51 protein-coding genes and 1 tRNA gene (2 of these 52 running past the window's edge) are annotated in these 57,671 nt (G+C 59.4%); 11 read left to right on the top strand and 41 right to left on the bottom strand.

Annotated elements, in window-relative coordinates; translation table 11 throughout:
• The 6 genes in view from F4V60_RS05120 to F4V60_RS05095 are tightly spaced (at most 24 nt apart) and all read right to left on the bottom strand, a layout consistent with a single transcriptional unit that may run on beyond the window.
• A protein-coding gene (locus F4V60_RS05120; RefSeq protein WP_075729641.1) for a cysteine desulfurase family protein crosses the window boundary here: on the bottom strand, nt 1–721 show its 5' portion. 407 nt of this gene lie to the left of the window's left edge; 721 of the gene's 1,128 nt are visible here — the first part of the coding sequence; it begins with the start codon at nt 719–721; the stop codon falls past the left edge of the window.
• The gene (locus F4V60_RS05115; RefSeq protein ID WP_075729640.1) at nt 721–1,662 is read right to left on the bottom strand and encodes an electron transfer flavoprotein subunit alpha/FixB family protein; all 942 of its coding nucleotides are present in this window, start codon (nt 1,660–1,662) and stop codon (nt 721–723) included. The genes F4V60_RS05120 and F4V60_RS05115 overlap by 1 nt, the downstream gene beginning before the upstream one ends.
• A gap of 8 nt (nt 1,663–1,670) precedes the next feature.
• A complete protein-coding gene (locus F4V60_RS05110) occupies nt 1,671–2,453 on the bottom strand; it encodes an electron transfer flavoprotein subunit beta/FixA family protein (protein WP_075729639.1) in 783 nt (260 codons plus the stop codon).
• A 24-nt stretch (nt 2,454–2,477) separates the two neighbouring features.
• Complete coding sequence (locus F4V60_RS05105) at nt 2,478–3,629, bottom strand: THUMP-like domain-containing protein (protein ID WP_075729638.1); 1,152 nt, start codon at nt 3,627–3,629, stop codon at nt 2,478–2,480.
• Nucleotides 3,630–3,637: 8 nt separating this feature from the next.
• Nucleotides 3,638–4,465, bottom strand: coding sequence for an NUDIX hydrolase (locus tag F4V60_RS05100; protein WP_075729637.1), 828 nt, complete (start codon nt 4,463–4,465; stop codon nt 3,638–3,640).
• 24 nt (nt 4,466–4,489) lie between these two features.
• Complete coding sequence (locus F4V60_RS05095; protein ID WP_075729636.1) at nt 4,490–5,308, bottom strand: ABC transporter ATP-binding protein; 819 nt, start codon at nt 5,306–5,308, stop codon at nt 4,490–4,492.
• Between the two features lie 58 nt (nt 5,309–5,366).
• Between F4V60_RS05095 and F4V60_RS05090 the strand changes: the two genes are divergently transcribed.
• Both F4V60_RS05090 and glgB read left to right on the top strand, forming a co-directional pair.
• Nucleotides 5,367–7,376 carry a maltotransferase domain-containing protein gene (locus F4V60_RS05090; protein ID WP_075729635.1) on the top strand — a complete coding sequence of 670 codons (2,010 nt, stop codon included), beginning with the start codon at nt 5,367–5,369 and terminating at the stop codon, nt 7,374–7,376.
• Nucleotides 7,377–7,450: 74 nt separating this feature from the next.
• Nucleotides 7,451–9,571, top strand: coding sequence for a 1,4-alpha-glucan branching protein GlgB (glgB, locus tag F4V60_RS05085; RefSeq protein WP_075729634.1), 2,121 nt, complete (start codon nt 7,451–7,453; stop codon nt 9,569–9,571).
• 26 nt (nt 9,572–9,597) lie between these two features.
• Here the strand turns inward: glgB and F4V60_RS05080 are convergent, their stop codons facing one another.
• The 21 genes from F4V60_RS05080 to rho all read right to left on the bottom strand — a co-directional run bounded on the left by F4V60_RS05080 (nt 9,598) and on the right by rho (nt 29,710).
• Nucleotides 9,598–11,172: a peptide ABC transporter substrate-binding protein gene (locus F4V60_RS05080; protein ID WP_075729633.1), complete on the bottom strand. Its 1,575-nt coding sequence runs from the start codon at nt 11,170–11,172 to the stop codon at nt 9,598–9,600.
• Between the two features lie 119 nt (nt 11,173–11,291).
• Complete coding sequence (locus tag F4V60_RS05075; RefSeq protein WP_075729632.1) at nt 11,292–12,713, bottom strand: cation:dicarboxylate symporter family transporter; 1,422 nt, start codon at nt 12,711–12,713, stop codon at nt 11,292–11,294.
• Between the two features lie 264 nt (nt 12,714–12,977).
• Nucleotides 12,978–13,880: a tetratricopeptide repeat protein gene (locus F4V60_RS05070; RefSeq protein ID WP_075729631.1), complete on the bottom strand. Its 903-nt coding sequence runs from the start codon at nt 13,878–13,880 to the stop codon at nt 12,978–12,980.
• Complete coding sequence (locus tag F4V60_RS05065; protein ID WP_075729630.1) at nt 13,881–14,189, bottom strand: thiamine-binding protein; 309 nt, start codon at nt 14,187–14,189, stop codon at nt 13,881–13,883.
• 10 nt (nt 14,190–14,199) lie between these two features.
• The gene (locus tag F4V60_RS12735; protein WP_075729629.1) at nt 14,200–14,484 is read right to left on the bottom strand and encodes a hypothetical protein; all 285 of its coding nucleotides are present in this window, start codon (nt 14,482–14,484) and stop codon (nt 14,200–14,202) included.
• Nucleotides 14,484–15,176, bottom strand: coding sequence for an endonuclease NucS (gene nucS, locus F4V60_RS05055; RefSeq protein WP_075729628.1), 693 nt, complete (start codon nt 15,174–15,176; stop codon nt 14,484–14,486). The genes F4V60_RS12735 and nucS overlap by 1 nt, the downstream gene beginning before the upstream one ends.
• A gap of 24 nt (nt 15,177–15,200) precedes the next feature.
• Nucleotides 15,201–15,674 carry a DUF2550 domain-containing protein gene (locus F4V60_RS05050; RefSeq protein ID WP_075729627.1) on the bottom strand — a complete coding sequence of 158 codons (474 nt, stop codon included), beginning with the start codon at nt 15,672–15,674 and terminating at the stop codon, nt 15,201–15,203.
• Nucleotides 15,675–15,917: 243 nt separating this feature from the next.
• Complete coding sequence (locus F4V60_RS05045; protein ID WP_075729626.1) at nt 15,918–16,286, bottom strand: F0F1 ATP synthase subunit epsilon; 369 nt, start codon at nt 16,284–16,286, stop codon at nt 15,918–15,920.
• A 10-nt stretch (nt 16,287–16,296) separates the two neighbouring features.
• Nucleotides 16,297–17,742: a F0F1 ATP synthase subunit beta gene (gene atpD, locus F4V60_RS05040; RefSeq protein WP_075729625.1), complete on the bottom strand. Its 1,446-nt coding sequence runs from the start codon at nt 17,740–17,742 to the stop codon at nt 16,297–16,299.
• A 3-nt stretch (nt 17,743–17,745) separates the two neighbouring features.
• On the bottom strand, nt 17,746–18,747 hold the full coding sequence (locus tag F4V60_RS05035) for a F0F1 ATP synthase subunit gamma (protein WP_075729624.1): 1,002 nt from the start codon (nt 18,745–18,747) through the stop codon (nt 17,746–17,748).
• A 59-nt stretch (nt 18,748–18,806) separates the two neighbouring features.
• Nucleotides 18,807–20,447, bottom strand: coding sequence for a F0F1 ATP synthase subunit alpha (gene atpA / locus F4V60_RS05030; RefSeq protein WP_075729623.1), 1,641 nt, complete (start codon nt 20,445–20,447; stop codon nt 18,807–18,809).
• A 62-nt stretch (nt 20,448–20,509) separates the two neighbouring features.
• Nucleotides 20,510–21,325 carry a F0F1 ATP synthase subunit delta gene (locus tag F4V60_RS05025; RefSeq protein ID WP_075729622.1) on the bottom strand — a complete coding sequence of 272 codons (816 nt, stop codon included), beginning with the start codon at nt 21,323–21,325 and terminating at the stop codon, nt 20,510–20,512.
• 6 nt (nt 21,326–21,331) lie between these two features.
• Nucleotides 21,332–21,901 (bottom strand): F0F1 ATP synthase subunit B, encoded by a 570-nt coding sequence (locus F4V60_RS05020; RefSeq protein WP_075729621.1) that lies wholly within the window; start codon nt 21,899–21,901, stop codon nt 21,332–21,334.
• A 45-nt stretch (nt 21,902–21,946) separates the two neighbouring features.
• Complete coding sequence (locus F4V60_RS05015; RefSeq protein WP_075729620.1) at nt 21,947–22,183, bottom strand: ATP synthase F0 subunit C; 237 nt, start codon at nt 22,181–22,183, stop codon at nt 21,947–21,949.
• Between the two features lie 101 nt (nt 22,184–22,284).
• Nucleotides 22,285–23,085 (bottom strand): F0F1 ATP synthase subunit A, encoded by an 801-nt coding sequence (gene atpB / locus F4V60_RS05010; RefSeq protein ID WP_075729619.1) that lies wholly within the window; start codon nt 23,083–23,085, stop codon nt 22,285–22,287.
• 446 nt (nt 23,086–23,531) lie between these two features.
• Complete coding sequence (locus tag F4V60_RS05005) at nt 23,532–23,978, bottom strand: Cg1360 family ATP-synthase-associated protein (RefSeq protein ID WP_075729618.1); 447 nt, start codon at nt 23,976–23,978, stop codon at nt 23,532–23,534.
• 16 nt (nt 23,979–23,994) lie between these two features.
• Nucleotides 23,995–25,170 carry a glycosyltransferase family 4 protein gene (locus tag F4V60_RS05000; protein ID WP_075729617.1) on the bottom strand — a complete coding sequence of 392 codons (1,176 nt, stop codon included), beginning with the start codon at nt 25,168–25,170 and terminating at the stop codon, nt 23,995–23,997.
• Nucleotides 25,171–25,201: 31 nt separating this feature from the next.
• A complete protein-coding gene (locus tag F4V60_RS04995) occupies nt 25,202–25,870 on the bottom strand; it encodes an L-threonylcarbamoyladenylate synthase (RefSeq protein WP_075729616.1) in 669 nt (222 codons plus the stop codon).
• A gap of 57 nt (nt 25,871–25,927) precedes the next feature.
• Entirely contained in the window at nt 25,928–26,770 is an 843-nt protein-coding gene (gene prmC, locus F4V60_RS04990; protein WP_075729615.1) for a peptide chain release factor N(5)-glutamine methyltransferase, read from the bottom strand.
• 12 nt (nt 26,771–26,782) lie between these two features.
• Nucleotides 26,783–27,859, bottom strand: a complete 1,077-nt coding sequence (prfA, locus tag F4V60_RS04985; RefSeq protein WP_075729614.1) for a peptide chain release factor 1 — start codon at nt 27,857–27,859, stop codon at nt 26,783–26,785.
• Nucleotides 27,860–29,710: a transcription termination factor Rho gene (gene rho / locus F4V60_RS04980; RefSeq protein WP_075729613.1), complete on the bottom strand. Its 1,851-nt coding sequence runs from the start codon at nt 29,708–29,710 to the stop codon at nt 27,860–27,862.
• A 361-nt stretch (nt 29,711–30,071) separates the two neighbouring features.
• Between rho and F4V60_RS04975 the strand changes: the two genes are divergently transcribed.
• Nucleotides 30,072–31,847 carry a long-chain fatty-acid--CoA ligase gene (locus F4V60_RS04975; protein ID WP_075729612.1) on the top strand — a complete coding sequence of 592 codons (1,776 nt, stop codon included), beginning with the start codon at nt 30,072–30,074 and terminating at the stop codon, nt 31,845–31,847.
• Here the strand turns inward: F4V60_RS04975 and F4V60_RS04970 are convergent, their stop codons facing one another.
• From F4V60_RS04970 to argS, 5 genes are all read right to left on the bottom strand, one after another.
• Nucleotides 31,848–32,198, bottom strand: a complete 351-nt coding sequence (locus F4V60_RS04970) for a cupredoxin domain-containing protein (RefSeq protein ID WP_075729611.1) — start codon at nt 32,196–32,198, stop codon at nt 31,848–31,850.
• Between the two features lie 43 nt (nt 32,199–32,241).
• Entirely contained in the window at nt 32,242–33,171 is a 930-nt protein-coding gene (thrB, locus tag F4V60_RS04965; RefSeq protein WP_075729610.1) for a homoserine kinase, read from the bottom strand.
• A gap of 23 nt (nt 33,172–33,194) precedes the next feature.
• Nucleotides 33,195–34,529: a homoserine dehydrogenase gene (locus F4V60_RS04960; RefSeq protein WP_075729609.1), complete on the bottom strand. Its 1,335-nt coding sequence runs from the start codon at nt 34,527–34,529 to the stop codon at nt 33,195–33,197.
• Between the two features lie 137 nt (nt 34,530–34,666).
• On the bottom strand, nt 34,667–36,007 hold the full coding sequence (gene lysA, locus F4V60_RS04955; RefSeq protein WP_075729608.1) for a diaminopimelate decarboxylase: 1,341 nt from the start codon (nt 36,005–36,007) through the stop codon (nt 34,667–34,669).
• The gene (gene argS / locus F4V60_RS04950; RefSeq protein WP_075729607.1) at nt 36,008–37,660 is read right to left on the bottom strand and encodes an arginine--tRNA ligase; all 1,653 of its coding nucleotides are present in this window, start codon (nt 37,658–37,660) and stop codon (nt 36,008–36,010) included. It abuts the gene before it with no gap.
• Nucleotides 37,661–37,895: 235 nt separating this feature from the next.
• Here argS and F4V60_RS04945 point away from each other — a divergent pair, with 235 nt between their 5' ends.
• The 5 genes from F4V60_RS04945 (at nt 37,896) to F4V60_RS04925 (ending at nt 42,582) form a co-directional block, all read left to right on the top strand.
• Nucleotides 37,896–38,681: a (Fe-S)-binding protein gene (locus tag F4V60_RS04945; RefSeq protein ID WP_075729606.1), complete on the top strand. Its 786-nt coding sequence runs from the start codon at nt 37,896–37,898 to the stop codon at nt 38,679–38,681.
• On the top strand, nt 38,681–40,186 hold the full coding sequence (locus tag F4V60_RS04940; protein ID WP_075729605.1) for a lactate utilization protein B: 1,506 nt from the start codon (nt 38,681–38,683) through the stop codon (nt 40,184–40,186). Before F4V60_RS04945 ends, F4V60_RS04940 begins: the two co-directional genes overlap by 1 nt.
• Nucleotides 40,183–40,809 carry a LutC/YkgG family protein gene (locus tag F4V60_RS04935; RefSeq protein ID WP_075729604.1) on the top strand — a complete coding sequence of 209 codons (627 nt, stop codon included), beginning with the start codon at nt 40,183–40,185 and terminating at the stop codon, nt 40,807–40,809. Before F4V60_RS04940 ends, F4V60_RS04935 begins: the two co-directional genes overlap by 4 nt.
• Before the next feature lie 56 nt (nt 40,810–40,865).
• Nucleotides 40,866–42,473 (top strand): alpha/beta fold hydrolase, encoded by a 1,608-nt coding sequence (locus F4V60_RS04930; protein ID WP_232315989.1) that lies wholly within the window; start codon nt 40,866–40,868, stop codon nt 42,471–42,473.
• A 35-nt stretch (nt 42,474–42,508) separates the two neighbouring features.
• Nucleotides 42,509–42,582: transfer RNA gene (locus F4V60_RS04925), tRNA-Arg, on the top strand.
• A gap of 169 nt (nt 42,583–42,751) precedes the next feature.
• On the opposite strand, the gene F4V60_RS04920 is transcribed toward F4V60_RS04925, so the two are convergent.
• The 7 genes from F4V60_RS04920 to F4V60_RS04890 all read right to left on the bottom strand — a co-directional run bounded on the left by F4V60_RS04920 (nt 42,752) and on the right by F4V60_RS04890 (nt 51,547).
• Nucleotides 42,752–42,964 (bottom strand): hypothetical protein, encoded by a 213-nt coding sequence (locus F4V60_RS04920; protein WP_075729603.1) that lies wholly within the window; start codon nt 42,962–42,964, stop codon nt 42,752–42,754.
• A gap of 118 nt (nt 42,965–43,082) precedes the next feature.
• The gene (locus tag F4V60_RS04915; protein ID WP_075729602.1) at nt 43,083–43,358 is read right to left on the bottom strand and encodes a molecular chaperone GrpE; all 276 of its coding nucleotides are present in this window, start codon (nt 43,356–43,358) and stop codon (nt 43,083–43,085) included.
• Nucleotides 43,359–43,393: 35 nt separating this feature from the next.
• The gene (locus F4V60_RS04910) at nt 43,394–43,900 is read right to left on the bottom strand and encodes a MarR family winged helix-turn-helix transcriptional regulator (RefSeq protein ID WP_075729601.1); all 507 of its coding nucleotides are present in this window, start codon (nt 43,898–43,900) and stop codon (nt 43,394–43,396) included.
• Between the two features lie 53 nt (nt 43,901–43,953).
• The gene (locus tag F4V60_RS04905; RefSeq protein ID WP_075729600.1) at nt 43,954–46,530 is read right to left on the bottom strand and encodes an AAA family ATPase; all 2,577 of its coding nucleotides are present in this window, start codon (nt 46,528–46,530) and stop codon (nt 43,954–43,956) included.
• Nucleotides 46,527–47,660, bottom strand: a complete 1,134-nt coding sequence (locus F4V60_RS04900) for a metallophosphoesterase family protein (protein WP_075729599.1) — start codon at nt 47,658–47,660, stop codon at nt 46,527–46,529. Before F4V60_RS04900 ends, F4V60_RS04905 begins: the two co-directional genes overlap by 4 nt.
• Before the next feature lie 36 nt (nt 47,661–47,696).
• Nucleotides 47,697–48,506, bottom strand: a complete 810-nt coding sequence (locus F4V60_RS04895; protein WP_075729598.1) for an SWIM zinc finger family protein — start codon at nt 48,504–48,506, stop codon at nt 47,697–47,699.
• On the bottom strand, nt 48,506–51,547 hold the full coding sequence (locus F4V60_RS04890; RefSeq protein ID WP_075729597.1) for a DEAD/DEAH box helicase: 3,042 nt from the start codon (nt 51,545–51,547) through the stop codon (nt 48,506–48,508). The genes F4V60_RS04895 and F4V60_RS04890 overlap by 1 nt, the downstream gene beginning before the upstream one ends.
• A 234-nt stretch (nt 51,548–51,781) precedes the next feature.
• On the opposite strand from F4V60_RS04890, the gene putP reads away from it, so the two are divergent.
• The 3 genes from putP (at nt 51,782) to F4V60_RS04875 (ending at nt 54,440) form a co-directional block, all read left to right on the top strand.
• Nucleotides 51,782–53,344 (top strand): sodium/proline symporter PutP, encoded by a 1,563-nt coding sequence (gene putP, locus F4V60_RS04885; RefSeq protein WP_075729596.1) that lies wholly within the window; start codon nt 51,782–51,784, stop codon nt 53,342–53,344.
• A 101-nt stretch (nt 53,345–53,445) separates the two neighbouring features.
• The gene (locus tag F4V60_RS04880; RefSeq protein WP_307722789.1) at nt 53,446–53,949 is read left to right on the top strand and encodes an HNH endonuclease family protein; all 504 of its coding nucleotides are present in this window, start codon (nt 53,446–53,448) and stop codon (nt 53,947–53,949) included.
• A 47-nt stretch (nt 53,950–53,996) separates the two neighbouring features.
• The gene (locus tag F4V60_RS04875) at nt 53,997–54,440 is read left to right on the top strand and encodes a DUF2269 domain-containing protein (protein WP_075729594.1); all 444 of its coding nucleotides are present in this window, start codon (nt 53,997–53,999) and stop codon (nt 54,438–54,440) included.
• Here the strand turns inward: F4V60_RS04875 and F4V60_RS04870 are convergent.
• Both F4V60_RS04870 and F4V60_RS04865 read right to left on the bottom strand, forming a co-directional pair.
• Entirely contained in the window at nt 54,372–55,634 is a 1,263-nt protein-coding gene (locus F4V60_RS04870) for an HNH endonuclease signature motif containing protein (RefSeq protein WP_075729593.1), read from the bottom strand. The two genes, F4V60_RS04875 and F4V60_RS04870, sit on opposite strands and share 69 nt — an antisense overlap.
• A 153-nt stretch (nt 55,635–55,787) precedes the next feature.
• Nucleotides 55,788–57,671, bottom strand: the 3' portion of a protein-coding gene (locus tag F4V60_RS04865; RefSeq protein ID WP_075729592.1) for a DEAD/DEAH box helicase. It continues 63 nt past the right edge of the window; only the last 1,884 of its 1,947 coding nucleotides appear in the window; its start codon lies beyond the right edge, outside the window — the gene reads right to left on this strand; it ends in the stop codon at nt 55,788–55,790.

Here is a 57,671-nt window from a genome sequence, read left to right as displayed (position 1 = left end):
CAGCAGCCAGTCCCGCCGCACTCGCCACATCTACGGTTCCAGGCCGGATACCGCGCTCCTGCCCGCCACCGAAGGCAATGGGTTGGGGCGCAGGCGCGCGTCGCGCCAGCAAGAGACCTATGCCGCGAGGGCCACCGAACTTGTGGGCGCTCGCCGCCAGGGTAGCCGCGCCGAGGGAGTCAAAGTCAAAGTCAAGCTTTCCCGTTACTTGCACCGCATCGATGTGGACTGGGGTGTCGACCGCGCTGGCCCGCGCAATGAACTCATCGATAGGCTGTATGACGCCGGTTTCGTTGTTGGCCCACATGCACGTGGCGACGTCGGCCGGTGAATCGAGGGCGCTGAGATCATGGATACGCCCATCGCGCCCGACGTCTAGCAGATCTACTTGGGCACCTTGAGCGGCCAAGTAGCTCACGGTCTCCTTAATCGCAGGGTGTTCGATAGGAGTGGACACCACGCGCTTGTGGCTCCCCGCGCGGTACAGACCCTGCACCGCGATGTTATCGGACTCGGTGCCTGAGGAGGTGAAAATCACCTCGATGGGCTCGCAGCCCAAGAGCCGGGCCACGGTCTCTCTGGCCTCGTCGAGTACAGATCGCGCACGGCGCCCCGAAGCGTATTGCGCACCGGGGTTGAGACTAGCGGCGGCAGAAACCCAGGCGTCGATGGCGCACTGACGCATGGGCTGAGTCGCCGCGTAGTCAAAATAATGCGACATTACTTGCGCGATTCCAGCTGTTCTACCAGGGCAGGGACAATCTCATGGAGGTCCCCGACAACGCCAAGATCCGCGATCTTGAAGAAGGGCTCGTCTTGGTCTTGGTTGATAACCACGATCGTCCCGGAGGTCTGCATGCCTGAAGTATGCTGAATCGCTCCGGAAATACCCAGGCCAATGTAGAGATCCGGGGAAACAGTAACACCGGTCTGCCCCACCTGACTCGAGGCCTCGTAGAAGCCCTCATCCACCGCGTCACGGGTGGCACCTATGGCGCCGCCAAGGACGTCGGCAAGCGGCTCGACGATGGCCGCGAACTCATCGCCCACACCGCGCCCGCCGGCAACCACTACCTTGGCCGCGCTTAACTCTGGGCGCGCCGACTTGGGAGCAGGCTCAAAGGAAGTCACCTGGACATCTTTGGATGTTGCGGCAGGCAGTGGCATCGGAGCGGCGGCTGCAGCTGCCGGCTGTGGTTGAGCCGCCACTGCACCCGCGCGCAAGGTGTAGATGGGCGCAGGACCCGACGCGGTTGCTGTTGCCTCATAGGATCCGCCGAAGATGCGCAAGTGTGCGCTGCCATTGGCATTGATGGCATCGACGTTTGCCAAGGCGCCGGAGGCCAGGCGAGCAGAAAGACGCCCGGCGATTTCGTTATTGGTCGGGGTGGCGGCCATGATGATCGGCGCGGGATTAGCCGCACCGAGGGCATGCAGCGCGTCAACCTCCGGAAGAATAAGCCGCTGCTCGTAGTCGGCGGCGGTGGCCTGCACCACCTGCGCAGCGCCCAAGGCACCGAGCTCGGCATCGAACTCATCGGCCTGCTTGCCGACGACGACTGCTGAGACCGTGCCCAGTACCCGCGCGGCGGTAATCAATTCGGCGGTGACGGGATTCAGAGCGCCTGCCTCGTGCTCGACGAGGACATAAACGTGAGACATATGTACTCCTAAATCAGGTTCTTAGCGGCGAGGAAGTCTACGATTTGTGAAGCCGCAGCAGCCGGGTTGGGGTCCGTGATGAGCTCGCCGGCGGTGCGCTCGGGACGACGTGAGGCCTCCACCACCGTGGTAGTGGGGGCAACGGCAGAAATGCCCAAAGACGCAAGATCCACAGTGGTGATCTCCGCCTTCTTTGCCGCCATGAGTCCCTTGAAGTTGGGGAAACGGGGCTTATCGGCCTTATCCGTGACCGAAGCAATAGCGGGAAGGTTGGCCTGCAACTCGAAGCGTCCACGGGAATCTACCCGAACGCCGCGCAGAGTCTGCCCCTCCAAAGTAAGCGACTGCATCTCCGTCATGGCGGGGATCTGCCGATACTCGGACAAAAGCCCGGCTAGCAGGCCGGTATAAGAGTCCGAGGCGGCATTGCCCATGGTGATAATGGCGACGTCCTCGATGGTGTTGATCGCGGCGTTGAGCGTCCAGGCCGTAGAAAGCGCATCGGAACCGGCCAGCGAGTCATCGAGGACATGCACGGCGTCATCCGCGCCCATGGCCAGCGCCTTGCGCAGCGCATCTGCAGCTGCGGCGGGGCCCATCGTCAGCGCGATGACGCGGAAACCGGCCTCCGGGTTATCGTCACGCAGGCGCAGTGCTTGCTCGACCGAGTACTCATTAATCTCGTCGATGACGTTATCGACACTGACGCGATCCGAGGTGTAGTCCGCCTCGAGCGACTTAGTGGACCACGTATCCGGCACGTGTTTGACCAGGGCCACGATTGCTGGCATTGGGCATTTACCTTTCCGATAGATTTATATTGCGAAATTCTCCTCGCCCGATACTACTCGGGGACCGCATACCAAGGCGACTCCCTGCGTTCCGATGCGCGTGAGCACCACTGCCATCGCTTTATCCCCGCGCAGCTTGAGCTTCTTGCGCAGTTGATCAGGGTCGATATCTAGCCCCCGAACCAGAATCTCCACCGCGCCGGCACCGCGGGCATGCAGCACCGACTTGAGGCTTTTGAGCGGCACCTTTTCGAGGAAGGGAAAGCCCGAGGCACCTGCCGGAATGGACTCCCCCGTCAGATAAGCAATGCGGTGATCCAGCTGGTGCAGACCGTGCCTAGCGCCGTAGTGGCGCACCAATCCCGCGCGCACCACCGCACCATCCGGGTCGATGATAAAACTCCCAATTTCTCCGGACTCCGGCAGATCTTCAGTGCGGAAGTCTTGGCCATCGAGGACGTCGACTTCCCCCGTCGCGGAGATCATCACCGCTCTGCGTCCGCTTCCAAGCCCCGGAGTATAAAGGCACGCCTCCTTGACTCCCCCAGCCAGGCTAGAGACCACAACAAGGCCCTCCCACTGGCTGAAGTCGAGGCCGGGCGCACACTTTACCGCCAGCTCACCACGGTGAGCATCCACCAGATCCGGAAGGGGCGGCAGGAGTTGGTCAGGGTGGGTAATTCTCCTGCCCCCGGCCCGGCGCGCAGGATCGGCCACGATGACATCAGCCGTCGAAGTCACCGTCAGGGCGTCGGCCTGAAAGAAGTGTCCCTCCGGCACGTTATAGCGCGCCATCTCCAGGCGCACGCGGTCTAAGTCCGAGCCAAAGTAGGAAATACCCGCCGAGTGCATCGCTGCGCCTTCAGTTCCGATTGAACACGTGACGTCCTGCACGAGGCTGACTCCGAACTCAGCAAGAAGGCGTGCACGGTAGCGCGCCACAGGCAGCGCCGTAGCCTGCTGCACCGATTCGCCGTCCATGAGCCAGCGTCCGGGCAGCTTTGCGCTCCGGCGTGCTTTGAGAAGCTCCGCCACCACGCGCCCGTGCTCCCCAAATTGGGCACGGAGCTTAGCGACGTCCTCCAGCTGGGTCTTCTTGCTCATCTCAAGGTCCAACGCGGAGATCTCGGCTGCGTGCTGGCGCAGATAATCGATGTCAGAAAGCTCAAAACTCATAGTGAGGATCAGATTCTATCTATGGGGTTGGCGGTGAAGAACTCACGGTACTGCGGATCATCTACTGGGTCGCCGATGATGAGGCGGAGATCGGAATAGGAGGCATCCTGCAGCGCCTCGCCCACGGTGGAGTAGGAAGCTAAGCGCCGAATCTGCGCCCACGTGGGCAACGCGAGCCTTACTAGCCCTGCGCGCCAGCCATCCATGATGAGTCCGGGGCGAAACCATCCGGCATCATCGGCCTCCATGGTATTTCCATCCGGCTCCTGCCCTTCGGGCAAGACTCCGAGGAAGAAGAATGTGTCAAACCATTGACCGCGGTCCTCGCCAGCCCAACGCGCCCAAGGCAGCAGCATGTCCGCGTCGACGCGCATGCCATTGTTGGCCAAGAACTCGGTAAAGGAGATGACGTGGGCTTCAAGCAGCTCCCGCTCGCGGTGATAGCGGCTGGCATCGGAGATAATGCCGTCGTCGCGGATGGCAAGCAGGGTGCCTGATTCTTCAAAGAGTTCACGCGCGGCGGCGAACACGAGGGCGTGGGCCTTGTACTTAGTCACGCCCATCCGCCTGGCCATGGAGACTACAGAGCGTCCTGCCCATTGCTCTCCGGAGTCCCACATGCGGGGAGGAAAGTCACGGGGATCAACCCCACCGCCGGGGAACACCGCATGCCCCGGATAGGTTTTCATCGTAGAGACTCGCTCTTGGACCCACACCTCAAGTCCCTCGGCGCTATCACGCAGCAACAGCACCGTCACCGCGAGCCGACCCCCGTTAAACCCCGAGGTGTCTTGAGGGTCAACAGCATCTAAGGGGTCAAAACCGGGATCGATCATAAAACGCTCGCTTTTAGGGTCTCTCTAGCGAAGACGGCGGGCGAAGTATCTATCCCCGATCCGGTCGACCTGGATCGGTTGATGAAACGCCGCGGTAAGGTTCTTGGAATTAAGGACCGAATTGATAAGTCCTTTGGCCACGACCTTACCCTCATCAAGGAGCATGGCATGGGTAAAGCCGAAAGGAATCTCCTCGACGTGGTGAGTAATCATTACTATCGCCGGAGCATCGGCGTCCAATGCAAGCTCTCCTAGGTAGCCCACGAGGTCCTCGCGTCCGCCCAAGTCCATGCCTGCGGAGGGCTCGTCCAAGATGAGCAGCTCGGGGTTAGACATCAGGGCTCGCGCGAGTATGACGCGCTTCTTCTCGCCCTCCGACAGTGTTCCCCAGTAACGCTTGGCAAGATGGCGAGCGCCTACCTGTTCGAGGATGTCGAAGGCTCGGGAAAAGTCCATGTCTTGATACTCTTCGCGCCAGCGCCCCAACACGGCGTAGCCGGCGGAGATGACAAGATCGTCGACCCTCTCGTCATCCGGAATGCGGTGTTGGACGGCCGCGGAGGAGATTCCAATCTGGGCGCGGAGATCACGCAAGTCGGTCTTGCCTATTCTTTCGCCCATCAAGAATGCTTCCCCGGATGAGGGGTATTCCTCAGCGGCGGCCATACGCACGAGGGAGGTCTTTCCCGCCCCATTCGGCCCGATGATTACCCAGCGCTCGTCGAGCTCGACTTGCCAGTCCACCGGCCCTACGAGAGTCTTGCCTCCGCGGCGCAATTCGACGCCACGGAAATCGATGAGCCAGTCTTGCTCTGTTGGAGTTACGTCATTCACATCCACCATTGTGGCCGATTAAGAACTTGTCCGTCGAAAGTGACACCCCTGCATTAGTCTAAAGATTATGACTTCCCGCCTTGTTATCGACGATGTTCGCCCTCACATCAGCTCCGGCACGCTGCCTTCGAAGGCCGTCGTGGGAGAGGTAGTGCCCATTACAGCCCTGGTGTGGCGCGAAGGACACGATGCCGTCGCCGCCACGTTGTCGGTGTGGCCTGCGCTTACTGGTGAGGTTTCTTCCTCGACCATGTCTTTTGACCCCGACAACCCCGACCGGGTGCACGGGCTGTTTAGCCCCTCGGCGCCGGGGCGTTGGTTCTTCCGCGTCGATGCGTGGTCTGATCCTATTGCGACGTGGCGCAATGCCGTGACCAAGAAGATGGCTGCTGGCCAGCAGGCCGCCGAGCTGTCGAATGATCTTCTTATCGGTTCTGAGTTCTTCTCGCGCGCTGCCTTGCAGACCCCCACCGATCATGCCGAGCCGCTCTTTGTTGCTTCGCGTTGCCTAGCGGATGATAATTTGGCCCTAGCAGATAGGGTGCAGGTGGCGCTTTCCGCCGAGGTCGAGGAGATCTTGGCGGAGCATCCTTTGCGCGAGCTCATCGTCGACGGCGCCATCCACGAGGTCGTGGTTGAGCGCCGCGAGGCTCTTTATAACTCCTGGTACGAGCTCTTCCCGCGCTCTACTGGCGGGTGGGATGAGGAAGGAAACCCCGTGCACGGCACCTTTGCCACCACCGCGCAGGCTTTGGAAAGAGTTGCCGCCATGGGCTTCGATACGGTCTATTTCCCACCCATCCATCCCATCGGCAAGGTACACCGCAAGGGTAAAAACAACAGCGTTGTGGCCCAGCCCGATGATGTGGGCTCTCCTTGGGCCATCCAGGACCACTCCGCCACGCACCCGCGCCTGGGCACGATGGAAGAGTTCCGCGCACTGGTCTCCCACGCTCGCTCCCTGGGCCTAGAGGTAGCGCTGGATCTCGCGCTACAGGCCTCCCCCGATCACCCTTGGGCACAGACGCACCCGGAGTTCTTCACAGTGCTTCCCGACGGCACTATTGCTTACGCGGAGAACCCCCCTAAGAAGTACCAGGACATCTACCCCCTGAATTTCGATAACGATCCCGCGGGCATCTACGCGGAGATCTACCGCATCACCATGATCTGGGTAGAGGCCGGCGTGACAGTATTCCGGGTAGATAATCCGCATACTAAGCCTGCGGGATTCTGGTCCTGGCTCATTGCCAAAGTCCACTCCACTCACCCGGAAATCATTTTCTTGGCAGAGGCTTTTACTAGGGCGCCCCGGCTTTTTGGCCTTGCCAAGTCTGGTTTCTCTCAGTCTTATACGTACTTCACGTGGCAAACCTCGAAACATGATCTCACGGAGCTTGCCAAGCTGCACGTCGAGCAGGCCGATATCTGCCGCCCCAACTTCTTTGTCAATACCCCGGATATTTTGCACGCATCCCTGCAAACCGGGGGCCGAGCCATGTTCGCCATCCGTGCTGCCTTGGCCGCCACTCTCTCCCCAGCCTGGGGCGTGTATTCCGGATTCGAGCTCTACGAGCATCGCGCCGTAGCCCCTGGCAGCGAGGAGTACCTCGACTCGGAGAAGTACGAGCTACGCCCGCGTGATTTCCAGTCCGCAGTCAAGTCCGGAGACTCGCTTGAGGCCTATATCCGGCTGCTCAACTACATCCGGCGGGAGAATCCTGCCCTTCAGCAGCTGCGCAACCTCCACTTCCACAACACCGATAACAACAACATTATGGCCTACTCCAAGGTCGATACGGTCTCCGGCAATGTCGTGCTGGTGGTGATCAACCTCGATCCCCGCAACCCGCAGGAAGCCACGGTCTATGTCGATCTTCCGGCTATCGGACTCGAGCCCCGCGCGACTTATCCCGTCAGTGATGCGATTACGGGCGCGGTCTATCACTGGGCGGACCGCAACTTCGTGCGCCTGGAGCCTTTGAGGGATGTCGCGCATATCTTTGTCCTCCCCGATGTTGATCCCGCCGAAAGCGCGCACCTTGCCTGGCGCGAGGTGGAGGACTACCGCCCTTAGAGTTTTCCCCGCAGCCCACAAGCGCAGCCAGTATTATCTCCACCAGCACAAACGCAGTTAGGTAGTCTCAAGTCATGCACATTCCCACCGCCGATCTCGAACGCCTCGACAATTGCCGCCATTACAATCCTCACGGATTCTATGGCTGGCATGACGGAGTCGTCTCCACCCGTCGCCCCGGTGCCGAAGCCATCGATGTGGTCACCAAAGGCGCCGTCATTCCCATGCGCAATGTCGGACACGATGTATGGGAGGCACCTCTTCCCGTAGAAAGTGACTACCGCCTGCGCATCACTTATCCTTTCCAATCCCCGGTCGATGTCGCCGATGGCTATCATTTTCTTCCTACTCTGGGAAGTGTCGATCTCTACCTCATCGGCGAGGGGCGCCACGAGAGGTTGTGGGAAGTCCTCGGAGCCAACCTCAAGACCTATGAGACGGATATGGGCACCGTCAGCGGTGTCGCCTTCGCGGTGTGGGCTCCCAACGCCGAGGGTGTAGCCGTCATTGGTCCGTTCTGCGGTTGGAATCCCACGCAATATCCTTTGCGTTGCCTCGGTGCCACCGGGATTTGGGAAGTCTTCATTCCGGGGCTTGAGGCGGGCAGCGAGTACAAGTTCGCTATCCACACCAATGATGGGCGCCGGATCGATAAGTCCGATCCCCTGGCCAAGCGTACTTTTTCCCCGCCCGCCACCTCCTCTGTTGTCGAGGAGAGCTCTTATCACTGGGGTGATGATTCCTGGATGCAGGCACGCGATAGCGACCTAAACAAGCCCATGAGCATCTACGAAGTTCACGTCGGGTCGTGGAAAATAGGAGCAGACTACGACAGCCTGCGCCAGGAGCTCATCCCCTACCTGCTGGAGCATGCCTACACCCATGTCGAGTTCCTGCCTGTGGCTGAGCATCCTTTTGGCGGTTCTTGGGGCTATCAAGTTACCGGCTACTATGCGACCTCTGCCCGCTGGGGCAGTCCCGATGATCTGCGCGCCCTGATTGACGCACTCCATCAAGCTGGAATTGGCGTCATCGTCGACTGGGTACCCGCACACTTTCCCAAGGATGAGTTTGCGCTCGGACGTTTCGACGGCCAGGCCGTTTATGAACACCCGGATCCGCGCCGCGGTGAGCAAGCAGATTGGGGCACCTATGTCTTCGACTTCGGGCGCAATGAGGTCCGCAACTTCCTCGTCGCCAACGCCTTGTACTGGGCGGAATGCTTCCACGTCGATGGGCTGCGGGTGGACGCCGTGGCCTCAATGCTCTACCTGGACTACTCACGCGATGACTGGCTGCCCAACCAGTACGGCGGCCGCGAGAACCTCGAAGCGGTGCAATTCCTCCAAGAAACCAACGCCACGATGAATCGCGTGCACCCCGGTGTATTAACCATCGCGGAGGAGTCCACCTCCTGGCCGGGAGTCACCGCTTCCACCGCCGATGGTGGGCTGGGTTTCTCCCTCAAATGGAACATGGGGTGGATGAATGACACACTCGAGTACTTCGCCCATGAGCCGGTTCACCGCTCCTATCACCACGGTGAGCTGACTTTCTCCATGGTCTACGCCTACTCCGAGCGCTATGTCTTGCCCTTCAGCCACGATGAGGTTGTGCACGGGAAGGGCTCGCTATGGACGCGCATGCCGGGAGATGATTGGAACAAGGCCGCTGGACTGCGCGCCCTCTATGGATACATGTTCACGCACCCGGGCAAGAAACTGATGTTTATGGGCCAGGAATTTGGCCAGACCTCCGAGTGGTCTGAGGCCAACTCGGTGGACTGGGCCAACTTGGAGGGCTGGGGCAGCGAGTGGCATCACGGCATCAAGCGCCTGGTGCGTGACCTCAACCGTGTCTACCGCTCTACTCCTGCTCTCTGGTCTCAAGACTTCCAGGACCAAGGCTTCCAGTGGGTCAAGGCGGATGACTCCAGCAATAATATGTTGGGATACGTTCGCTACGGCTCGGACGGTTCTGCACTCTTGGCCGTCTGTAATTTTTCTGGCTCGACCATTTCCAACTACCAACTGTGGGTCCCCCGCAACGGTGCTTGGGACCTCGTCATCAACACCGATGATGCTGTCTACCAAGGCGCTGGAAATGACATCAGCGGGCAGGTGCTCTCGGCGAATAACTCGCTCGAGATCTTCCTGCCCGCCAACTCCGTGCAGTGGTACCTCTTCCGCGGATAGGAAGAGCTACTGCTACTACTGTCCGTCTACTGTTTGGTGATGTTGTAGTAGACGGGCAGGGACTTCCAACTAAACTCCACGTTGTCGACGTTTTCAGACCAGCCGCCCACCACGTTGGGATAGAAGAGCGGGATGGCGGGTAGGTCACGCAAGAGCAGCTCTTGAGCTTGGTTATAGAGGCGGGCTGCCTGCGCGGCGTCTTGCGCGCCATTGGCCTCCACGATGAGTCGGTCGAACTCGGGGTTGGCGTACTTAGAGTCATTCGAAGCGACTCCGGTGGTGAAGTTCGGGCCCAAGAAGTTGCCCATCGAGGGATAGTCCGCCAGCCATGCAGTTCGATACGCACCGTCCATGCGCTCGGTTCGATACGCGTCGCGGAAGGACTTGAAGTCTGGGAAGGGATTTCCTATGGCCTGGATGCCCAGCGTATTGCTGATGTTATTGGCCACTGCATCGGCCCAGTCCTTGTTGTCCCCGTCGACGTTGTAGTTTATTGGGAACTCGCCCGCGAAAGCACCGTAGGTCTCATCCGCTTCCTGCCACAAGCGCTGTGCCTCACTCGGATTGAAGTCGAGGTTCTCGGAGCCGGGCAGGTTGGGGTCGTAGCCTTCTAGCACCGGAGACGTGAACTCACGCGCTGGAGTGCGAGTGCCGTTGAAGATAGTTTCCGCGATCGCCGGGCGATCGATGGCCATCGACACCGCCTTGCGGCGAATCTTGCCCTCTTCCCCGCTAAAGTGCGGGGTCTCCTCATGAATAGACATCTCCAGGTACGTGGCAGCCGGCTTGGTTTCCGAGCGGGTACCGAGGTCTTGTTGGTAGGAGCCGAAGGAGGCCGAGGGAATTGCCTCTAAGACATCAAGGTTATTGGCCAGAAGATCCATGTAGGCGGCATCTGTATCAGAGTAGAAGACATATTCTAGGCCCTCATTTTGGGCCACGCGCTCCCCGCCGTACTCCGGATTAGGCTCAATCTTGAGCGAGCGGTTATGGTCCCAGCTTACGATCTTGTACGGACCGTTGGACACAGGAGTTTCGCCAAAGCCGTCCATGTCCTCTAGTGCTGCGGGCGGGAGGGGGAAGTAAGCGTTGTATCCCAGCCGAGTGGGGAAATCAGACTCTGGCTGAGTGAGCTCGATGCTAAACGTGCGATCATCAATGACTTTGAGGCCCTCGAGCTTGTCCACTCCGGGCTCATAGCCAAGAATGGAAGAAAAGAAACTCTCGTTGAGCTGCTCGTTGGCAACAGCAAAATTCCACGTATCGACGAAGCTCTCGGCATTGACGGGGCTGCCATCGGAGAATGCAAGGTCTGGCTTGAGATGTACCCGGTAGGTGCGGTCGCCCTCTAGGTCGATGGACTCAGCCATCTCGTTGTGTACTTTTCCATCCGCGTCGTAGTAGACCAATCCGGAGAAAAGCATATCCACCACTCGCCCGCCGCCGTTCTCATTGGTCATGCCGGGAATGAGGCCTTGCTGGGGCTCCGTGCCGAGGACGCGAACGTAGTTCGCTTCGCTTCCGCCGGAGTCCCCAGCAATACACGCTGCGAGGCCAAGTACGAGGGTGGAGGCCGACAATCCGGCGATCAACTTCTTCATTGAGTTTTCCTTCAGTGCCTAGAGATATAAGTACTCAGTGTTGCTGAAGAAAAATTAACACAAGCAGACCTGCCGAATTGTCACATCATTACTTAATTATGACTTGGGTTACCCCCGGACTACTTTTGGTAGTTGTCCAGGTCAATCTGCGGGGTGGGCTGCAGCTCGGCGGTGGCTGGGTTCTTGACCGTGGGATTAGACATCTCAACGGTGTTATCAGCCTCGCTCTCGATGTAAGGGAGCTCGCCGTTAAGAACGGAATGCACACGCGGCATGTCGATGGTGTGGGTCCAACGACCCACGAGCACGGTGGCCAGGGCATTGCCCGCGAAGTTGGTAAGCGCACGCGCCTCAGACATGAAGCGGTCGATACCGACGATGACACCAACGCCGTCGAGAAGCTCGGGGCGGTGCGATTGCAGACCAGCCGCCAGCGTGGCCAGGCCTGCGCCAGAGACACCTGCCGCACCCTTGGAGGCGATGATCATGAACACGAGCAAGGAGACCTGCTCCGGCAGGGACATCGGCATGTTCATCGCGTCGGAGATGAAGATGGCGGACAAGGTCAGGTAGATAGCCGTACCATCCAGGTTGAAGGAATAGCCGGTGGGGACAACGATGCCGACGGTCGGCTTGTCGACGCCGAGGTGCTCCATCTTGCGCATCAAGTTGGGCAAAGCCGACTCGGAAGAGGAGGTTGCGACGATGAGCAGGAACTCGCGGCCCAGGTACTTGCACAGTTTCCACATGCTGATTCCACCCAAGAAGCGAGCGATGAGACCCAGCACCACGAACACGAAGAGGAAGCAGGTGATGTAGAAGGCGAGCATCAGCACGGCTAGGGACTTAACAGCCCCGAAGCCGGTGGCGCCGACGACGCCGGCAATGGCACCGAAAGCACCAATCGGAGCGATCCACAGGATCATGCTCAGGATCTTGAAGGTCAGACGCTGGAAGTGGGCGATGCCGCGGAGAATCGGCTCACCGTGCTTGCCCAGTGCCTGCACAGCGAAGCCGGAGAGCAGGGCCACGAAGAGCACCTGCAGGACGGAACCAGAGGTAAAGGCAGAGAAGAAAGTATCCGGGATGATGCCCTGGATGAAACCGGAGAGGCCATGAGCCCCTTCTTCTGCCTGAGCGACGTACTTGTCAGCTTCGCCCGCAGTGGCATGAATATTCAGGCCGGTGCCCGGCTCAATAATGTTGCCAACCAGCAGACCCACGCCGAGGGCGAAGGTCGACATGACAATGAAGTAGGTTAGGGCGATACCGCCCGCGCGACCAACGGAGGCAGCGGCGCGAACGGAGCCGATGCCCAGCACGATGGTACAGAAGATGACTGGGGCGATGATCATCTTGATCAGGCTGACGAACATGGTTCCGACGATCTTGAAACCCGCTGCTACGTCAGGTGCGACCAGGCCGAATACAATGCCGGAGAAAACCGCGATGATGACTGCGATATAGAGCCAGTGCGTGCGGTCCTTCGTTGGTTTCTTAGACGGGGCGATCTTTGGCCCGTCAGAAGACAGAGTGGACATGGAGAAATCCCCTTTTCAAAAAGTGAGCTGGCTACCAGGCGGGCGCGGGTCACAGGACAATAGGATTGCTAAGTGAAGCGGCTCACAGGCCGGGTATAGGGGGAAAATATACCACTGCACATTGATAGAAAAAATCTCATTGCCGCAGGGGCTAAACCCAAATTAACCCCGGGGTACGCCACGGGGTTAATTTAAGGAGGGAATTAAATGGGCATATATGGGTCAGCAGCCACCATTCCTCCTCCATTTTGGGGAATTAAGTATTTAATACAGGGCACTAGCCAGATCTGTACGAGCCTGAAGTACACGCGGGTCCGAGCCCTCAAAAAGAGTGAAAAGCTCCAGCAGCCGTTCTTTCAAAGCCTGTTTCTCAGCACCGGCGCTGCGAGAAATAGCCCCGATGAGACGTGAGAAAGCCTTCTCTGCAACGCCAGCAGCTACCTCGGCATCGGCAGCGAGCAGCTGCTTTTCCGTATCGGCCTGGTCAGAATCTGCGGCGGCGATGGGATCTGCGCCGTTGCTGCCCGCTGCCAAACGCTTGAGCACGACTGCCATTGCGCGGGCCTTTTTAACCTCGCCGTTGGAGGGTTCTGCGGCAAGGATCTTGTCATAAGAGGCAATAGCCGCACCGACATCGCCACGGTTGAGCTCATCCTCGGCGGCCACCAAGCGCGGATCGGCCTCTTCTGGGGCTTCTTCTTGCGAGGACTCCTGCGGCAAGCCTTTTAACTGAGGACCGAGTTTGGCTACTAGAGCCTGAGTCCACTGCTCCAATGCCTCGACCGGCTGACCGCCCTCGAAGTTGGTGACCGGCTGCCCTGCGGCGAGAGCGACCGTTGTTGGAAGGTTGCGCACGCCAAATACCTGTGCAACTTGGGGCACAGCATCAGCGTCAACATAAGCCACGATGAAGGAATGGTTGCCTTTTGCAGCCAGCGCCGAGAAGTCCGCTTTAAGTTGCTCCGATGCTGGCGAGCGCGGGGAACCAATAAGCACGACAACGGGCACCTGCGCCGAGCGCCGGACGACCTCTGCCTCGAAGTTCTCCGGGGTTACCTCAACAAAGGAAGCTACCGCTGGAGCGCTATCTTCGCGGTGTTCCGCGCGCTCTTTCAGCGCCCCCAAATCAAGAGCACCGTTGACGAAAGGGGAACGTGGATTCGTCATCTAAGAGCTCTCCCCCAAGCGGCGGTTTACGGCCTCGACCTTCTGGGTAAGCTGCCCGGTCACGCCCTCCCGAATATCTGCCTTAATAACTAAGGAAGTTCGCGGAGAAACCGCACGCACAGCATCGGTGGCCTTCTTAATCACGCCGAATACCTCATCCCACTCTCCTTCGATGAGAGTGAACATGGCATTGGTCTCATTGGGAAGACCCGAGGCACGGACAACGCGCACAGCCTCGGCCACAGCCGCAGACATCTCTGCGGAGTCATTATCAACAACCGCGGGGGCAACAGAAAATGCAACAATCATGAGGCCTATCCTACCTTCGCTCCCAACAGTGGCGGTGCCAGTGCCGCCGGTCTTCACCCTGCCGGCCGGTATCGCGTGGCCAGGCCACTACATGCGCCACCCCGGGCGGAATATTTTGGTTACATCCGGGGCAGACGTAGAACTTCGTTGCCCGTGCCGAGCCGATCTGTCGCACCACATAGGTCTCACCGTGAGTCCAGCTGGGACCTTCCACGCTTTGGGAGCCGAAGAAAGATGTTCCATCCGGCGGCAAATAGCGCGGCTGACTCCTCTGCCTCCGATTGCGGCGCGGCACTAGAACAACCGCAGCTCATTGGACTCAATGCCGCGCAGATCCTGATAGTTCAAGATGACGCAGCGAATCCCTCGATCTTCGGCCAAGGTTCGCGCCTGGGGCTTAATCTCCTGGGCGGCGAAAACCCCCTGCACCGGCTTGAGCAACTCGTCCCGATTGAGCAACTCAAGGTAGCGCGTAAGCTGCTCTACCCCATCGATGCCGCCACGGCGCTTGACCTCAATGGCAACAAACTTCTTATCGGCATCACGAGCCATAATATCGACGGGCCCGATGGCCGTGGGATACTCTCGACGCACCAACGTATAGCCCTTACCAATGGTGTCGATGTGTTCTGCCAACAATGCCTGCAGGTGAGCTTCTACCCCGTCCTTGACCAGGCCGGGGTCCTCTCCCAACTCGACCGAAATGTCCTGGTGAATCTGCGACACCGTGATGCGCAGCTGCTCGCCCTTTGGGCTTTCGACTAACCACAGCTCATCCCCGGTGTCCTCACCATCAATGTCCGTGATTGGGCTCTGCTCGAGCGTGCAGGGTGGGGTCATCCAGTTCAGCGGCTTATACGCCCGGTCATCGGCGTGGATCGACACAGAACCATCCGCCTTGATGAGGATGAGGCGATCCGCAACGGGCAAGTGAGCATCGAGACGACCGACATAATCTACAGTGCAACGGGCAACTACTAAACGCATGCCCTCTACCCTAGCGGTTGCGAACTATTGCTTGGGATAGCGGGTAGCGCGGCTGCGCAGGCGCTCGAAGTCACGCTTCTCTTGCCTGCGCGAAGGCGCCGATTCGATCCACGCGGTCAAGGCAAGAATGCCGTGTTGATCTGAAGCGAACTCGTACTCGCGTTCCCCGGCACGAAAGTGCAGAACCTCGGTGGCCTCGGGCATAAAAGAAGCCTCGTCGTCATCCAACTTGCGGTTACCAAGAAGTTCGACGTCGAGGCGGTCTAATACGAGATCTGCGGTGGGCCATACGGAGCGAAGCTTATAAAACTTTACGGACTCCCCGATATATCGCAGCATGCCGTGGCGCCAAGAATGAGAATCCTTGGCTGGCATCTTCCGCAGAAGTACGGAAGTGCCGCGCGAGCGCAGACGGAAGAAGCGAAAGGCCGCGAGGAGACCCAACGTCACACAGGCGATGACGAGAAGCCAAAAAATGACCGTAAACAAAGCATCCATTGATGGATCTCCATTCTTGCCACAAACTCACGGGGTCGCTGAAACAATAAGAGAAGTCTAGCGTCTTGCCCCGTGATTTGCCCAATTCCAGCCTCCGGCACTAACGAGACAACGCCCCATAGAAGCCAGGAAGCAATCCCAAAGAAAACAAGAAACCGCACCGACCTCGCAAAGCAAGGTGGTGCGGTTGAGAGCGGGAAGGGCGGTCATTGCTGCCCCTACTCCCCTTATCCTAGGGCTCGGTTAAGCCTGCGCGCGCCGAAGGGCACGCAACGCGGCCTCGGCTCGGGAACGGGTCACCTCGTCCTCGGACTTGAGATCTTCGGTGGCACGGGCCTCGTCGATCTCGGTAGACCAGATTGCCCAGTCTGCGAGCACGGTGATCTTCTTCTGGGATACGGAGAGGAAGCCACCCTGTACGGCGGCGACCAAGCGGTCACCGTCGACGGGGCGAATGGTCACTACGCCGTTATCGATCAACTGACCGATAACTGGCTCGTGTCCAGGAAGCACGCCGATCTCACCCTCGGTGGTCTCAGCCGTGACCATGGTGGCCTGTCCAGACCACAGCATGCGCTCGACGGCAACCAGTTCAGCGGTGATGTCAGCCATGTCGCACTCCCTACTTCTCGGTCAGCTTCTTGTACGCTGCTTCGACGTCGTCCAAGCCACCCAGGCCGTTGAAGGCCTGCTCTGGGTAGTGGTCGAACTCGCCGTTGCAAATGCGCTCGAAAGCCTCGATCGTATCGGTCAAAGGAACGTAGGAACCCGGCAGGCCAGTGAACTTCTCCGCAACGAAGAAGTTCTGTCCCAAGAAACGCTCCAGACGACGTGCACGCTGCACGGTGATCTTGTCTTCCTCAGAGAGCTCATCCATGCCCAGAATTGCGATGATGTCTTGCAATTCCTTGTTCTTCTGAAGGATGCCGATAACGCGCTGGGCGATATCGTAGTGACGCTGGCCAACGATTGACGGCTCGAGGATACGAGAGGTCGAGGACAGCGGGTTCACCGCGGGGTAAATACCCTTGGAGGCGATAGCGCGGTCCAGCTCGGTGGTGGCATCGAGGTGGGCGAAGGTCGTAGCAGGTGCCGGGTCGGTGTAGTCATCGGCCGGCACATAAACGGCCTGCAGCGAGGTAATGGAACGACCCTTGGTGGAGGTAATCCGCTCCTGCAGCACGCCCATCTCATCAGCCAGGGTGGGCTGGTAGCCCACGGCGGAAGGCATGCGGCCCAGAAGGGTCGATACCTCAGAGCCGGCCTGGGTGAAACGGAAGATGTTGTCGATGAACAGCAGCACGTCCTGGTGCTGAACATCGCGGAAGTACTCCGCCATGGTCAAACCGGACAGAGCCACGCGCATACGAACTCCTGGCGGCTCATCCATCTGGCCGAAGACCAAGGCGGTGTCTTGCAACACGCCCATCTCTTCCATTTCCAGGTGGAGGTCGGTGCCCTCACGGGTACGCTCGCCGACGCCGGCGAACACGGAGGTTCCGGAGAACTCGCGAGCAATACGGGTAATCATCTCCTGGATGAGAACCGTCTTGCCCACACCGGCGCCGCCGAAGAGGCCAATCTTTCCGCCCTTGACATAAGGGGTCAGAAGGTCGATGACCTTGATGCCGGTCTCGAGGATTTCGGTCTTGCCCTCAAGCTCGTCGAAAGCCGGGGGCTCGCGGTGGATTCCCCACTGCTCACCGTCACGGCCCAAGCCGGGCTGGTCGAGGCAATCGCCCAAGGCGTTAAAGACGTGGCCCTTGACTACGTCTCCGACTGGGACGGAAATCGGCTTGCCGGTATCACTCACTGCGGCGCCGCGGACGAGTCCGTCGGTCGGTGCCATGGAGATGGTACGGACAAGGTTGTCACCGAGGTGCTGAGCAACCTCAAGGGTGACGGTCTTTGCAACAGCCTCGAGAGAAATCTCGACGGTCAGTGCGTTATACAGTGCCGGCAGTCCGCCGCGCGGGAATTCCACGTCGACGACCGGACCGATGACACGCACCACACGGCCGGCGACAGCCGACGACTGTGTGTTCTGCTCTTGCAGAGCTGAAGTCATAATCTAGTCACTTTCTGCGCTTTCGGCGAGCGCACCAGCGCCACCGACGATCTCTGTAATTTCCTGGGTAATCTGTGCCTGACGTGCCTGGTTGGCCACGCGGGAAAGGTCCTTGACCAATTCCGTCGCGTTATCAGTCGCAGACTTCATAGCAGTACGGCGTGCAGCGGACTCGGCGGCCGAAGCCTCCAAGAACATTTCAAACAGCAGGCGGGAGACATACTGAGGAAGCAGCGCTTCCATCAGGGTATCTGCGTCCGGTTCGAAGTCGTAATCAGGGGTGAGCTGATCTGCCGACTCGGCGTCGGAAAGCGCGGAATCCCCAAGTTGGTATTCCTCGTTCTCGATGACGGGCACAACCGGCAACAACTGCTGGGCGCGCGCGGTCTGAGTCAACATGTTCTCAAACTCGGTGTAGACAACGTGAACGGAATCGAAGCCGCGGACAACCGCGTTCGAATCCCCTCCGTTGGCCTCCGTGTTGAGTCCCGGACGTGCCTTGGCGGTCCCATGGGAACCCGCAACGAAGCCGTCGATCATGTGACGACGGACATCGTGGGTGGACTCCCACGAGGGATCCTGCGAAAAGCCTTCCCAGCTTCCCGCCACCTCGGCCTCGCGGAACTTGTAGAAGCCGACGCCCTTGCTGCCAGTAACGTAGCGGACTACGTCGAATCCTTCCTGCCGGAGCAGTGCCTCGAGCTCAGCCGCCTTCTTGAAGACGTTGTTGTTGTAGCCACCGCACATTCCGCGGTCAGAAGAGACCACGAGAATGGCAGCGACCTTGCCGTCAACACGCTCGCGCAGCATAGAGTGATCCAGCGAGCTCACGGCAGCGAGCCGGTTGAGCACGTTAGCAAGCTCGTGTGCATAAGGCTGTGAAGCCTCCACACGGGCCTGGGCCTTAGTAATGCGCGAGGTAGCGATGAGCTCCTGTGCTTTGGTGATCTTCTTGGTGGAATTGACGGACCGGATGCGGTCGCGCAGTTCACGAAGATTAGCCATAGTGTTCGTTCCTCCCTTCTTGGTATCTAGACGGTTTACTCTGAGAGCTCGACGCAGCCCTAGTTGGCCGTCTTACGGGAGACGCTGAGCTCGGTCTTCTTCACTTCATCCGCGTTGAGGGGATCAACCGGCGCCTCGGTGCCGATGTTGTGTCCCTCGGTGGTGCGGAAGCTAGGAGTGAAGTCCTTCGCTGCCGAGACCAAGGTTTCCTTGGACTCGTCGGTCAAGGCTTTGCCGCCAGCAATCTGCGCGAATACTTCCGGAGCGTGCTGGTTGAGGTACTCGTGAACCTCGACCTCAAAGCGGCGAACGTCTTCAACGGGAACGACGTCGAAGATGCCCTGGTCAGCGAGGAAGATGGAAACCATCTGGTACTCGACCGGCTGCGGGGAGGACTCGGCCTGCTTGAGCAGCTCAACGAGGCGAGCGCCGCGCTCGAGCTGTGCCTTGGAGGCCGCATCCAGGTCCGATGCGAAGGCGGCGAAGGCCTGCAGGTCGCGGTATGCCGCGAGATCCAGACGCAGGTTACCTGCCACCTTCTTCATGCCCTTGGTCTGGGCAGCGCCACCGACGCGGGACACGGAGACACCGACGTTAATTGCCGGACGGACGCCCTGGTTGAACAGGTCGGACTCCAGGAAGACCTGGCCGTCAGTAATGGAAATAACGTTGGTCGGGATGAAGGCCGAAACGTCGTTGGCCTTCGTCTCGATGATCGGCAATGCGGTCATGGAACCGGCACCCATGTCATCGGAAAGCTTCGCTGCGCGCTCGAGCAAACGAGAGTGCAGGTAGAAGACGTCACCCGGGTAAGCCTCGCGCCCTGGCGGACGGCGAAGCAGAAGGGAGATCGCACGGTAGGCCTCGGCCTGCTTGGTGAGATCATCATAAATAATCAGGACGTGCTCGCCCTGGTACATCCAGTGCTGGCCCAGGGCCGCGCCCGAGAAGGGGGCGAGCCACTTAAAGCCTGCGGAATCAGAGGCCGGAGCGGCAACGATGGTGGTGTACTCCAGCGCACCGTGCTGCTCAAGGGTGTGGCGCACACCAGCGATGGTGGTGCCCTTCTGGCCGATAGCAACGTAGATACAACGTACCTGCTTGTCCTTATCGCCAGACTCCCAGTTTGCCTTCTGGTTCAAAATGGTGTCGATGCAGACCGCGGTCTTGCCGGTCTTGCGGTCACCAATGATCAGCTGACGCTGACCGCGACCGATCGGGGTCATGGCGTCGATAGCCTTGATACCCGTCTGCATCGGCTCTTCCACCGGCTGACGCTGCAGCACGGAAGGTGCCTGCAGCTCGAGGACGCGTTCCTCTTCAGCGGCGATGGGACCCAAGCCGTCAATCGGCTGGCCCAATGGGTTGATTACGCGGCCGAGGAATTCCTCGCCCACGGGAATGGAAAGGACCTCGCCGGTCCTCTTGACCTCGTCGCCCTCCTTGAGGGACTCGAAGTTACCCAGCACCACGACGCCAATCGAGTTGGTGTCCAGGTTCTGAGCAACGCCGATGAGGCCGCCTGGGAACTCGAGCAGCTCATTCGCCATAACGGATGGCAGGCCAGAAACCTGCGCAATACCGTCAGCTGCCGAAATTACCGCGCCGACCTCCTCACGGGAGGCCTCCGCGGAGTAGCTCGAGGTGTAGTTCGCAATCGCGCTACGAATCTCATCGGAGGAGATCGTCAGCTCCGCCATGTTCTTCCTGCTCTCGGTAGTATCTTCCAGCAATTACTTGTTTTCACTTCTGTCGTCTTGGTCTATGCCATCTGGGCCCGCAGGCGGGCAATCTTGCCTGCCGTCGAACCGTCAATAACTTCGTCACCAACGCGGATGCGCACACCACCGAGGAGGCTGGTGTCAACCTCAGCATGGATGGACATCGCACGACCATAAATCTTGCCCAGCTTCTCGGCGAGCACTGCCTGCTGGCCTTCGTTCAGCTCTCCAGCAGATGTCACACGCGCAATTTCGCGCCCCTGCAGCGCTGCTGCGGAGTCAGACAAAGCGGAGACATCATCGATGGGGTTGCGCTCGGGGCGTCCGATTGCCTGAAGCGCGAGCGCCTCAGTAAACATCGTGACCTTCCCGTAGAGCACGTTTGCCAGCAATCCGCGCTTGCGTGCGGAAGGAGCAGTGTAATCCGAAAGCAACTGGGTCAGCTCAGCCTCGCGGTCCAGGATCTGGGCGAGACGGTAAAGCTCGTCCTCGACCTGGCCCAGCTGGCCTTGGGACTCGGCTCCGCGCAACAAAGCACGACGTCCGAGGGTGACAAGGCCGTTGACCAAGTCGCGACCGGTGGACCAATGCTCAGAAACTGCGGCCTCGATCACCTGTGCGGCGACCGGAGAAACCTTGTCTCCAAATAGATCCATTGCCAGCTTCTTGCGGGTCTCGGCCGAGGCGGCGGCGTTATTAAGATCGACGCGCAATTCGCGCTCGCCGTCTAGAACGTCGACGACCTCAAAAAGGTCGAGGCCTGCCTGTGCAGCAGTCGCAACAGCGTTGTCGCGGGCTAGGATCTCATCCAGGCGGGTTTCGACGTGTGCGAGAGCTTCGCGGCTAGCTGCCTTCATAGTTGCCTACTTTCCGGCCGGTGCCACAGAGTCGAGCTCGGACAGGAAGTTATCAATGGTCGAGGACTGCTTGGTAGCGGAGGAAAGTTCCCCGCCCAGCAGCTTCTCCGCCAGATTGATGGAGTTCTGTCCGATGTCAGAACGCAGCTCGGAGATAACCTGCGTGCGGGAAGCCTCTAGCTGCTTCTCACCCGCGGCCACGATGCGACGTGACTCTTCCTCAGCCTGGCTCTTAGCCTCGGCCTCGATCTGCTTGCCGCGCTCGCGCGCCTGCTCACGGATCTCAGCGGCCTCAGCTCGTGCATCAGCAAGCTGTGCGTTGTACTTCTCAAGAGCAGCCTTGGCCTCGGCCTGTGAGGCCTCAGCGCGCTTCATGCCGCCCTCGATCCGGTCCTCGCGCTCCTGGAGCATCCTGTTGTACGCCGGAAGAACAAACTTCCAGAACAACAACAAGATGGCAACGAAACAGATCAAAGACCAGAAGATGTCATAGTTCTTGGGCAGGAGGACGGAGAAGCTGCCATTACCTGGCAAGCTCTCCTCCCCCTCCGCAAGGAGGTAAAAGACGTTGTTCATGTGGTCTCCAGTCTTAAAAGGTTGGTTTAGGAAAACGCGAACTTTTTAGAACAGGAAGCCTGCGACGAGGCCGATAAGCGCAAGTGCCTCGGTGAAGGCAATACCCAAGAACATGGTGGTGCGCAGCTGGCCGGCCATCTCGGGCTGGCGAGCCATAGCCTCTACGGTCTTACCGGCGACGATGCCGATACCGATGCCAGGTCCGATTGCGGCGAGGCCGTAACCGATGGTGCCCAGGCCCTCAATGGTGGAGGCATCTTGAGCCAAAATGATTTCGTTCATGGTGAAAGTCGTTCCCTTTCGTGTTTCCCGGCCTAATCTCTAGGACCGGGGAGATAGTTTTGTGAAGTTTAGAATTCTCGGTCGCGCTCGTCGACCTCGTCCTAATGCGAATCCGCGTGGAGGGACAATTCGATATACACCGACGTCAGCAGGGCAAAAATGTATGCCTGCAGGAAAATAACGATGATCTCGAATAAACTGAAGGCAATGCCCAGGATGATGGTGACACCCGAGACAGCCGTCCAACCGTTGAGCTGCCAGAAGAAGAAATTCGAGGCAGAAAACAGCAGAACCAGAATGATATGTCCGGCCAGGAAGTTCGCCATAAGACGAATGGCAAGGGTGACAGGCCGCAGAATGAAGGTTGAGAAGAACTCAATCGGGATGACCAAGAAGTGAAGCGCCGGAGGGAGGTTTGGAATAACCACCGAGGACTTCAGGAACTTGCCGAACCCATAGCGCTTTGCACCGGCATAAATCATGACGATATATGCCACCGCGGCAAGTACTATAGGCATACCGATACGACCATTAGCGGAGACGTTTAGCCCCGGGATAATGGTCGATACATTCATAAAGAGAACTGCGAAGAAGATGGCTGCGATTACCGGAAGGAACCGCTTGGCCTCCTTCTTCCCCAAAATGTCTTCGGCGATGTAAATGCGAACGAAGTCGACCGCATTTTCACCGACGTTTTGCAGACCCTTGGGAACCAGCTTGGGGTTCTTAAAGGCCAACATAAAAAGAACCACCAATACCAGCGTCATCAAGATGCGCACCAGCATTAGGCGATCAAGCGCGAACCATCCGCCGGCGAAGTCGCCGAAGAACAGGTGGTTGGCATCAATTTGCCCCGGGAAGAATTCTTCACCCAGATTGGGCGCGTGAAACTGCCCTTTCATGGCCAATGTTGTAACGCTCAGCGTTCTCTCCCGTGTTAGGGCCGTTGCAATTCATATAAAAATCACAAGCGGTGCGATGGACGTCTCAAGCTCTCTGCCACGACCTCGGACTCCGTCGCACATCTTCGAAGTAGTGACAGGGATTGACCGCGCGGGAGCCGTAACACAGTAACTTCGCACACGGCGAATAGAGAGTTCCGGATCCGCGGTAACCCGCAGGAAATAATATCAGGTCAGAGAACAAATCACCGTCCCCGGGGCCCTTCCAAGTCTTAAGCCTGGCCCACTACCCCACCCAAGCCCCTCATTATCGCCCGTGACTAGGCAAAAGAGTGCGGGTGTCCTTAGTCACAGCGGAATATCATCACACCTCCGTGGGGGTGGAATGACGCTTTACCCAACACCACTGGCACGGGCCGGTTCCGATAGTCGGGGAGAAAGACCTTTTAGGAGACGTAGGAGACGCGAGAGGTGATAATTCCCCATGTCTCCGTTCCGAGCGTGAGAATGAGGGCCAAGACCACGGTGACGAAAAGGGCCATGCGATCATAGAACTCTAGGTCCCGGATGATAAAGAGTACGACCAAAAGCAACACCAGCTTGAGCAACCAGCTGCCCATAATGACTGCGAGCGTGGTGGTGGGAGTGGTGTTCGAAGTAAAAAGCACTGAGAGTGCGGTAAAGAGGACGAAGGCTCCGGCGACGCTCGCACCAATAAGGACGCCCCAAATCCCGGGCAGCCCCTTGACTCCGCCCCACACGGCCAGCGAAACGATGGTTATGGCCACAAGCGCCCACCAGCCGAAGCGCAGGGCTCGCTCGAGCGGGCGGCGCGGGTCATCAAAGTCTGCAACGTCGTTGATTTCCGGATCGGAAGAAGCGTTTTCAGTCATAGGCAGAAAGCCTACCTCAGGCCGGTCCGGTTTCTTTCACCACTCTTGTCACTCGGGCATGCCTTCCCAACTTGCCTTGGCGCAGCGGAATGAGGGTCGCCCCAAAAGCCACCACGAGGGCTAGGACCGCCAGCGCAGACGCTAAAGCCGGGGGAACAACCGAGAAAGCCACCGCCCCGAAGGCCGCAGCTGACACCCACAGGTAGAGCACTAAGACGGTGCGCCGGTGCGTGTGCCCCAAAGACAGCAGGCGGTGGTGAATATGGGCACGGTCGGCAGAAAAGGGCGAGCGCCCCTGTGCCAGGCGCCGAATCACTGCCCAGACCAGGTCAACAACTGGGATCGACACTGCAGCAGCCACCACGATGAAAGGCGAAAGTAGCGCGATGATATCAACCGTGCCATAGAGCGACATATTGATTTTTCCGGAAGCCGAGGTCGATGCTGCGGCCAACAAAAGGCCAATGAGCATCGAGCCGCTGTCCCCCATGAAGATGCGTGAGGGCTCAAAATTATGGGGCAAAAATCCGGCGCAGATTCCCACCAAGGCGGCCGCAATGATGGCGGGAGGATAAGCCGAAACGGCTCCACCCTGGTCGTGGAGGACAGTCAACGAGAAGATGAGGATGGCTCCCCCGGCGATCATGCCCAGGCCTGCGGCCAGTCCGTCGAGGCCATCAACAAAGTTGAAGGCATTAACCAACAAGACGGTAATGAAGGTAGTCAAGAGTGTGCCCTGGATTTGGTCCAGCAATACGGTGGTTCCACCGCCGAAAGGGATGAACAACAGGGTCCAGGTCAGCCCGAGACCACTCATCACTGCGGCGGCAAGAAGCTGCCCCAGGAGCTTGACGATGGCGCTGAGCTCATAGAGATCATCGATCACACCCACCGCGACGATCGCCGCCGCGCCCCAAAACACCGCAGTCATCTCCGGGGTAACCGGCATGAACCCGCGGGTGAGGGCGGGGAGCTGTTCGGCGAGAAAAAGCGCGGCACCGAAACCGATGAACATGGCGACGCCGCCCATCTGCGGAGTGGGCTGGGAGTGGCTATCGCGCAGGCGGATCTCCGCTACCCGGCCACTGCGCACCAAAATGGTGCGCACGATACCTGTAGCCAGATATGTGAATGCTGCCGCAACGAGGATGACTAGAGCCAACTCGCGTAGCGGGACACCGGTTCCGCCCACTGATAGTCCTCCGCTTCCCTATTACTTCTGCTTAATTCTGCGGGCGCGTCCGCAGAGACTCCGCACTGACGCCGATGACCTCCGCAATGTCTTCCGCGGAGATAGCACCTTCGCGCAGGAGGTAAGGACGGGCGCCGGAAAGATCGATGATGGTCGAGGGCTTGCCGACGGCGGTTTCTCCCCCGTCCAGATACACCGTCACCGCCTTGCCCAATTGCTGCTTGGCCGCGATCGCCGTGGTAGGCGGCTGGTGTCCGGAGATATTGGCGGAAGATACCGCCATTGGGCCCACCTCGCGTAAGAGCTCGATGGCGATGGGGTGCAAAGGCATGCGCAGCATGACCGTCCCGCGTGTATCGCCCAAGTTCCACGGCAAAGAAGGCGCCTGCGGAACCACGATGGATAGTCCGCCGGGCCAAAATGCCTCGACCAAAGTACGCGCTGTATCGGTGTAGTTGGCCACCAGCCCGCGAATGGTATCCCAGGACCCGATAAGAACCGGCACGGGCATATCCGGGCCACGGTGCTTGGTGGCTAGAAGGTTGGCCACCGCCGCGTTATTGAAGGCATCGCAGCCCAAACCATAAAGCGTATCGGTGGGCATGACAACCAAGCGACCGGACTGGGCGGCCTTGACAGCGAGAGAGATTCCCTCTTCTCGGCTGGCCTCATCGGAACAATCATAAATCTTGCCCTGCATTAAAATCCCTACATCAGCTTTCTGGAACGTGGACACATTCTTTTCGGTTTTCTCACCTTACCCCTGGGCGCGCACGGCCGTGACAAAGCGTGCCGTGCCGGTGAGATCTCTCAAGACCTCCACGGCACAAAATGCACCGTTTTCCCGCACCAAGGCCTGCACCTGTGCAGAGGTCTCATCATCGTGCTCAATGCCGAAACGTCCTCCCACTTTAAGCAGGCGGGCCGCGGTGTCGGCGATCCCGGGGATGACACTCATCCCATCCTCGCCCGCGAAAACGGCGAGTGCCGGGTCTTGGTAGACCTCTGGGTCTAGATCCATGCTCAAGGGCACATAGGGCGGGTTGCTCACTACTAGATCCACCTGCCCATCGATGCTTTCAAGCACCCGGGGATCCGTGGCATCGCCGTGAATGACCTCCACCCCGCTGCCGTGGGTGTTGGTGGTGGTGTATGCCAAGGCGTCGTCGTCAAGCTCGACGGCGAGCACCCGCGCATCTGGGCGCAGGTGGGAAACATAGAGCGCCAGCGCGCCCGAACCTGTGCACAGATCGACAACGCGGGGGCTTTCCAGCCCCTGCAGCGAACGTACAGCCCAGTCCGCCAGAACTTCCGTTTCCGGGCGCGGGATGAAAACCCCGGGGCCCACGCGCAGCTCCAGCGGACCAAACCACGCCGCGCCGAGGATGTGTTGTAGCGGCTCCCGGGCGGCGCGGCGGGCAATCAACTGCTCGTAGGCGATGTCGAAGCCCGGCATGGCCTCCTCGTGCATCGGGATGTCCATGTGCCCGCAATGAATGAGATGGGACGCCAAGATCCGCGCGTCCCACTCGGGTGAGGCCACGCCGGCACGGCGAAGGCGCTCCGCCGCGAAGCGAAGCGCCTGTGCATAGGTAGTCACCGAGGACAGCCCTTAACCTTCGGACTCGAGCCGCTCGGCGCGCTCTTGGGCCTGCAAGGCATCAATGAGATCCTGCATGTCACCGTTGAGCACTGCATCCAAGTTATTGGCCTTGTAGCCGATACGGTGATCCGTGATGCGGTTTTCCGGCCAGTTATAGGTGCGGATACGCTCAGAGCGGTCCATCGTGCGCACCTGGGAAGCACGCTGCTCGCCGGCCTCAGCGTCGCGGGCCTCCCGCTCGAGCTGGTCCAGGCGCGCCTGCAGCACTTGCAAAGCACGGGCCTTGTTCTGGATCTGGGAGCGTTCCTTCTGACAGGTCACAACCAGCCCAGTAGGCAGGTGGGTGATGCGCACGGCAGAGTCAGTGGTGTTAACGCCTTGGCCGCCCTTTCCGGAGGAACGGTAGACATCAACGCGAATGTCTTTCTCGTCGATGTTGACGGACTCAACCTCATCAGGCTCCGGGTAGACCAAGACGCCCGCAGCGGAGGTCTGGATGCGGCCCTGCGACTCCGTGACCGGAACGCGCTGGACGCGATGTACCCCGCCCTCAAACTTGAATACCGACCAGGCTCCATCACGCGAGGGAGTCTTGGACTTGAAAGTGATGGTCATGTCCTTCACTCCGCCCAGGTCAGACTCGTTGAGGCCCAGCACCTCCCAGTTAAAGCCGGCTTTGTCGGCGTAACGCTCGTACATGCGCGCGAGGTCACCCGCGAAAAGGGCAGCCTCCTCGCCACCAGCGCCGGCCTTAATCTCCATGATGATGTCCTCGGAGTCCTGCTCGTCGCGCGGGGCGAGCAGGTCAGCCAGTTTTTCTTCCAACTCGACGACTAGCTTTTCAAGACGTTCGGCCTCAGCCTGAAAGTCATGGTCCTCATAGGCCATTTCCTTGGCATCCGCGAGATCCTCACGCGCCTGCACAAGCTCCCCGTTGAGTTTAACTATGGGACGCAGCTCAGCATAGCGCTTCGATAGCTTGCGGAAGGCAGCCTGATTACCGGCCACGTCCGGATCCGCCATCTGCATTTCGATGCCCTGATACTCGGAGACGATATCGTCCACCAGAGATACATGGTTATCCATTTAGGAGTACTCCTCCTCTTCCAAGCTGGCCACCATGGGAGCAGAGCTAGCGATCTGCATGAGGAACTCGCCGTTGGACTTCGTCTTCTTCAGCTGCTTGATTAACAGGTCAATAGCAGCATAGGAATCCAGCCCGGAGAGGATACGGCGCAGCTTAGTCATGATGCGCGCCTCCTCGGGAACGAGCAAGAGCTCGTCCTTGCGGGTGCCGGAGGGGTTGACGTCGACCGCAGGGAATACCCTGCGCTCGGAGATTCCACGGTCCAGCTTGAGCTCCGCGTTACCAGTGCCCTTGAACTCCTCGAAGATGACCGTGTCACCGGTGGAACCGGTCTCCACCATGGCGGTGGCGATAATGGTCAAAGAGCCGCCGTTTTCAATGTTGCGAGCGGCACCGAGGAAGCGCTTGGGCGGGTAGAGGGCGTTGGAGTCCACACCACCGGAAAGAATACGGCCCGAGGCAGGAGAAGAGTTGTTGTAGGCGCGACCCAGACGAGTAATAGAGTCCAAGAGCACTACGACATCCTTACCCTGCTCCACGAGGCGCTTTGCGCGCTCGATGGCGAGCTCCGCCACGGAGGTGTGCTCTGAAGGCGGACGGTCGAAGGTGGAGGCAATGACCTCACCCTTGACCGAGCGCTGCATATCCGTGACTTCTTCAGGACGCTCATCAACGAGCACCACCATGAGATAGCACTCAGGGTTGTTGACGGCGATCGCGTTCGCAATATTTTGCATGATCGTGGTCTTACCGGCCTTGGGCGGCGAGACGATCAGCGCACGCTGGCCCTTGCCAATCGGCATAACCAGATCGATGACGCGGGTGGTGAGGATCTTCGGGTCCGTCTCTAGGCGCAGGCGCTGATTGGGATAAAGCGGGGTGAGTTTAGAGAACTCGGGCCGGTTCTTCGCCGACTCCGGATCCAAGCCATTGACGGAGTCAACCTGGACGAGCTGGTTGTACTTGCGGCGATTGCGACCATTGCCATGGGTGTGGGTTGGTCCGGAGATCTTCACCTGACCGGTGATGGCATCACCCGAGCGCAGGCCCAGTCGGCGCACCAAGTTGCTATTGACAAAGACGTCTGAGCTACCAACGCGGTATCCGGTCGTGCGCAAGAAGGCTACGTTGTTGTCAACGACCTCTAAGATGCCGCCTACTGCCTGCAGCTCATCGCCCTCGCGGACCTGCAGATCGTTACCGCCCCCCTCATTTCCACCACGGCTACGGCGATTGCGGCGGTTACGCCGGTTGCGCCGGCCGCCATTGCCTTCGTCATCATCATTATTGTGGCGGTTGTTGTTATTGCTGTGGCGCGGATTCCGAGGACGGTCTGTATTCTCGCGGTTCTCGCGGCCTTCTCGGTTCTCGCGGCCCTCCCGGTTATCCCGGTTGTCCTTCTTGCTGTGCCCCGAGTTATCGGAGCCCTCTGCATTGGTGCTGGCCTTTTCTTCCTGAGAAGGGCGGCCCTCATCCTGCGCGGGATTGGACTCAGATTGTCCCGAGTGAGTATCGCGGTCTTGGCGGCGGGTCCGGTTGCGCCGTGCGCGGCGCGCCTGCGAGCGCGATTCAAAGCGCTGATCATCGTTGTCATCGCTGCGTTCTTGTTGCTTGCCTTTGCTCTCCGCCTCCTGGGGGGCTGCTTTCGGCGCCTCCTGCTGTGGTTGCGGAGCTTCCTTGACCGCAGCAGCGGCCTTGCGGGGAACCTGACCGGTAGTCAGCGCAGTAATGAGATCTCCCTTGCGAAGGCCAGAGGTACCGCGCAGGCCACGTTCATTGGCCAGCTTGCGTAGCTCCGGCAGCTTCAGGGACGCGAGATCCTGTGCCGCGGTCTTGTCCGTATCGCTCACGGATATCCTTTCGTCGCTTCCATATGGCGTTTGTGGCCTGCGTTTTCCCGACTCTGACGGGAAAAGTGGCAAGGCGAATAAGTACTCTGGAAGCCATTGTGTAATTGACAAACTCACCGCCACGAGCAGGTACGAAGGAACCCGTGGGCAGTAAGAAATAAAAGGCCTCTTCCCCGGTTTGCGTGGGGTGCCAGCGCTCCCGTGGCGGGGGAAGAAATCAATAGAGGCGACTGCGAGCATCCTTAACTTATCCAGAAAAGTGCCCGGCTAGGTGAGAAATTTAGCATTCTCCCACCAGTCTTGCGCCAGTATAGCGCATACTGTGCTTCTCACCTAGCGCAAGGCCGCTAAAGTAGGTCGCATGCTCTCCACGATGCAAGACATTCCTCTGTCCGTCGCCCGGATCCTCGATTATGGTTCCAGCGTGCACGGACAGACCAAGGTCACTACTTGGCACTCGCACTCCCCCGATTCGGACTTTGGCCCCGCCGAGGAGACTACCTTCGCCACCATCGGCGCTCGGGCGGCGGCTTTTGCCCACGTCTTGCACGACGAGCTCGGCGTCACCGGGGACGAGCGCGTGGGAACCTTCATGTGGAATTGCGCCGAGCACCTTGAGGTCATGTTTGCTGCTTCCTGCAAGGGCGCCGTTTTCACCCCGATCAATAAGCAGCTGATGAATGATCAGATTCGGCACATCATCAACCACGCGGAAATCAAGGTCATTGTCGCGGACTTTCGCCTAGGAGACCAATTGGCCAAGGTTCTCAGTGGAACCAACTGCGTGAAATCCGTGGTCTTTATCGGCACCGCGAGCCCCGCCCGCTACGCCACGTCCTTTCCGCGGGGCGTCAAAGTCTATTCCTATGAGAAGCTGCTCGACGGTCGGCCCACCGTCTATCACTGGCCCACGCTGCCAGAAAACACCGCGGCGGCTCTGTGCTACTCCACCGGCACCACTGGCGCGCCGAAGGGTGTCTTGTACTCCCATCGCTCCATCTACCTCGAGGCAATGCAACTGCGCGCCTCGGATTCTCTGTGCGTAACCCACGGAGAGACCTTCCTGTGCTGCATCCCCATCTATCACGTGTTGAGTTGGGGCGTCCCCTTCGCCGCATTCATGACCGGTACGCCACTGGTACTGCCCGATTCCGACGTTTCGCCTAAGACCCTCGCCACCATTATCGCGGCTACCTCGCCGCGAGTGGCCCACGGAGTCCCCACTATCTGGATTCAGCTCTTCGTGCATTACCTCAAGCATCACCCAGAGCGGATGACCCTGCGTGAGATCTATGCGGGCGGATCCCCCGTTCCCCCGCAGCTCATCAAGATGTGGGAGGAACGCTATGGCGTGGACATCGTGCATGTCTGGGGCATGGTAGAGACCTCGACAGTGGGCACCGTGGCACGCCCCCCACAGGGTGCGTCCGGAGATACTCGCTGGGCTTATCGCATCTCGCAGGGCCGCTTTCCCGCCTCGCTCCAATACCGCGTGGTCAACGACGGGCAGGTGGTCTCCAAGACAGACCGCAATGCCGGCGAAATTCAGGTGCGAGGCAACCTCGTTACCGGCTCCTACTTTCACTCGGTCACCGCGGTCAATGGCGGTTCCGCCAGTGAGTTCCGCGGTAAGGCCGTGGAGACTGCAGACACGAAGTTCACCGCCGATGGCTGGCTGCGCACTGGCGACGTCGGCTCGGTCACCGAGGATGGCTTCCTGACCGTGGAGGACCGTGCCCGCGACGTGATTCGTTCCGGTGGCGAGTGGATCTACTCGGTCCAGCTAGAAAACATGATTATGGCCAATCCCCTCGTCGTCGAAGCCGCAGTCATTGGCTACCCAGATAAGCAGTGGGTCGAACGCCCCTTGGCGGTGACGGTCCTAGGAGGGAAGGTCTCACCCACCATCGAGACGGCGGAACGCATCCGGGAGAGTATGCGCAAAGAGCTGCCCTCGTGGATGCTCCCGGAATACTGGACTTTTGTGAAGTCCATCGACAAAACGTCGGTGGGCAAGTTCGATAAGAAAGATCTGCGATCGCACTTGGCCGAAGGCGAGTACAACATCATTCGGCTCAAAGGGCCGGGTGAGGCCCAACGCCTCGACGGGGACGTCATTCCGAGAAAGGAAGACTAATTAAGCCTGGGCCACGCCGACTTCGAAAGTCATGCCTCGCATCTTGTGGCCCGCAATGGTGCAATAACCGGCGATGGGTTTAGTCACGGTTCCCACGTTGAGCTTCGCGCTCTTGCCTGGCTCAATGCGGCCCGTCTCCACGTCCCCGACTTTCAGGTCATGGGCTTGGTCGTCCCCGTTGTGTAGGTCGATAACGAGGTACTTCCCAGCGGGCACCTCCACGGAGTCCGGGATAAAGTGCATGCCTTCGACGTCCACGTCCACGGCAAAGATCTGATCCGCCGGAGTGGGTGCCCTGCGCTCATGGAGCAGATTGACCCCTGCAACACCCAGCACGGCAAGCAGAGCCAAAACTACGAATGTGGCGGTAGAAGTCCTATTTGTGCGCACGACCTTAGGCCTGCGTGACGTCTACAAAAACGGGGCCAGCTACTTCAAGCTCAAGGACACGCAGGCCTGCGGCGCGAGCCTCATCGAGGATTGACTCATCAACGGGTTCTGTGTGCAAGACCATCGCGGTGGGGCCCGCGCCAGAGAGATATGCAGCATATCCGCGGTTGCGCAGACGATTGACCCACTCCGAAGTAATCGGCAGCACGTCAGCGCGGTAGGGCTGGTGCAGCCTGTCCCTAGTTCCCTCCCACAGCAGCTCCGGGTGATTTTGTAGCGCCGCGACCTGGACCGCGGCACGGGAGACGTTGAATGCCGCATCCGAGTGGGTCACGTGCGAGGGCAGCACGCGGCGCACCGCCTGGGTCGAGGCATGGAAGTCCGGCACCAACGCTGTGGCGCGGATATCTTCGTGCACCTGCAGCCCAACCGCCTTGTACTCGGGCAAGGAGCGCCCATCAACGGGGACAGTAGTCCATGAGACCACGGCATTGCCCAACACAGATGCGGCGGCATTGTCGGGGTGCCCCTCAAAGGCCGAAGAAAGCTGCACGAGCTGGGCCGGCGTCAGCGGAGAACCCGCCAGGCCGTTTCCGGCGGCTACCCCAGCCACCGCCGCCGAGGCGGAGGAGCCAAGTCCGCGCGATTGCGGGATGTTGTTATTGCACACCACTCGCAGGCCAGGCACGGTTGCGTCCGCTGCTGCTAGTGCCGAGCGAATGGCCTTGACCACCAGGTGGGAGCCATCGCGCGGCAACTCATCGGCACCTTCACCGAAAATCTCCACCTCGAGACCAGACTTGGTCACCTCGACCTCGACGGTGTCATAAAGCGTCAGCGCTATGCCGAGCGTGTCATAGCCGGGGCCCAAGTTGGCTGAGGAGGCGGGGACGGTAACGATGGCCTTGGTGCCAACTTCTACTTCGATGCTCATGGTTTAGATCCTAGACCTGCGGTTTAACTATGGAGACGAATGACGGAATGGACGGCCTTGACCTCGTCCAGATCGCCGAGCTTGGCGACGATCTCTTCCAACGCCGCCTCACGCGCCGAATGGGTGACCACGATGAGACGGGCGGTACCGTTGCCATTTTCCTGGCGCACGGTACGCAAAGAGACACCTCGCTGGGCAAAAACCTCGGAGATGGCTGCCAGCACACCGGCGCGGTCCGCGACCTCCATGTCGATGTGGTAGCAGGTAAGTACCTCGCCGAAATCTGCGATGGGCAGGTGCGCGTAGGTGTTTTCTCCCGGGGCGCGGCCACCGTGCACGATGTTGCGGGAGGCGCCCACGACGTCACCCAACACTGCCGATGCCGTGGGGTTACCGCCGGCACCATTGCCATAGAACATGAGGGATCCGGCAGCCTCTGCCTCGACGAAGATGGCGTTGTAGGACTTGCTCACTGAGGCAAGCGGGTGATCCTTGGGAACGAGCGTGGGGTGCACGCGCGCGTTGACGGATTTCTTCCCGGATTCATCGATCAAGACCTCACAGATGGCCAAGAGCTTGATGGAATAGCCGGCCTTGTTCGCAGCCTTGATGTCATCCGCGGTGATCTGGGAGATGCCTTCGCAATGGACATCATCAAAAGTGACTCGGGTGTAGAAGCCAAGCGACGCCAGGATCGCGGCCTTGGAGGCTGCGTCATGGCCTTCGACGTCTGCGGTGGGATCTGCCTCTGCATAGCCTAGGCGCGTGGCCTCGGCGAGTGCGTCCTCGTAGGAGGCGCCCGTGGTTTCCATGGCGTCGAGGATGAAGTTAGTGGTGCCGTTGACGATGCCAGAGATGCGGCGGATTTGATCGCCGGCCAGGGAGCGGCGCAGCATGCCGACGACGGGAATGGCCGCGGCAACCGCAGCCTCAAAGTAGAGATCCACTCCGGCACGATCTGCCGACTCAGCGAGCTCGTCCGCATGCGCAGCTACGAGCGCCTTGTTGGCCGTAACCACGGACTTACCAGCATTGAGCGCGGTCAGCAGGAGGTGGCGTGGGTAATCAATGCCGCCGATGACCTCGACCACGAGGTCAATATCATCGCGCCTGACCAGGGCCTCGGCATCATCGGTCAACAGCTCCGCAGGAACGCCCGGGCGGAGTTTGTTCTTGTTATGTACCGCGACGCCGCGAACCTCCGCAGGACCACCGATGCGGTGAGCAAAGGCATCGGCGTTCTCGTTGAGCAGGCGGAATACCTCCGCGCCCACGGTGCCGAAGCCCAAGAGCGCAATTCCTACTGCTTCGCCGGGGCCCTTGCCGCTGCGGATACTGGTCTGAGGAGCTGTGGACATTTCCGTTCCCATCGTTCGACTGCTAGTACTCTTCGATTGCTTTTTCTGTCTTGCTATCTAGTTTTATCCTGTGCCCTGGGGAATGAGCTACTCGCCACTATACAGAACGAGCTGTCTACTCACCCACCCGGCTGTTGCTACTCCACCTCAAGCGAGAGGAGATCCTCAATGGTCTCCCTCCGCAACATGGGCTGAGTCACGCCCGCGCGCACGGCGACCACCGCTGGACGCACTGCACCGTTATATCGCGAAGACATCATGTATTGATACGCGCCTGTCGCAGCGAATGCCACGAGGTCACCCGGAACGATATCGGCGGGAAGCTGTGGCTCATCGAGGAGAATATCCCCCGACTCACAATGAAAGCCCACCACACGTGAGTCCACGAGCGAGCCCTCGGTCTCGCGATTGACCACGCGCATATCGTATTCGCTGCCATAGAGAGCCGGGCGAATATTATCCGACATACCTCCATCGACCGCGAGGTAGCGGCGCACAGGAAGCTCCGCCTTACCTGTCTCAACGTCCTTGACCGTACCTACTCGGTAAACCGTGACTGCGGAACCGGCCACCAAGGAACGCCCTGGTTCGACGAGGAGGAAGGGCGCCGGAATGCTCAGCTTGCGGGCCATATCATCGACCGCTCCGAGCATGTCTTGGGCGACGCCTTCAATATCGAGCGCTTCCTCATAAGGCATATAAGGAATGCCGAAGCCTCCGCCGAGATCAAGCTCCGGAAGATTGACACCCAGCTCGGTATGGATCTGCGCATAAAGGCCCAAGATGCGCTCAGCAGCGAGCTTGAATCCCTCAGCATTGAATACCTGGGAACCGACGTGACAGTGCAGCCCCACTAGCTGGAGGTACTCCGCACCGAGGCAATGCTTAGCGGCGTTAAAGGCCGCGCCGGTGGCCAACGAGATTCCAAACTTCTGGTCCTCATGCGCGGTAGCGATGAACTCGTGGGTATGAGCGTCAACCCCAGGCTTGACGCGGATCATCACGGGCTGGACTCGCCCGGCCTCGCCAGCGATGCGGTTGAGGTTCTCCAGTTCAGACTCGTTGTCCAAAACCACGTGGGCTACGCCCTGCTCGACACAAAGCCGCAGATAGTCCTCGCCCTTGTTATTGCCGTGGGCAGTGATGCGCTGCGGCGGAAACTCCGCGGCTAGGGCGATGCGAAGTTCGTTTATTGAGGCGACGTCGAGAAAAAGCCCTTCCTCGTTGACCCATTGCACGACCTTCTTGGATATGAAGGCCTTAGAAGCGTAGTGAACATGCTCGGGGCCCCCGAAAGCATCGGCCATGTCGTGACACCGCGAACGGAAATCATCTTCATCGAAAACATAGAGTGGCGTGCCAAACTCCTCCGCCAGCTCTGGGAGCGGAACGCCGGCGATGGTGACTACGCCGTCCTCCTCGCGTTTGGCGTTGCGCGGCCAGACGTGGGCGGGCAAATCATTAAAATCGGTGCTCATCTACATTCTCTCCGGTGCAGAAACGCCGACGAGGCACAGTGAGTTGGCAAGGACTTGGCGCGTGGCCTGCGCGAGTGCGAGGCGCGCAGAGTGGATGGGCTCCGCCGACTCCCCGGCCTTGGGCAGTATCTGGCACTGGTCATAGAAGCGGTGGAACACTGCCGCGAGATTCTCCGCGTAGCGTGCCACTCGGTGGGGCTCACGCAAGGTCGCGGCCTGTGCGACGACACCGGGGAACTCTCCCAGTGTACGGATGAGATCGCCTTCCAGCTCATTGTTCAGCAGGGAGAGATCTGCACCCTCGGCCGAGACACCGATCTCAGCAGCCTTGCGGAGAATTGAGCATAGCCGGGCATGTCCGTACTGCACGTAAAAGACGGGATTGTCCGCCGACTGTGACGCCCACAGGCTCAAATCGATGTCAATGGTCTGGTCTACCGAGGAACGAACCAGGGAATAGCGCGAAGCATCGACACCAATAGCAGTAACGAGGTCTTCAATGGTGATGACCGTTCCCGCGCGCTTGGACATCTTGACGGGCTTACCCTCGCGCAAGAGGTTGACCATCTGGCCAATGAGCACCTCGACGGCATCCGCGTCATAGCCAAGAGCGGCCGCGGCAGCCTTCAGACGGGGAACGTAGCCGTGGTGATCAGCGCCGAGCATATAGATATTGAGATCGTGGCCGCGCTCGAACTTGTCTGCCACGTAGGCAATATCGCCGGCGATATATGCGGCATTTCCATCAGACTTGATGACAACGCGGTCCTTGGAGTCACCATAATCGGTGGACTTGAGCCACCAGGCATTATCGGCTTCGTAAAGCTCGCCCTTTGCCTTGAGTTCGTCGAGCGCCTTGGTCACGGCGCCGGACTCAAACAAGGAGTTCTCGTGGAAGTAAACATCGAAGTCGACGCCGAACTCGTGCAGCGACTGCTTGATCGCCGCAAACATCATGTCCACACCTGCGGAACGGAAAGCCTCTTGGACCTGCTCCGGGCTGCCCTCCAAGGCGGTGGGGTTGTGCTCCAGCACCGCCTGCGCGATGTCTTGAATATATGCTCCGCCGTAGCCGTCCTCAGGGGTGGGCTCGCCCTTGGCTGCGGCGACCAACGAGCGAGCAAAACGGTCGATCTGCCCGCCGTGGTCGTTGAAATAGTACTCACGAGTGACTGCAGCACCGGAGGCCTCTAGCACTCTTCCGAGGGAATCACCCACAGCTGCCCAGCGGGTACCACCCAGGTGGATCGGCCCCGTGGGATTAGCGGAGACAAACTCCAAGTTGATGCGCTTTCCAGCGTAGGCATCATTATCGCCATAGGAATCACCAGCGGCAAGGATCTGCGAGACAATTGCGCCCTGCGCGGCTGCAGCGAGACGAATATTAAGGAATCCCGGGCCAGCAATCTCTGCGGAGGCAATGGCGTCATTGTCTGCCAAAGCCTGTGCCAACCAACCAGCCAATTCGCGAGGATTGATACCCGCCTTCTTAGCCACCTGCAAGGCAACGTTGGTGGCGTAATCGCCGTGATCGGGATTGCGCGGGCGCTCTACCGTTACGGTTGCAGGGAGTACGGAGGTGTCAAGGGCGTGCTCCTCAAGTACCGCAACGGCGGCATCCCGAACGAGCGCAGAGAGATCTACTGGATTCATATCGAAAGAGTTTAACGCCCCCACTCCCGTGTAGCACTATCAGGTTAAAAGGTACACGCGACAAATAATTCGACAATACTAATGTTGCGGAATACCCGCAGCTGGGCGCGGGAATCGCCGTTAGACCTCTGTGATCTTTCGTTGTAGGATTTGTGGCATACCCCATACTATTTTTCCCAGATCGGCGTGAGCACAGTTGCCACATGCGCCGCTGGATAAAGCAAGGAGCGCAAGCATGCGAATAGCATTGTTTTCTACGTGCATCGGTGATGCCATGTTCCCGGATGCGCAGAAAGCTACCGCACTGATCCTGTCTCGTCTCGGCCACGAGGTGGTCTTCCCAGAAGAACAGACCTGCTGCGGGCAGATGCACGTCAACACCGGCTACCAGAAAGAAACGCTCGGCATGATCCGCACTTATGCCGACGCTTTCGCTGATCCTTCAATCGATTATGTGGTCTCGGCGTCTGGTTCCTGTGTTGGAGCCGTGCGCGAGCGCCACACCCGCATTGCGGAGCGCTTCGGTACCGCTGCTGATGTAGACGGCGCCCACAAGGCCGCCGATAAGACTCTCGATCTTCCCGAGTTCCTCGTAGACATTGAGCAGCGCACCAACTTGGGCGCCTTCTTCCCCCACCGCGTGACCTATCATTCCTCTTGCCACGGCCTGCGCTTCCTCAAGCTCGGTGACCGCCCCTACCAGCTGCTGCGTGAGGTCGAAGGCATCGAACTCGTGCCCTTGGAAAACTTCGAGGAATGCTGCGGATTCGGCGGGACCTTCGCCCTGAAGAACGCTGAGGTTTCTCAGGCAATGGTTACTGACAAGACGCGCCACGTCAAAGACACCGGAGCCGAGTACGTCACCGGCGGTGACTCCTCCTGCCTCATGAATATTGGCGGCGCGCTTTCCCGTCAACGCAGCGGAATTCGCGCGCTGCACATGGCCGAAATCTTGGCCTCCACCAAGGAACATCCGTGGACCCCTGAGACCGCGGCCTACTCTAAGGAGAAGATGCTCTAATGACTAGCTTCCTCGATACCACTCCACCGCGCGCACCAGAGAACTACGGCAATCTGCGCGGAGACAAGTCCTTCGTCCCAGCTGCTCATGAGGGACTCAACAACGCCACCCAGCGTCGCAACCTCCTCCACGCCACCACGACCATCCGCAACAAGCGCGCCCACGCCGTTAAGGAGGCACCCGATTGGGAGCAGCTGCGCAACGCAGGTTCCGCACTCAAGGAAGATGTCGCCGCTCGCATGCCGGAACTGCTCGCACAGTTCGAGGAGCAGGTAACCAAGCGTGGCGGGATCGTCCACTGGGCGCGTGACGCCAAGGAAGCCAATAAGATCGTCGAGGATCTCATCCGAGAGACCGGCGAGACCGAGGTCGTTAAGGTCAAGTCCATGGCCACCCAGGAAATCGGCCTCAACGAGCACCTCGAAGAGGTAGGCATCCATGCTCGTGAAACCGACCTCGCTGAGCTCATCGTTCAGCTTGGTAACGATAAGCCCTCTCACATCTTGGTGCCTGCTATTCACCGTAACCGCGCCGAGATCCGGGACATCTTCGTCAAAGAGATGCCGAATACCGATGACACCCTCGAAGCCGAGCCCGCAGTACTCGCAGAGGCCTCCCGCTCCTTCCTGCGCGAACAGTTTATGAAGGCAAAGGTTGCCATCTCGGGCGCTAACTTCGGCGTGGCCGAGACCGGCACCATCAACGTCGTGGAGTCTGAGGGCAACGGACGCATGTGCGTGACCCTGCCGGAAACCCTCATCACTGTAATGGGCATCGAAAAGCTCGTGCCCAAGTTCCAGGATCTCGAGGTTTTCTTGCAGCTGCTGCCGCGTTCTTCCACCGCGGAGCGCATGAACCCTTATACCTCGATGTGGTCCGGTGTCACTGAGGGTGATGGTCCGCAGAACTTCCACCTGATCCTGCTCGACAATGGTCGTACCGCGGCGCTCTCGAGCCCCGTGGGCAGCCAGGCGTTGAAGTGCATCCGGTGTTCTGCCTGCCTTAACGTGTGCCCTGTTTACGAGCGCGCCGGTGGCCACGCCTATGGATCGGTCTACCCCGGCCCCATCGGCATCTCCCTGACGCCGCAGCTGACCGGAATGAAGGATCACCACGATCCTTCCGCCAGCTTGCCTTATGCGTGCTCCCTCTGTGGGCGCTGTGATGAGGTCTGCCCAGTGAAGATCCCCCTCAGTGACGTGATTCTGGAGAACCGCTATCAAAAGGTCACCCACGCCACCCCGCCGGTAGAGTCGAAGCTCTTCCGCATGGTCGAGGCAGTGTGGGCACACCCGAAGGTGTGGAACCAAGCCACCCGCATGGTCGCTCTTGCCCGCGTCATGGGCGGCCGTAACGGCATCATCGACCGGCTTCCGCTGTTCATGTCCGGCTGGTCTGAAGGCCGCGATACCGCCGTACCGCCGAAGAAATCATTCCGCCAGTGGTTCGAGAGCAACGAAGCAAAGAACCTGCTCAACCAGGCCCGAGAGGAAGGCATCAAGTGAACGCCAAAGAAGAAATTCTGAGCCGCATCCGCAGCGCTCAAAAGTCCGCGGGTCTGCCAGATCACGTTGTCGCCCCCCGCGAGTACCAGCGCGAGGGCACTCTCAATGCCGCCGAGTTGCTCGACATGTTTGTGGAGAGGCTCGAGGATTACAAGGCCGAGGTCGAACTCACCAGCGTGGCGGAGCTTCCCTCTACGCTGAACCGTATTCTCGAGGAAAAGGACTGCAAGGACATCCGCTACGCGGAAGGTCTCGATGACTCTATCTTCGTGAACTTTGAGGGTTCTGCTACCCCCGATGATCCGGATTCCGATCCTCGCCTGCTCGATTCGGTCGACGCCGTGGTCACCGAGTCCGTGGTCTCCTCCGCACAAACCGGAACTATCGTTTTGGAATCCGGCCCTCGCTGCGGGCGCCGCGCGCTTACCTTGGTACCCGATCGCCACATCTGCATCGTGCACCGCGATTCGGTGGTCTACGGAATCCCCGAGGTAGTCTCTCGCATGGATCCTCAGCGTCCCGCCACGTGGATTTCTGGCCCCTCAGCCACCTCTGACATCGAGCTATCTCGTGTCGAGGGCGTCCACGGACCGCGTAACCTCATCGTCGTTATCGTGGACTAACACGCTATTGGTCTATATAGTCTAGTTAAACACCTCTAACTACAGGAGCTAGACTTGTGACTCTCTCTGCGCTTAAGCCCACAGTTTCCAAAGGCTGGGCGCTTGCTTTGACCGCTGCGCTTGCCTGCGGCCTCGGTGTAGCTCCGGCTAATGCTGCTCCAGCAATTTCTTGGGAGCAGTGCCCTCCAGAGGTCAACAACGAGCGCGCCGAATGCGGCCGCATCGACGTTCCCACCTACTATTCGCAGCCCGACGCAGGTTCCATCAGCGTCGGGTTTGTCCGTCTGCGGGCAGAGAACCCAAGCGCACGTCTGGGATCCCTATTCACCAACCCGGGCGGTCCTGGTGGCAGCGCCTATAGCTGGGTGGGCAACACTAATGCAGCCCAGTGGCCCGCAGAAATCCTCCAGGAATGGGACATCATTGGTGTTCAGCCCCGTGGCTTGAAGGGCTCGACTCCCCTTAATTGCAGCAGCGATTCCGCGCAGGCGAGCAGCGTTGAGAGCTTTACCCAGATAGGTGGCGTCACACGTGACGCCTGCGAGGCCAATACCCCGGGTTATACCGACTCCCTCACTACGGAGAACACCGCACGTGACTGGGAGATGGTCCGCAGCGCACTCGGCGAGGATAAGATTTCCATCGCAGGATTGTCTTATGGCACTTTCCTGGGTTCTGCCTATGCCACTCTCTATCCCGAGCACACCGACAAGCTGCTCCTTGATTCGGGCATGGATCCAGGGCTGGCATGGAATGGAATCTACGCTTCTCAGCAAGCCGGATACGAGAACGCCTTGCACGATTTCTTCGGTTTCATAGCAAGGAACGATGCCACCTATCACCTCGGGAGCACCCCGCTTCAAGCCTATGAGCGGTGGTCCCAAAAGGTAGCCGCCGAGGCTGGCGCTCGCCCCACTGTCCTGCCTCCGAATGCACAGATCGGTGACTTACCGCCGGGGCTGGAGTTTAGCGGGCAACCAGGTGCCAACATCATGACCGCGACTGGGCCCTTGCGCGTGCAGGCGGAAAACCTGCGGGACATGGCCGCCAAGCCAGGGTCCATGCAAGCTGCCTCCCCCACCCTCGCCATGACTCGCGAGGCGGCTCCCCGCCCTGAGGTTTGGGATACGCTGGCCAAGCATATCGCCGGTATCGAGCCCATCGAGGTTCCTGCGGGCTCCACATCTGAGGAAGAACTAAAGGCCGCCAACGAAGCTGCTGTAGAGGCCATGACGATGCAAAATGTCCTCGTCTGCAACGAGAATCAGGTCGCGGCGAATCCCACCCTGCTGCCCTCCTTCATCTGGAGCAACTACGCCACCGGGGATCCCTTCACTGCGGTCAATTCGCTCTATGCCTCGGGCGCGGCGTGCTCTGGGCGAACTGCCATTGCCGCACCTATAAATGTCAGCGGAAGCGGCTTAGCCGTCCGCCCGCTACAGATTCAAGGCACGGGTGACCCGCAGACGCCTTATCAGTTCCACACCGGACTCTCACAGCGGATGAACTCCCGCGTCATCACAGTGCACGGACCAGGACATGGGCACTTTGCCCTAGGAAACCGTGGAGTCGATGAGGCCGCCATCAAGTACCTGCGGACCGGCGAGGCAGACGTCAGCGACCTCCCCGGACTCGATTTAGTAGCAACGAGCCCCATAGGATAGAATCACAGCGTTGAAACATTTAAGGTTTCCACACTGTCTCTGTAGCTCAGCGGATTAGAGCATCGGTTTCCGGTACCGAAGGTCGCAGGTTCGATCCCTGTCAGGGACACATTTTTCTCAGCCCGTGCAAACGGAGAAATCCGGCAGTTACTGTTTCTTAAAACGGTTTCTGCCGGATTTTTGCATTTCGGTACTCCGAGCCCACAACGCACGCAGCAGGCCCCAAGAAGCTTGTTTTGCACCTTGGGGCCTGCTGTCGGCTTCTTAGCTTACTGGCGCTAGCTCTTGGTCGTGACGGAGTGCTGGTAAACAACGTCCTTGGTGATGTCCAAGGTGCCGTGCTCGACGTAGTACATGCCGAACAACATTAGGGAAAGCAGGACGACGGCGATGATCATATTCGGAATCCAAGCGACGAAGACGGAAACCCAACCGTCAGACTTGTCGCGTGCCTGTGCCTCACGAAGCTCTTGAGCCAAATACTCGTTCATCAATCAAAGTCCTTTCAATCCGCCATGCCATCTCATGGCAATCACTACGTGCTTACCTTAGCAGCCCAACCGTACTGGGCGTACTCCTCCACCTTTTGGTTCCCCACCCTTTATGGGGTCACAGCCCTGGGTCGACATCCTCAAGCAAGGCAGCAACGAATGCCTCCCTGTCATCAAACATCGCCTCAATGGCCTCATCGGGGCCAGTAATCCACAGATCCGTGTCCTCGTCGAAGGTAATGGCATCCTCCGGGGAGTTGGCTAGGGCCTCCTCCATGGCGTCCATGTTGGGATCCTCCGGGTTCCCGATGCGGGAGGAAAGCTCCGTGAGGGCGGTTATTCCATACTCGCGGTATTGCCGGTGGGGATGCTCGAAGAGCTCTTGTCCCATCATCTTCTCATTCCTCTCACAATCTTGTCACTACACTTCTAGGGTTGGCGCGGGAGCCGCTCGTCGGGAACGAAGCCTTTGTAGCCTGGCAAGTTATCAACGTCCATAACACCTTGGAAGAAGCGCAGAAGTGAGGGCACGTCATCTTCTTGCAGGTGGTCAAATACTAAACGCCGCACGGATTCAACGTGTTCCGGTGCGGCGCGACGCAGGCGGGCCATGCCTTCTTCGGTGATAGTTACTACCACACCACGGGCATCACCCAAACTTTTATTCTTTGACACCAGACCGCGGCGCTCCATGCGCGTGACCTGGTGCGAGGTACGCGAGCGATCCCAGTCTAGGGAGGAGCATAATTCGCGCAAGCGCATCTGATTGTCTTTAGCCTCGCTCAAGGAAACCAGGACGGAGAACTCGGAGGCGGATACCTCGCCGCCAGCCATGAGTGTTTCTTCCATGCCGCGGTTGATTTTCCTAATAGCCGCGAGCAGCAGGCGCCATAGTTCTTGCTCGCTATCGTTGAGCCACCGGATTTCTGTAGTCATGTCAACAACATTACACCTGAAACTAGGCAAAATATAGCAGGTTTCCCCAGACTTTAACCCCGCAAGTCTGAAAATCTATATTCTTTGCGTCCGGGCACCCGCGAATAGCGCTCTGGAACGCACGTCAGCACTAAAACTTGGGCGTACTGTCCCACGCTGCTAAAAAGGGTGGACATCAGCTGCAGCCGATGCACATCGGTCGAGCCCAGCGCATCATCAACGATGACGGGGACCCCATCGGCATCAACCAGTTTTGCAATGGCGAAGCGAGTGAGAATTGCCAATTGCTCCCTGGCGCCACCAGAAAGACTCTCAACGGGAACGGTCTGATTCTCCCGGGTACGTGCCTGGATCTGGAGCTCCTCATTGAGTTCAAAGCTCACGCCTTTCCCGAATACCGTGCGCGCAAACTCGGAGAGTTGTTGCGTAAAGGGCTGCGCATAGCGCTCACGCGCGGCGTCACGGTGCTTGAGCAAAAGCTCATGCAAGTATCGCACCGCCTTCGCCCTGCGCTCGATGGCCGCGTGCGCCTCGCGGGCGTTATCCAGCTGGGCAGTAGCCTGCGCGGCTTCCTCCGCCGCACCCGTTTGCACCTGAATGTGACTACTGAGCTCACTTAGATCCAATTCAGCTGCCCGCACCGAATCCTCTAGGCCCTGCATCCGGGATTGCGCCCCCTCGACAAGGGCACGCGCCGTATCCAGATCCACTTCCTGCATCTGCGCAAGCTCTGCTGTTCTCTTTTCGAGGACGCCCTCGGCTTGCAGCACGGACGCCCTAACATCCGTATCTGCCGTTGCCTCACGCGCGGTCTCCAACTTCGCTCGGGCGCGCTCAACCTCGCCCCGAGCCGTGTCATGCAGCGTCTCCCACCGGATGACCTCCTGCACGGTGGCGGAATCACGATAAGGAGCCAACGCTTTCTCCTTGGCTTCCACGAGTTCGCGAGCCGCCTCCTCTTCCTCCTCTGCCGTGCGCAGATCGATGTCCTCGGCAGGTAGCTCCGCGACCTCCTCCGCAAGCTGGCGGTGGCGCTCTTTAAGCTCCGCTAGCTCGTCTTCCCCCAGCTCCAATTGCCACTCACGTTCCGCGCGACCAAGTTCCTCGCGCAGTGCGCGGTAGTCCTCGCGCAGAGCCTCTGCCTCTTCCACGGTGTCGCAGCCGATTAAGTCTTGGGCTTCTTTCAACCGCAGCCCGGCGCGCGCAACGGCTGCGCCCGAATCCTCTTGCGATCCGGCCCCCGCCTCAAAGATGGCGGTCACCGCTCCAATCTCGAGGCGGGTTCCCTCCGCAAGCTTGACGACGGTCTCTTCCCCCACCGCCAGCGTATCCTCATCCACGCGCACTTCGGTCACGGGCGCAGCGCTCAAAAGCAGCTTCGGTGCGGTAGCCGTATGCACGCGCTGCGCCACCGCCACTTCCTGCGCCGCTGAGCGCAGCTCTTTGATGTCTGCTTCCTTGATGTCCCGTGCCGCGCGGAGCGCCTCGCGCGCTCGCTTTAGAGATGTATCAAGTTCCTCGAGTTTGGCGATACGTGCTTCGAGGTCACTGCACTCCTGCTTGGCCTGGAGCCGGCGCGCCAGCTTGAGTTGTTCGCGAGCAGCACTCCACGCCGCCTGCGCCGACTCTAGTTGCTCCTCTAGTTCTGCCTTTGCCACGGCTTCTGAGGAAGCTTTTTCTCGCGCGGCGTCGAGCTCTTTAGCCGTTCTTTGAAGGTCTTTTACTGCCGCTTCTACACCAGCTTTAAGCTCGCCGCGTTGCACTTCCAGGAGCTTTAGGCGCTCGACCTCGGCCGCGGCGAGATGAACACGTTCCTGCTGCGCGGCGGCTTTCTCTGCAGCCTGCTGTGCCTTTTCTAGGGCTACGCCCGCCTCAGCGCGTTCTTGCTTTGCCAAAGGCAGGCTGCCTTCTGCAGCCTTCTTGTCCTCGAGGATCTTTTCATAGCTCTCTACTACCCCCTCGAGTGAAGCGAGTTTCTCCTGCGCAGCTTCGGCCTTCTCCTCGGCGCGCGCGAGGGTATCAATCGCCTCTTTATAGGCATGAGCTGGACGCGCTTGCCTGGCGCTAAAGTACTTGAGAAACTCCGCTTCGACCTTCGTCATCAGCTCGGAGTCCTCGGCGTTTACAACTTCCTCGGCCACGCCGCTCGACTTCTCTAGCGCAGTGGTAACGGAGGGAATACCCACCGCGGAGATTCCCTCACCCAGATCGTCTTGACGGAGAAAGAGCGCCTGCAGCAGCGCCCTGTCTAGGTGTGCACCTAGGATGCGCTCGAGTTCGTCATCTGCCTGTCCTCCCGTGAACTGCGCCGGGTGCGTCCCAAGCACCTGCAATTCGGAGGCTTTCTTACGCAACCAGCGTTTAGTGATGCGAAAGTGCACGGGACCAACCGTGGCCTCGAGCGTAATCTGTGGCGCAACATCCTTGCCCACGGGCTGCAAAGCCTGGATCTTGCGGGAACGGCCCCCATGCTTTTCGTTCAACACCACATCTATGGCCTCAGCGAGGGTGGACTTTCCCACCTCGTTATCGCCGTGAATAACCACCACGCCGGTCTCCGGCAGGCCGCTTAATTCGAGGTGGTCAATTCCACGGACGTTATCAATGACCAGGGAGTGAATGCGCATCATCGTGACTTCTCCTCCGTAGCCGTCAGACGGAATAGCAAGTTTGCCGCATCCCGAGCCTCCGGCCTATCTAGTGCGCCCAGCAGTTCCTCCAGTGCCGTAGAGGCATAACCTCCCAGGCCCAGTGTGGCCAGCTCCTCTTCGCTGGGGGCAAGGTGCAGGTCCATAGTGCGCTGGCGCGGGCGCAATGAGGCAAAAAGCGCCTCATATTGCGCAAGGCCTAGCTCTAACTCGCGCTGTTCCTCAAGCCCCACGGTTCCGCGCAGGCCGTACTTGATGGCGGTGCGGATCTTATCCGGGTAGGCGTCGAGACGGGCCAAGAACCCACGGACGTCCTGCGCGGAGTTGATATCGACATCGAAAGCCTCAAAGGACCAGCGGCCTATACGCCGCTTATCCACCTCCACCGAATCTTCCCCGACCGTGACTACCAGGGCATTACCCGAATCTGCCTCGCCTTTGCCAGCCGGGAGCTGGAGAAAGTCAGTGGTTTCCGGGCTGCCGGAGAACCACACGCGCCCGGTTGTCCCCAGGCTCATGGTGGAATGAGTATCTCCCAGCGCCAGATAGTCGATGACTCCCTCGGAGAGCTTGGATTCCACGTAGGCCAGGTCAATAGCATCCGCGTTATCTTCTGCCGACCAAGACTCCACTTGCCCGTGGCCTACCGCTATGCGGATTCCCTCTGCCGGCTCTAGGGGCTCGAGTGCCTGGCGCACCAGATCCACATTGGCGTGCTTGGATAGATATGGCGCTCCAACCAGCTCAACTCCAGGGGCCACCTCAAAAGACTGCGAATCCGCGATGACGTGCACATTCTCCGCAGAGGCACGGTAGAACACCGAATCGGCGACCAAAGGATCATGGTTGCCCGGCAGCAGGTACACGGGCACCGGAAGGCGTTTGAACATCTCTTTGGCGCGCAACAAGGTGGCCTGGGAAAGCGAGTTATGCTCGAATACATCCCCCGCCACGAGGATGAACTGCGCCCCCGTCTCCTTGGCAAGGTCTCCCAGGCGTAGGACGGCGGCCTCTCGGTCGTCGCTGTAGCGAGCCTGAGCCGACTCCCCAAGAAAGCGCCGAGTCATCCCCAGCTGAAAGTCTGAGGTATGGATGAACGTCGTTGAAGTCATGCCATCCTTTCTAGTACTCGCCTCGGACATGGACGCCTAGTGGGTGAGATGGTGATAAAGATCCTCAACGTCGGACACTGCGCGCAGCAGGTCGATATTGGTGTGCGAAACCGCCCGCATCGCCTTGCGCAACAGCTCTGGATCGGAATCCTCCAGCGCAGGCGCAACCTTGGGACGCGGAAGATCGGGAAAAGCGCGGCCTTCCCAGAACAGGCTGCTGCGCTCTGCAGCATCGAGGCCGGCGTTGTCGTAGCTTTCCTTAGCCACGGATTCCGCTTGGTCTAGGACGGATTGCTCGAGCCTGCCCAAGTCAAGCCCGCGCAGCGACAAGGCCACTGCGGGATCCGCGTCGATGCGGACGGCCAGTTTATCCCCGACCGCAACCACGTGCTTGCACACGTATGAAGAATCGGGACAGGTGCAAGAAAACCTGAGTTCATCGGCGTCGGCTGCAAAGAGCAGATCGAGCACCTCAGGGCTAAATACTCCTTCACGCGCCTGCGCCAAGGAGTTTGGGGTACGGGCGAAGATCTCTGAGATCCGAGCGATATCGTCATTGGAGCGGAAAGGCAGTTGGATAAGCACGGCAAAGGGCTCGTTTTGGGAGCCTGCCACTCGGCCATGCACCGCGCCGTTGCGCACGTCTAGGCCTACGACGTGGCCTCCAGCCGCATACTGGCGCCCACGGGAAATGCGGCCGCTATCGGCGTTTTTATAGATAAACTGCGTTACCCGAGTAGCAGCGTCCGACAGCGCGGAAACGCGGTGCACCTGCTCAGGCGAGGAGACGCGTTTGCGCGCGCCGAAATTAGCGTAGATGACATTATCTTGCTCAGCGGCCACGATTAATCCGACTCCTTATAACTCATCAGCTGGGCCAGCTGCTCGGGATCCAGCTCCGTCAACCAGCCTTCGCCCTCCCCGACCACCGCGCCGGCCAGCTGGGTCTTGCCGTCGAGGATATCTTGAATGGATTCCTCCAGGGTTCCTGCGGTGATCATCTTATAGACCTGCACGTTGCGCTGCTGGCCGATGCGAAAAGCGCGGTCCGTGGCCTGGTTCTCCACCGCGGGATTCCACCATCTATCCATGTGAACCACGATATTGGCCGCGGTTAGGTTAAGACCTGTGCCTCCCGCCTTGAGCGAAAGGATCATCGCAGGCGGTCCATCGGGAGACTGGAAGTCCTCGACCATCTGGTCGCGCTTGTTCTTGGTCACCCCGCCATGTAAGAAAGGAATCTCGCGGCCCAGCTGCTGGGAAAGATAGGGCTGCAAGATGCTGCCAAACGCGCGGTACTGGGTAAAGATCAGCAACCTTTCGTTGCTCTCGACGGCGCCGTCCACGATCCGCATGAGCTCCTTGACCTTACCGGAGCGGTGCCTGCCTTTGATGGTCACCGCGGAGCCATCGCCCAGATAGTGCGCGGGATGGTTGCAGATTTGCTTGATGCGTGTGAGGGAGGCCAGCACCAGACCGCGGCGGGCTATGCCGTGTTTCTCGTTGAGGGTTTTCTGAACGTCGTCGACAAGCGCCTTGTACAAGGCCGCCTGTTCCTCGGTCATCGACACCGTAACAATCTGTTCCGACTTCTCCGGCAAGTCATCGATGATGCTGGGATCGGTCTTGAGGCGACGCAGGATAAAGGGCGCCGTGAGCTGCCGCAGCCGCTCCGACATAACCTCACTGCCCTCGCGCTCGATGGCCTTGGCAAAGTGGTTGCGGAAGAAGGAGGCGCTGCCGAGCACCCCGGGATTACAAAAGTCGAGGATAGAGCGCATCTCCGAGAGGCGGTTCTCCACGGGCGTACCCGTAAGAGCCACGCGGTGACGAGAGGGCAGAGAACGCACGGCCTTGGAGGAACGCGTCGCCGCATTCTTGATGGCCTGCGCCTCGTCGAGGACCACGCGGTCCCATTCCACTTGGCCCAGAACGGCGAAGTCCCGCCCAGCGGTGCCATAGGAGGTGATGACCAAGTCCATCTTGGCTGCCTCGTCCACCAGCTGCTTACCACGCAGGCGATCCGAGCCGTGCTGGACCAGAACCCGGAAATCGGGCACGAACTTCTTTGCCTCGCGCGCCCAGTTCCCCACCACCGAGGTCGGGGCGATGATGAGCGTGGGCCCTGCTGCCTCAGCGCGTGTCTTCTCCACCGCAACGAGCGAGAGCAGCTGAAGTGTCTTGCCCAGGCCCATGTCGTCGGCGAGGACCGCGCCGATATTGTTGCGGGACATCCAGTAGAGCCAATCCACGCCGCGCCGTTGATACTCGCGCAGCTCCGCATGAATGGTCTCTGGCAATTCGATTCTCTCCGGCGCCTGCGTGGACATGCCTCCGAGCAACGCCATTTGCCAGGTCGATCCGGTGAACTCTATCGGCTCCTGCGCCATGGAGGTCAACGCAAGCTCCCGCAGCTCGGCCACGGAAACCTGCTCTATCTGGCCATCGTTGAACTCTTGGCGGCGCTTTTCGACGTCCGCCACCAGCTCCTGCCACCCCGGCTGCTCCAACTGGCGAGCCATTTCGGCGGCTGCGGCGAGGCGCTCCAGTTCTTTCTTGGCCCGCTTGTTAGCGGTCTGAGCCAGCTCCTCCATGTACTCAGAGATCTTCGATATCGACTGGGTATCCGCCATGACCCAATCTCCGCGCAGGCGAATCAACCCCGATTTCGACTCAACAAGCTGTTGCATCTCCTCATCGCTGAGCTCGATGTCCCCAACCGACATGTGCCAGTCATATTCAACCAGCTTGTCCATGCCTAGGTGCGCCTTCGTGGAGCCCTCGGCAGGGTCGCGCACCTCGCGGGTCTCGAGTTTGGCCTTGGTTTCCATCTGCGCCCACGCCTTGGGCAGCATGACGGTAAACCCTGCGGCCTTGAGCGCGGCGGCATCCGCTCCGATGAAAGAAACTAGGCTGTCGGTGCGCAGGTACACGTCCCAATCCCCGGCATCTGGGTCAACCGGCAATTGGGACTCCCCTAATACGGGCGCGATGGCGATCGCTTTACGACGATCCTCTCGCAGACGTTCCACACTTGCCCGGTCAAGGCTGTCGAGCCTAATTGGCTGCGGAGAGTCCGTACCCGAGCGCACCTGCACCCTAATGGGCCAGGCGGACTGCCCCGGATCCTCATCCTTGGGCGGCTCCTCGACGATGAATACCAGCTGTAGGTCCACCGAGGTAATCGAGTCTTTCCACTCGTTGAGGCCACGCAGAAGCTGTGCGCGTCCACGCTTGACCGGCGAGGTAGTAAGCAGCGCCTGGGCAAAATCGTGCCAGGGATAAGGCCGCGCCGCCTGGGTCAGGTGGCGCAGTTCCACGTAGGCGATCCAGTGAGTCAACTCCTCGGCTAGGTCCTCCGAGAGTGAACGATTATTGATAGACAAGATTCCGGGAGCTGCGGCGATCATCTCCCCCAGCCAGCCACGCTCTCCCAGTCCCGAAGCTAGTTGCCACATCGGGTACCACTCGCCAGCCTGGTAGGACAGCCTTATCGTTACGCGCCCGGCACGCACGAAGGCCCGCAGTCCGCGGTAGGCCCGGATGAGCCAAAACAAATCAGGCGCGATGGACTCGCGCTGTTGCGGGCTGGCTGCTGCGTTGCCATCATCCAGAATGGATAGACCCGCGAGCGCAGACACCGCCTCCTCGGGCGCAAACATCGCCATGGGGACCATCAACGAGACGTCCTTGCCCTTCGGCGTACGCAAAGAGACTCGGGCGCGGTTGCGGAAAGACTTCTTCTTTAACAGCGCCTCCACCGCCTCGGGAAATGCACCATCGGGCACGGCGGAGGGCAGGACTATCTTGTGCCCTTCTACCTGTTCAATCCATAGACTAAGGCCCGAGACGGGTAACCAAAGTCCATGCAAAAGGTAAGAAGCCATAGATGCCAGTTTAGCAGCGCCCCTTTCGCATGAGCGCTTCAGCTATTAGACAGAATGCAACGCTCCCGCCCCAATCGTTATACCGTCGTTATATTCTGCTGTTTTACCTGTTGAGACATTGAAATAGACTGTGAATGAACTGCGCCACACGTTAAGAACAGGTGAAATGGAGTTGGGTGCCCGCTTCGTGCTCGCTAGCGTGGGAACGTCCCTACTATCTACGAGGAGAAATCAGTGCAAGACTCCACTTGGTACGTCATCGCGATGATTATCTATCTGCTTGCGATGGCCGCAATCGGATTCTGGAGCTACAAACAAACCGACGAGTATGACGATTACGTCCTCGGCGGCCGTGGCCTGAATCCATTCGTCGCGGCGCTCTCCGCAGGCGCATCAGATATGTCTGGTTGGCTGCTCATGGGCCTGCCAGGAGCGCTCTTCTTGACCGGTCTCTCCGAAATCTGGATTGCCGTCGGTCTCATTATCGGTGCGTGGGCGAACTGGACGTGGGTCGCACCACGTCTGCGCTCTTATTCCGAAGTAGCCGGCAATTCCATCACCGTGCCTTCCTTCTTTGAGAACCGCCTGCGCGACAAGTCCCGCATCCTGCGCGTCCTTGCCGCAGCCATCATCATCTTCTTCTTTACCTTCTACGTCTCCTCCGGCATGGTCGCCGGCGGCCGCTACTTCGAATCGACATTCAACGGCGACTACCTCGTTGGCATGCTCATCATTGCTGCCGTTACCGTGTTCTATACTTTCGTCGGTGGCTTCTTGGCCGTTTCTTATACCGACGTGGTCCAAGGCCTCATGATGTTTACTGCCCTACTCATCGTTCCGATCATGGCCTTCATCTCGCTCGATAACCCAATGGATATCTTTAGCTTCGCTAGCAACCATCCTTATGGCCCCAACGGCGAGATCGACAACCCCAACTACTTCTCAGTGTTCTCTGGAGTCTCCGCCGCAGTTGTCATCGGCAACTTGGCTTGGGGCTTAGGCTACTTTGGCCAGCCGCACATCATTGTCCGCTTCATGGCGCTGCGCAAGCCCGCCGATGCCAAGGCCGGCCGCTTCTACGCCATTGCCTGGATGTCGCTCTCGATCATCGGCGCTGTCTTCGTCGTCATCATTGGCACGGTCTTTTTCACTCAGAAGAACTACACGATCACGGACACCCAAAATTACGAGACCATCTTCTTGGACATGGCTCAGATCCTCTTCCACCCACTATTCGCTGGTCTGGTCCTCACTGCCGTTCTAGCGGCCATCATGTCCACCATGTCTTCGCAGATGCTGGTCGTCTCCTCCTCCCTCATCGAGGATCTCTACACCATCTTCGTCAAGCGCAAGCCCAGCGAAGCCGTGCTCATCAATCTTTCCCGCACCGCGGTGGTCGCCATCGCCGTTCTCGCAGGTGTGCTCGCTATCAACCCCTCGGATTCCATCCTCGGTTTGGTCGGCTTCGCTTGGGCCGGCTTCGGTGCCGCATTCGGCCCAATCATCTTGTTGTCGCTGTACTGGAAGCGCCTCAGCTCCTCCGGTGCTATTGCGGGCATGGTGGTCGGAGCCGTCATCACCATTGCTTGGGGTGTGTCGCCGCTTTCCGACGTCCTCTACGAAATCGTCCCCGGATTCCTCGCCGCCCTTGTTGCGGCTGTCGTCGTTTCCCTCGCTACCAAGCAACCTTCTAACGAGGTTGTTCAAGAGTTCGAGCAGGCCGCCAAGCTCTCGAAGCTGGCCGCCAAGGATGCAGACGTCGACTTCGAAAAGGCCGCGCAAAAGGTCCAAGACTAAGGAACGTACCTTCTCGCCGCCAAGTCAAATAGGACATGAAGTTCTATTTCTTGGCGGCTTTGACGTTTTTGACACTGTTGTATTTATATCCCGGCCCCCGCTTGGACATCGCTACGGTGCCCCAGCGCCAAGACGTCCTCGGATATGACCGCGCACTTTTTGGAAGCTGGCAGCCACATGGCCAGTGCACTACCCGCGAGGCTGTGCGCTTAGCGCAGTCAACACAGGCGAGCGTTCTCAACTGCCGAGTCACAGGCGGAACGTTCTACGATCCATACTCCGACCAAGCAGTGTCCAATAGCGAAGCCGTGGAAGTCGACCACGTCTTTCCCCTCTCCGCTGCTTGGGACATGGGAGCACACAACTGGGATCGGAGCAAGCGGGCGCGCTTTGCTAATGATCCTCTCAATCTGGTGGCCACGCAGCGCAGCCTCAACCAACAGAAGTCCGATAGCCTCCCTTCAGAGTGGCTACCCCCGAAGAAGCGCTGCGCCTACTCTACACGCCTGGCAGAGATAGCACGCGCATACGAGCTTTCGCTGCCTACCGCAGACGTATCGGTGATGCGTAGGCAGTGTCGATTCGAGTTCCTGCTTCCAGGTTAGATAGGCTCAGGGTGTACGTTCCGTCCTTTGAAAGGCCACACATCCCCGTGACATCTTTTCTGATTTTCCTGCACGTCATCGCAGCCCTACTGCTAATCGGCCCCGTCTGCGTATCGACCTCGACCTACCAGTCCCAGATGCTCAAGGCATCCCAAGGTGACGTCTCCGCACTAGGCGCAGCACGCCTTCTGCACAACATAACCAGCACCTATGGCTATATTTCTGCCATCGTTCCGATCCTGGGCATCAGCGTATTCCTCGCGGACCTATCCACCTACAAGTCCGAGATTCAGTTCCACATCGCTATCTTGGTGGCAATCGTTGCTTGGTGCCTCCTTTTCTTCCTTATCATCCCGAAGCAGAAGAAGTCCCTCGCTGCACTCGAAGAGAACTCTGGTGAGGACTTCGCCGCGACCAAGAAGTCACTGGCCGCCATGGGTGGGATCTTCAACCTCTTGTGGGTTATCTGTGCTTGCTTGATGTTCGTCTAAGACCTCATCATCGAGCTCTTTCTTTAGCCGCTGCGCCTCGTCGTGAGCGGCTTTTCTTCTGCCCTGCGTGGCCTGCGCCACCGTGCGGACCCAGTTCCTTTTCCGCGGCGCCAAAGGGCCCGTGGCCTCATCGTAGATCCAAGTTGAATCCTCAAAGAGCCAGACAATATCCCCACTGACTGGGTCCATGATGTAGCGAGCCCGGCCATCAGTCTTGATGTTGTGGTGGTGTTGACACAGGCTCGCGAGATTGGCCGCTGAGGTCGGGCCACCATCCGCGAAGTCAATACGATGATCCTTTTGAGCATCCTGCGCAGGAACGTCACAACCGGGCCAGCGGCACACTGCATCACGACCCTCAACATAAGCGCCGATACCAGCAGGCGTGACGTAGTTGGGCGAGACGGCACGCTGTGCCGCATCCATGTCACGCACGGTACTAGCACGCGCAGCCAGCCTTTCAACTACCTCGGACGGCACCCAGCCCAGCTCCTGGATGAAGCCTGGCGCGTCCGGACAATCAGACTTATAAACATTGAGCGTGACCTTAGCCCCCGCAACAGATTCCCCGCTAAGCAGCGCTATCGCTGCTCCTGCCCGAGTGATGTTGTCGCGCTCAGCAAGAAAAGCGACATTGGCGTCGATGACGGCCGCAGTTTCTAAGTCCACATCGAGGCTAAGTGTGGCACTATCCTTGCCCATGGGATACACGCCATAGGCAGGGCGACGCCGCGGGTCTTTGGCAGCGATTGAGGAGTCCTTGCGCATCAAAATATCCCGCAACTTCCGCCGCAGGTTTCGATGTGAAGGCAACTTCTGGTTGGGCTGGCGCGCTGAGAGGTATCTGGTCAGTTCCTCGTCGATATCCTGCAAAGTCTCTTGTGCGACGTCCCCCAGTTTCGACAGTGCCGAATCTATGGCTATGAGCCTGTCTAGGTCGAGATGGAAGCTTTCCTCCTGCTCCGCACGCAGGCGCGGAAGCTCCTCTAAGCGCACAAAAGTGTAGATGATCCGCGTGATGCGTCCCTCACTTGCTCCTGTAAGCCCAGACAAAGTGGCCACGACGATGTCAATATCGGCGTCCTCCTCCGGCTGCAGCGAGCGCCAGAACAAGTATTCTTCCCGCCGCAGCACTGTGGCAGCAGCAGAAACCTCGTGTGCTGGGTTGGTATTGGCATAAAAGGCGGTAGTCATTGGTTGTCACTCCCCCGTGAAACAAAAGCATCGAATACCCTTTCGAATCACAGCCTAAACCATGCCACCGACATCTACCCCCGAATATAGTGAGCCCCCACAAAACACGTAAAAGGCCCCTAGTTCACTAGAGGCCTTTTACGCTGGGATTACTTAGTCGCGCCAGCCGCCGCGACCACCACGGTCACGGTCGCGATTTCCGCGGTAACCACCGCGTCCACCACGATCTCCGCGATCACGGTCTCCGCCGCCACGATGAGGCGGACGGCCAGAGTCCTTCTGGATGTTGATCAGCTGGCCAGAGATGCGGGTGTCCTTGAGACGATCGAGCACCTGCGGGTCCATGCCCTTGGGCAGATCGACGAGGGTATGCCCCACGGCGATGGTAATACGGCCAAAGTCCTTGGAGGACAGGCCACCCTCGTTGGCAATGGCACCGACGATGGCGCCTGGGCGCACGTTCTGACGCTTGCCGACGTCGAGACGGTAGGTCTCGAAATCTCCATCCGGGCGACGGGGGCCACGGTCTCCGCGATCACGGTCACGGAATCCTCCGCGATGTCCGCGGTCGCCGCGGTCTCCACGGTCGTCGCGGCTGAAGCGGTCGCGGTCACGGCGATCCTTCTTGAAGGCAGGCTGATCCTTGAGCAGGAACTCAGTTCCGCCCTGCAGCTGTACGGCCAATGCGGCAGCGATGTCATCCATCGCAACGTTGTTGGTCTCGGAGTACTTGCGCACTAGGCCGCGGAACAATTCGCTTTGCTTGGTCTCGAGATTATCCGTGATGGCCTGCGCGAAACGCTCTTTGCGCTTGTCGTTGACGGCATCAACGGTAGGCAGTTCCATCTCTTCCAAGCGTGCATTGGTGACGCGCTCGATGGAACGCAGCATCCGACGCTCGCGCGGAGTGACGAACAAGATCGCCTCACCGGTACGACCCGCGCGGCCAGTACGGCCAATGCGGTGCACGTAGGACTCGGTGTCGTTGGGGATATCGAAGTTGACCACGTGCGTGATGCGGTCAACGTCGAGGCCACGCGCGGCAACGTCAGTAGCCACGAGGATGTCGAGGCGACCATCCTTGAGCTGATCAACGGTGCGCTCACGCTGCTGCTGGGCGATGTCGCCGTTGATGGCAGCAGCATTGTATCCGCGCTCCTTGAGCTGATCCGCTACCTCTTCGGTCTCATGCTTGGTACGGCAGAACACGATGATGGCGTCGTAGTCAATGACCTCGAGGATGCGCGTGAACGCGTCCATCTTCTGACGGTGCGGGGTCAGCAGGTAGCGCTGCTTGATGTTGTCGTTGGTGCGACGCTCGGACTTGACCGTGATCTCGGCTGGGTCGTTGAGGTAGCGCTTGGACAGGCGGCGGATGCCATTGGGCATGGTCGCCGAGAACAAAGCAACCTGCTTGCCCTCCGGGGTGTCCTCCAAGATGCGCTCGACATCCTCCTGGAAGCCCATGTTGAGCATCTCATCAGCCTCATCGAGCACGAGGAAGCGCAGCTGGGAAATATCCAGTGAGCCCTTCTCTAGGTGGTCGATGACACGGCCGGGAGTACCCACGATGACCTGTGCTCCTCGGCGCAGGCCGGAGAGCTGAATGCCATAAGCCTGACCACCGTAGATAGGCAGCACCTCAATGCGACCTAGGTGATCGGCGAAAGTCTGGAAAGAATCCGCAACCTGCAGTGCAAGCTCACGGGTGGGGGCAAGGACGAGGGCCTGCGGGTGGCGGGCCTTGACGTCAATCTGCGACAAGACGGGCAGCGCGAAAGCTGCGGTCTTGCCGGTACCGGTCTGGGCAAGGCCGACGACGTCGCGGCCTTCCATCAAGATCGGGATGGTTTGTTCCTGGATAGGGGACGGCTGGGTGTACCCAACCTTCGCAACGGCTTGCTGCACATCATCAGGCAGGCCGAGGTTTGCAAACCCCTGGGAGTTGTCATTGGCTGAAGTATCTTCAGCGCCGGCGTCCTCAGAAGTATTCGCAGCCCCGGTGTTGTCAATATCACCTTGCGAGATTTCCTGAGA

Source organism: Corynebacterium flavescens (assembly GCF_008693105.1).
Lineage (GTDB): Bacteria > Actinomycetota > Actinomycetes > Mycobacteriales > Mycobacteriaceae > Corynebacterium > Corynebacterium flavescens.
This window is presented reverse-complemented; position numbering and strand designations above follow the sequence as displayed.

Excerpts from the sequence above, each read along its gene's own strand:
- glgB (WP_075729634.1), top strand. The coding sequence starts at position 7,451 with ATGCACATTCCCACCGCCGATCTCGAACGCCTCGACAATTGCCGCCAT.
- F4V60_RS05095 (WP_075729636.1), bottom strand. The coding sequence starts at position 5,308 with ATGGTGGATGTGAATGACGTAACTCCAACAGAGCAAGACTGGCTCATC.
- F4V60_RS05110 (WP_075729639.1), bottom strand. The coding sequence starts at position 2,453 with ATGCCAGCAATCGTGGCCCTGGTCAAACACGTGCCGGATACGTGGTCC.
- F4V60_RS05065 (WP_075729630.1), bottom strand. The coding sequence starts at position 14,189 with ATGATTGTTGCATTTTCTGTTGCCCCCGCGGTTGTTGATAATGACTCC.
- F4V60_RS05025 (WP_075729622.1), bottom strand. The coding sequence starts at position 21,325 with ATGAAGGCAGCTAGCCGCGAAGCTCTCGCACACGTCGAAACCCGCCTG.
- F4V60_RS04960 (WP_075729609.1), bottom strand. The coding sequence starts at position 34,529 with ATGTCCACAGCTCCTCAGACCAGTATCCGCAGCGGCAAGGGCCCCGGC.
- atpA (WP_075729623.1), bottom strand. The coding sequence starts at position 20,447 with ATGGCGGAGCTGACGATCTCCTCCGATGAGATTCGTAGCGCGATTGCG.
- F4V60_RS05115 (WP_075729640.1), bottom strand. The coding sequence starts at position 1,662 with ATGTCTCACGTTTATGTCCTCGTCGAGCACGAGGCAGGCGCTCTGAAT.
- F4V60_RS05070 (WP_075729631.1), bottom strand. The coding sequence starts at position 13,880 with ATGACGAATCCACGTTCCCCTTTCGTCAACGGTGCTCTTGATTTGGGG.
- F4V60_RS04870 (WP_075729593.1), bottom strand. The coding sequence starts at position 55,634 with ATGACTACCGCCTTTTATGCCAATACCAACCCAGCACACGAGGTTTCT.
- F4V60_RS05045 (WP_075729626.1), bottom strand. The coding sequence starts at position 16,286 with ATGGCTGACATCACCGCTGAACTGGTTGCCGTCGAGCGCATGCTGTGG.
- argS (WP_075729607.1), bottom strand. The coding sequence starts at position 37,660 with ATGAATCCAGTAGATCTCTCTGCGCTCGTTCGGGATGCCGCCGTTGCG.
- F4V60_RS05050 (WP_075729627.1), bottom strand. The coding sequence starts at position 15,674 with ATGGATGCTTTGTTTACGGTCATTTTTTGGCTTCTCGTCATCGCCTGT.
- F4V60_RS04920 (WP_075729603.1), bottom strand. The coding sequence starts at position 42,964 with ATGAACGAGTATTTGGCTCAAGAGCTTCGTGAGGCACAGGCACGCGAC.
- F4V60_RS05005 (WP_075729618.1), bottom strand. The coding sequence starts at position 23,978 with ATGACTGAAAACGCTTCTTCCGATCCGGAAATCAACGACGTTGCAGAC.
- thrB (WP_075729610.1), bottom strand. The coding sequence starts at position 33,171 with ATGAGCATCGAAGTAGAAGTTGGCACCAAGGCCATCGTTACCGTCCCC.
- F4V60_RS04890 (WP_075729597.1), bottom strand. The coding sequence starts at position 51,547 with ATGGCTTCTTACCTTTTGCATGGACTTTGGTTACCCGTCTCGGGCCTT.
- atpB (WP_075729619.1), bottom strand. The coding sequence starts at position 23,085 with ATGAAAGGGCAGTTTCACGCGCCCAATCTGGGTGAAGAATTCTTCCCG.
- F4V60_RS05035 (WP_075729624.1), bottom strand. The coding sequence starts at position 18,747 with ATGGCTAATCTTCGTGAACTGCGCGACCGCATCCGGTCCGTCAATTCC.
- atpD (WP_075729625.1), bottom strand. The coding sequence starts at position 17,742 with ATGACTTCAGCTCTGCAAGAGCAGAACACACAGTCGTCGGCTGTCGCC.
- F4V60_RS04900 (WP_075729599.1), bottom strand. The coding sequence starts at position 47,660 with ATGACTTCAACGACGTTCATCCATACCTCAGACTTTCAGCTGGGGATG.
- F4V60_RS04915 (WP_075729602.1), bottom strand. The coding sequence starts at position 43,358 with ATGATGGGACAAGAGCTCTTCGAGCATCCCCACCGGCAATACCGCGAG.
- F4V60_RS05105 (WP_075729638.1), bottom strand. The coding sequence starts at position 3,629 with ATGAGTTTTGAGCTTTCTGACATCGATTATCTGCGCCAGCACGCAGCC.
- F4V60_RS05090 (WP_075729635.1), top strand. The coding sequence starts at position 5,367 with ATGACTTCCCGCCTTGTTATCGACGATGTTCGCCCTCACATCAGCTCC.
- F4V60_RS05015 (WP_075729620.1), bottom strand. The coding sequence starts at position 22,183 with ATGAACGAAATCATTTTGGCTCAAGATGCCTCCACCATTGAGGGCCTG.
- F4V60_RS04905 (WP_075729600.1), bottom strand. The coding sequence starts at position 46,530 with ATGATGCGCATTCACTCCCTGGTCATTGATAACGTCCGTGGAATTGAC.
- F4V60_RS04945 (WP_075729606.1), top strand. The coding sequence starts at position 37,896 with ATGCGAATAGCATTGTTTTCTACGTGCATCGGTGATGCCATGTTCCCG.
- nucS (WP_075729628.1), bottom strand. The coding sequence starts at position 15,176 with ATGCGTTTAGTAGTTGCCCGTTGCACTGTAGATTATGTCGGTCGTCTC.
- F4V60_RS05020 (WP_075729621.1), bottom strand. The coding sequence starts at position 21,901 with ATGAACAACGTCTTTTACCTCCTTGCGGAGGGGGAGGAGAGCTTGCCA.
- F4V60_RS04940 (WP_075729605.1), top strand. The coding sequence starts at position 38,681 with ATGACTAGCTTCCTCGATACCACTCCACCGCGCGCACCAGAGAACTAC.
- prfA (WP_075729614.1), bottom strand. The coding sequence starts at position 27,859 with ATGGATAACCATGTATCTCTGGTGGACGATATCGTCTCCGAGTATCAG.
- F4V60_RS04995 (WP_075729616.1), bottom strand. The coding sequence starts at position 25,870 with ATGCAGGGCAAGATTTATGATTGTTCCGATGAGGCCAGCCGAGAAGAG.
- F4V60_RS04910 (WP_075729601.1), bottom strand. The coding sequence starts at position 43,900 with ATGACTACAGAAATCCGGTGGCTCAACGATAGCGAGCAAGAACTATGG.
- F4V60_RS05075 (WP_075729632.1), bottom strand. The coding sequence starts at position 12,713 with ATGTCCACTCTGTCTTCTGACGGGCCAAAGATCGCCCCGTCTAAGAAA.
- F4V60_RS05100 (WP_075729637.1), bottom strand. The coding sequence starts at position 4,465 with ATGATCGATCCCGGTTTTGACCCCTTAGATGCTGTTGACCCTCAAGAC.
- F4V60_RS04975 (WP_075729612.1), top strand. The coding sequence starts at position 30,072 with ATGCTCTCCACGATGCAAGACATTCCTCTGTCCGTCGCCCGGATCCTC.
- lysA (WP_075729608.1), bottom strand. The coding sequence starts at position 36,007 with ATGAGCACCGATTTTAATGATTTGCCCGCCCACGTCTGGCCGCGCAAC.
- F4V60_RS05080 (WP_075729633.1), bottom strand. The coding sequence starts at position 11,172 with ATGAAGAAGTTGATCGCCGGATTGTCGGCCTCCACCCTCGTACTTGGC.